48 protein-coding genes (2 of these 48 cut by a window edge) are annotated in these 56,170 nt (G+C 72.2%); 26 read left to right on the top strand and 22 right to left on the bottom strand.

Annotation, left to right across the window (positions count from 1 at the left end; all coding sequences use genetic code 11):
- The 4 genes from ACTMTI_RS35070 to ACTMTI_RS35055 form a co-directional block, all read left to right on the top strand.
- Window positions 1–789 carry the 3' portion of a sulfotransferase family protein gene (locus tag ACTMTI_RS35070; RefSeq protein WP_441124968.1) on the top strand. It extends 57 nt beyond the left edge of the window, so only the last 789 of its 846 coding nucleotides appear in the window; the start codon falls outside the window, past its left edge; the stop codon is at window positions 787–789.
- Window positions 786–1,964 carry a glycosyltransferase family 4 protein gene (locus ACTMTI_RS35065; RefSeq protein WP_441124966.1) on the top strand — a complete coding sequence of 393 codons (1,179 nt, stop codon included), beginning with the start codon at window positions 786–788 and terminating at the stop codon, window positions 1,962–1,964. The genes ACTMTI_RS35070 and ACTMTI_RS35065 overlap by 4 nt, the downstream gene beginning before the upstream one ends.
- 135 nt (window positions 1,965–2,099) lie before the next feature.
- On the top strand, window positions 2,100–2,984 hold the full coding sequence (locus ACTMTI_RS35060) for a D-alanyl-D-alanine carboxypeptidase family protein (protein WP_441124965.1): 885 nt from the start codon (window positions 2,100–2,102) through the stop codon (window positions 2,982–2,984).
- 89 nt (window positions 2,985–3,073) lie between these two features.
- Window positions 3,074–4,129: a WD40/YVTN/BNR-like repeat-containing protein gene (locus ACTMTI_RS35055; RefSeq protein WP_441124964.1), complete on the top strand. Its 1,056-nt coding sequence runs from the start codon at window positions 3,074–3,076 to the stop codon at window positions 4,127–4,129.
- 43 nt (window positions 4,130–4,172) lie between these two features.
- Here the strand turns inward: ACTMTI_RS35055 and ACTMTI_RS35050 are convergent, their stop codons facing one another.
- Window positions 4,173–4,628: a hypothetical protein gene (locus tag ACTMTI_RS35050; protein ID WP_441124963.1), complete on the bottom strand. Its 456-nt coding sequence runs from the start codon at window positions 4,626–4,628 to the stop codon at window positions 4,173–4,175.
- A 264-nt stretch (window positions 4,629–4,892) separates the two neighbouring features.
- Between ACTMTI_RS35050 and ACTMTI_RS35045 the strand changes: the two genes are divergently transcribed.
- Window positions 4,893–5,408 (top strand): hypothetical protein, encoded by a 516-nt coding sequence (locus ACTMTI_RS35045; RefSeq protein ID WP_441124962.1) that lies wholly within the window; start codon window positions 4,893–4,895, stop codon window positions 5,406–5,408.
- Here ACTMTI_RS35045 and ACTMTI_RS35040 read toward each other — a convergent pair.
- From ACTMTI_RS35040 to ACTMTI_RS35025, 4 genes are all read right to left on the bottom strand, one after another.
- Complete coding sequence (locus ACTMTI_RS35040; protein ID WP_441124961.1) at window positions 5,405–5,953, bottom strand: GNAT family N-acetyltransferase; 549 nt, start codon at window positions 5,951–5,953, stop codon at window positions 5,405–5,407. The genes ACTMTI_RS35045 and ACTMTI_RS35040 overlap by 4 nt on opposite strands.
- 46 nt (window positions 5,954–5,999) lie before the next feature.
- Window positions 6,000–6,767 carry a sirohydrochlorin chelatase gene (locus ACTMTI_RS35035; protein WP_441124960.1) on the bottom strand — a complete coding sequence of 256 codons (768 nt, stop codon included), beginning with the start codon at window positions 6,765–6,767 and terminating at the stop codon, window positions 6,000–6,002.
- 189 nt (window positions 6,768–6,956) lie between these two features.
- On the bottom strand, window positions 6,957–7,889 hold the full coding sequence (locus ACTMTI_RS35030; protein WP_441124959.1) for an SPFH domain-containing protein: 933 nt from the start codon (window positions 7,887–7,889) through the stop codon (window positions 6,957–6,959).
- Between the two features lie 79 nt (window positions 7,890–7,968).
- Entirely contained in the window at window positions 7,969–9,303 is a 1,335-nt protein-coding gene (locus ACTMTI_RS35025) for an MFS transporter (RefSeq protein WP_441124958.1), read from the bottom strand.
- Between the two features lie 93 nt (window positions 9,304–9,396).
- On the opposite strand from ACTMTI_RS35025, the gene ACTMTI_RS35020 reads away from it, so the two are divergent.
- From ACTMTI_RS35020 to ACTMTI_RS35010, 3 genes are all read left to right on the top strand, one after another.
- On the top strand, window positions 9,397–10,077 hold the full coding sequence (locus tag ACTMTI_RS35020; RefSeq protein WP_441124957.1) for a GntR family transcriptional regulator: 681 nt from the start codon (window positions 9,397–9,399) through the stop codon (window positions 10,075–10,077).
- Between the two features lie 9 nt (window positions 10,078–10,086).
- On the top strand, window positions 10,087–10,449 hold the full coding sequence (locus tag ACTMTI_RS35015) for a DUF2203 domain-containing protein (protein ID WP_441124956.1): 363 nt from the start codon (window positions 10,087–10,089) through the stop codon (window positions 10,447–10,449).
- Between the two features lie 165 nt (window positions 10,450–10,614).
- The gene (locus ACTMTI_RS35010; RefSeq protein ID WP_441124955.1) at window positions 10,615–11,145 is read left to right on the top strand and encodes a CGNR zinc finger domain-containing protein; all 531 of its coding nucleotides are present in this window, start codon (window positions 10,615–10,617) and stop codon (window positions 11,143–11,145) included.
- Here ACTMTI_RS35010 and ACTMTI_RS35005 read toward each other — a convergent pair.
- Together ACTMTI_RS35005 and ACTMTI_RS35000 are read right to left on the bottom strand one after the other, a co-directional pair.
- Complete coding sequence (locus tag ACTMTI_RS35005; protein ID WP_441124954.1) at window positions 11,051–12,265, bottom strand: MFS transporter; 1,215 nt, start codon at window positions 12,263–12,265, stop codon at window positions 11,051–11,053. The genes ACTMTI_RS35010 and ACTMTI_RS35005 overlap by 95 nt on opposite strands.
- A gap of 163 nt (window positions 12,266–12,428) precedes the next feature.
- Complete coding sequence (locus tag ACTMTI_RS35000) at window positions 12,429–13,193, bottom strand: VOC family protein (protein ID WP_441124953.1); 765 nt, start codon at window positions 13,191–13,193, stop codon at window positions 12,429–12,431.
- A gap of 170 nt (window positions 13,194–13,363) precedes the next feature.
- Here ACTMTI_RS35000 and ACTMTI_RS34995 point away from each other — a divergent pair, with 170 nt between their 5' ends.
- Window positions 13,364–13,993, top strand: a complete 630-nt coding sequence (locus tag ACTMTI_RS34995; protein WP_441124952.1) for an alpha-ketoglutarate-dependent dioxygenase AlkB — start codon at window positions 13,364–13,366, stop codon at window positions 13,991–13,993.
- Window positions 13,994–14,005: 12 nt separating this feature from the next.
- On the opposite strand, the gene ACTMTI_RS34990 is transcribed toward ACTMTI_RS34995, so the two are convergent.
- Window positions 14,006–19,915, bottom strand: coding sequence for a tetratricopeptide repeat protein (locus ACTMTI_RS34990; RefSeq protein WP_441124951.1), 5,910 nt, complete (start codon window positions 19,913–19,915; stop codon window positions 14,006–14,008).
- A 161-nt stretch (window positions 19,916–20,076) separates the two neighbouring features.
- Here ACTMTI_RS34990 and ACTMTI_RS34985 point away from each other — a divergent pair, with 161 nt between their 5' ends.
- Window positions 20,077–20,481: a nitroreductase family deazaflavin-dependent oxidoreductase gene (locus ACTMTI_RS34985; protein WP_441124950.1), complete on the top strand. Its 405-nt coding sequence runs from the start codon at window positions 20,077–20,079 to the stop codon at window positions 20,479–20,481.
- Between the two features lie 144 nt (window positions 20,482–20,625).
- On the opposite strand, the gene glgA is transcribed toward ACTMTI_RS34985, so the two are convergent.
- Window positions 20,626–21,804 carry a glycogen synthase gene (gene glgA / locus ACTMTI_RS34980; RefSeq protein WP_441124949.1) on the bottom strand — a complete coding sequence of 393 codons (1,179 nt, stop codon included), beginning with the start codon at window positions 21,802–21,804 and terminating at the stop codon, window positions 20,626–20,628.
- Window positions 21,805–22,001: 197 nt separating this feature from the next.
- On the opposite strand from glgA, the gene glgC reads away from it, so the two are divergent.
- Window positions 22,002–23,237 carry a glucose-1-phosphate adenylyltransferase gene (glgC, locus tag ACTMTI_RS34975; RefSeq protein WP_441124948.1) on the top strand — a complete coding sequence of 412 codons (1,236 nt, stop codon included), beginning with the start codon at window positions 22,002–22,004 and terminating at the stop codon, window positions 23,235–23,237.
- 136 nt (window positions 23,238–23,373) lie between these two features.
- On the opposite strand, the gene ACTMTI_RS34970 is transcribed toward glgC, so the two are convergent.
- Complete coding sequence (locus ACTMTI_RS34970) at window positions 23,374–24,027, bottom strand: hypothetical protein (RefSeq protein ID WP_441124947.1); 654 nt, start codon at window positions 24,025–24,027, stop codon at window positions 23,374–23,376.
- A gap of 196 nt (window positions 24,028–24,223) precedes the next feature.
- Between ACTMTI_RS34970 and ACTMTI_RS34965 the strand changes: the two genes are divergently transcribed.
- From ACTMTI_RS34965 to ACTMTI_RS34955, 3 genes are all read left to right on the top strand, one after another.
- On the top strand, window positions 24,224–24,727 hold the full coding sequence (locus ACTMTI_RS34965; RefSeq protein WP_441124946.1) for a nuclear transport factor 2 family protein: 504 nt from the start codon (window positions 24,224–24,226) through the stop codon (window positions 24,725–24,727).
- Between the two features lie 92 nt (window positions 24,728–24,819).
- Complete coding sequence (locus tag ACTMTI_RS34960; RefSeq protein WP_441124945.1) at window positions 24,820–26,298, top strand: Nramp family divalent metal transporter; 1,479 nt, start codon at window positions 24,820–24,822, stop codon at window positions 26,296–26,298.
- 187 nt (window positions 26,299–26,485) lie between these two features.
- Complete coding sequence (locus tag ACTMTI_RS34955; protein WP_441124944.1) at window positions 26,486–27,619, top strand: MFS transporter; 1,134 nt, start codon at window positions 26,486–26,488, stop codon at window positions 27,617–27,619.
- Between the two features lie 41 nt (window positions 27,620–27,660).
- Here the strand turns inward: ACTMTI_RS34955 and ACTMTI_RS34950 are convergent, their stop codons facing one another.
- From ACTMTI_RS34950 to ACTMTI_RS34935, 4 genes are all read right to left on the bottom strand, one after another.
- On the bottom strand, window positions 27,661–30,567 hold the full coding sequence (locus tag ACTMTI_RS34950; protein ID WP_441124943.1) for a SpoIIE family protein phosphatase: 2,907 nt from the start codon (window positions 30,565–30,567) through the stop codon (window positions 27,661–27,663).
- 190 nt (window positions 30,568–30,757) lie between these two features.
- Entirely contained in the window at window positions 30,758–31,423 is a 666-nt protein-coding gene (locus tag ACTMTI_RS34945) for a hypothetical protein (RefSeq protein ID WP_441124942.1), read from the bottom strand.
- Between the two features lie 89 nt (window positions 31,424–31,512).
- Window positions 31,513–32,463 carry a sporulation protein gene (locus ACTMTI_RS34940; RefSeq protein ID WP_441124941.1) on the bottom strand — a complete coding sequence of 317 codons (951 nt, stop codon included), beginning with the start codon at window positions 32,461–32,463 and terminating at the stop codon, window positions 31,513–31,515.
- 127 nt (window positions 32,464–32,590) lie between these two features.
- Window positions 32,591–32,869, bottom strand: coding sequence for an FCD domain-containing protein (locus ACTMTI_RS34935; RefSeq protein ID WP_441124940.1), 279 nt, complete (start codon window positions 32,867–32,869; stop codon window positions 32,591–32,593).
- Between the two features lie 8 nt (window positions 32,870–32,877).
- On the opposite strand from ACTMTI_RS34935, the gene ACTMTI_RS34930 reads away from it, so the two are divergent.
- The gene (locus ACTMTI_RS34930) at window positions 32,878–33,582 is read left to right on the top strand and encodes an enolase C-terminal domain-like protein (protein WP_441124938.1); all 705 of its coding nucleotides are present in this window, start codon (window positions 32,878–32,880) and stop codon (window positions 33,580–33,582) included.
- A 203-nt stretch (window positions 33,583–33,785) separates the two neighbouring features.
- Here ACTMTI_RS34930 and ACTMTI_RS34925 read toward each other — a convergent pair whose 3' ends face one another.
- Together ACTMTI_RS34925 and ACTMTI_RS34920 are read right to left on the bottom strand one after the other, a co-directional pair.
- Window positions 33,786–34,055 (bottom strand): GlsB/YeaQ/YmgE family stress response membrane protein, encoded by a 270-nt coding sequence (locus ACTMTI_RS34925; RefSeq protein ID WP_441124937.1) that lies wholly within the window; start codon window positions 34,053–34,055, stop codon window positions 33,786–33,788.
- 92 nt (window positions 34,056–34,147) lie between these two features.
- Window positions 34,148–35,665 carry an IclR family transcriptional regulator domain-containing protein gene (locus tag ACTMTI_RS34920; protein ID WP_441124936.1) on the bottom strand — a complete coding sequence of 506 codons (1,518 nt, stop codon included), beginning with the start codon at window positions 35,663–35,665 and terminating at the stop codon, window positions 34,148–34,150.
- A gap of 108 nt (window positions 35,666–35,773) precedes the next feature.
- Here ACTMTI_RS34920 and ACTMTI_RS34915 point away from each other — a divergent pair, with 108 nt between their 5' ends.
- The 8 genes from ACTMTI_RS34915 to ACTMTI_RS34880 all read left to right on the top strand — a co-directional run bounded on the left by ACTMTI_RS34915 (window position 35,774) and on the right by ACTMTI_RS34880 (window position 44,261).
- A complete protein-coding gene (locus tag ACTMTI_RS34915) occupies window positions 35,774–36,553 on the top strand; it encodes a CoA transferase subunit A (RefSeq protein WP_441124935.1) in 780 nt (259 codons plus the stop codon).
- A complete protein-coding gene (locus ACTMTI_RS34910) occupies window positions 36,550–37,179 on the top strand; it encodes a CoA transferase subunit B (protein ID WP_441124934.1) in 630 nt (209 codons plus the stop codon). Before ACTMTI_RS34915 ends, ACTMTI_RS34910 begins: the two co-directional genes overlap by 4 nt.
- Window positions 37,176–38,321, top strand: coding sequence for a thiolase family protein (locus tag ACTMTI_RS34905; protein ID WP_441124933.1), 1,146 nt, complete (start codon window positions 37,176–37,178; stop codon window positions 38,319–38,321). Before ACTMTI_RS34910 ends, ACTMTI_RS34905 begins: the two co-directional genes overlap by 4 nt.
- Window positions 38,322–38,326: 5 nt before the next feature.
- Entirely contained in the window at window positions 38,327–39,079 is a 753-nt protein-coding gene (gene pcaH, locus ACTMTI_RS34900; RefSeq protein WP_441124932.1) for a protocatechuate 3,4-dioxygenase subunit beta, read from the top strand.
- A complete protein-coding gene (gene pcaG / locus ACTMTI_RS34895) occupies window positions 39,076–39,612 on the top strand; it encodes a protocatechuate 3,4-dioxygenase subunit alpha (protein ID WP_441124931.1) in 537 nt (178 codons plus the stop codon). Before pcaH ends, pcaG begins: the two co-directional genes overlap by 4 nt.
- Window positions 39,599–40,819, top strand: a complete 1,221-nt coding sequence (gene pcaB, locus ACTMTI_RS34890; protein ID WP_441124930.1) for a 3-carboxy-cis,cis-muconate cycloisomerase — start codon at window positions 39,599–39,601, stop codon at window positions 40,817–40,819. Before pcaG ends, pcaB begins: the two co-directional genes overlap by 14 nt.
- Before the next feature lie 2 nt (window positions 40,820–40,821).
- Window positions 40,822–41,916: a bifunctional 3-oxoadipate enol-lactonase/4-carboxymuconolactone decarboxylase PcaDC gene (gene pcaDC, locus ACTMTI_RS34885; protein WP_441124929.1), complete on the top strand. Its 1,095-nt coding sequence runs from the start codon at window positions 40,822–40,824 to the stop codon at window positions 41,914–41,916.
- 263 nt (window positions 41,917–42,179) lie between these two features.
- Complete coding sequence (locus tag ACTMTI_RS34880) at window positions 42,180–44,261, top strand: SpoIIE family protein phosphatase (protein WP_441124928.1); 2,082 nt, start codon at window positions 42,180–42,182, stop codon at window positions 44,259–44,261.
- Between the two features lie 7 nt (window positions 44,262–44,268).
- Here ACTMTI_RS34880 and ACTMTI_RS34875 read toward each other — a convergent pair whose 3' ends face one another.
- A complete protein-coding gene (locus ACTMTI_RS34875) occupies window positions 44,269–44,673 on the bottom strand; it encodes a hypothetical protein (protein WP_441124927.1) in 405 nt (134 codons plus the stop codon).
- 172 nt (window positions 44,674–44,845) lie between these two features.
- Here ACTMTI_RS34875 and ACTMTI_RS34870 point away from each other — a divergent pair, with 172 nt between their 5' ends.
- Window positions 44,846–45,613: a hypothetical protein gene (locus tag ACTMTI_RS34870; RefSeq protein WP_441124926.1), complete on the top strand. Its 768-nt coding sequence runs from the start codon at window positions 44,846–44,848 to the stop codon at window positions 45,611–45,613.
- A 333-nt stretch (window positions 45,614–45,946) separates the two neighbouring features.
- Here ACTMTI_RS34870 and ACTMTI_RS34865 read toward each other — a convergent pair whose 3' ends face one another.
- The gene (locus tag ACTMTI_RS34865; RefSeq protein ID WP_441124925.1) at window positions 45,947–48,004 is read right to left on the bottom strand and encodes an alpha-galactosidase; all 2,058 of its coding nucleotides are present in this window, start codon (window positions 48,002–48,004) and stop codon (window positions 45,947–45,949) included.
- A gap of 72 nt (window positions 48,005–48,076) precedes the next feature.
- Between ACTMTI_RS34865 and ACTMTI_RS34860 the strand changes: the two genes are divergently transcribed.
- Window positions 48,077–49,330, top strand: a complete 1,254-nt coding sequence (locus ACTMTI_RS34860) for an ROK family protein (RefSeq protein WP_441124924.1) — start codon at window positions 48,077–48,079, stop codon at window positions 49,328–49,330.
- Window positions 49,331–49,352: 22 nt separating this feature from the next.
- Complete coding sequence (locus ACTMTI_RS34855; RefSeq protein WP_441124923.1) at window positions 49,353–51,104, top strand: glycoside hydrolase family 36 protein; 1,752 nt, start codon at window positions 49,353–49,355, stop codon at window positions 51,102–51,104.
- Here ACTMTI_RS34855 and ACTMTI_RS34850 read toward each other — a convergent pair.
- The 4 genes from ACTMTI_RS34850 to ACTMTI_RS34835 form a co-directional block, all read right to left on the bottom strand.
- On the bottom strand, window positions 51,081–52,670 hold the full coding sequence (locus ACTMTI_RS34850) for a hypothetical protein (protein ID WP_441124922.1): 1,590 nt from the start codon (window positions 52,668–52,670) through the stop codon (window positions 51,081–51,083). The genes ACTMTI_RS34855 and ACTMTI_RS34850 overlap by 24 nt on opposite strands.
- Window positions 52,667–53,890, bottom strand: a complete 1,224-nt coding sequence (locus ACTMTI_RS34845) for a hypothetical protein (RefSeq protein WP_441124921.1) — start codon at window positions 53,888–53,890, stop codon at window positions 52,667–52,669. The genes ACTMTI_RS34850 and ACTMTI_RS34845 overlap by 4 nt, the downstream gene beginning before the upstream one ends.
- On the bottom strand, window positions 53,887–54,222 hold the full coding sequence (locus ACTMTI_RS34840; protein ID WP_441124920.1) for a hypothetical protein: 336 nt from the start codon (window positions 54,220–54,222) through the stop codon (window positions 53,887–53,889). Before ACTMTI_RS34840 ends, ACTMTI_RS34845 begins: the two co-directional genes overlap by 4 nt.
- Window positions 54,223–54,674: 452 nt before the next feature.
- A protein-coding gene (locus ACTMTI_RS34835; protein ID WP_441124919.1) for a glycoside hydrolase family 97 catalytic domain-containing protein crosses the window boundary here: on the bottom strand, window positions 54,675–56,170 show its 3' portion. 259 nt of this gene lie beyond the right edge of the window; the window shows 1,496 of its 1,755 coding nt (coding positions 260–1,755); its start codon lies beyond the right edge, outside the window — the gene reads right to left on this strand; it ends in the stop codon at window positions 54,675–54,677.

The following is a 56,170-nucleotide window of genomic DNA, read 5'->3' as shown; positions in this document are numbered from 1 at the left end:
GAGCGGGCGGGGAAAGAGCCCTCTCCCCCTCCCGTCCCCGAGATCAGACCGCCCGCGGATCCGCTAACCGACCGGCTGCTCGAAGCCCCCGTGTTCCTCTTGTCTCCCGTGCGGTCCGGCTCGACTCTGCTGCGCTCGATCCTGAACGCCCACTCGGCCCTGCACGCCCCTCACGAGCTGCATGTACGCCGCCTGCGCGTACATTTCGACACCACTCTCGCCACCAAGGCGATGGAGGCGCTCGGCCACAACCAGGCCGATCTGGAGCATCTGCTGTGGGACCGCGTCCTGCACAGGGAGCTGGTACGCAGCGGCAAACGCTACATCGTGGACAAGACCCCCGCGAACGCCTTCGCCTACCAGCGCATCGCCGCCTGCTGGCCGGACGCGCGCTTCGTCTTCCTGCTGCGCCATCCCGCCTCCATCGCCACGTCCTGGCACGAGGCCAGCCCGGGCAAGCGCACTGCCGAGGAGGCCGCGCTGGACGCGCTGCGGTACATGAAGGCCGTGCAGCGGGCCCGGTCGGCGCTGCCCGGCCTGACCGTCAGGTACGAGGAGCTCAGTGCCGAGCCGGAGCGCGTCACCCGCGAGATCTGCGCGTTCCTGGACCTGGAGTGGGAGCCGGCGATGCTCTCGTACGGCAAGCAGCCCGTCCTGGAGAAGGGGCTCGGCGACTGGCGCGACAAGATCCGATCCGGCACCGTCCAGCCCGCCCGCGAGCTGCCCGCCGCGGAGCAGATCCCCGAGGCGCTGAAGCCCATCTGCCGCACCTGGGAGTACCTCTCGTGAAGATCCGCTATCTCATGCTGCACGCCTACGGCATGGGCGGCACCATCCGCACGGTCGTCAACCAGGCGAACGCCATGGCCGCGGCGGGCCATGAGGTCGAGCTGGTCAGCCTGGTGCGGCGGCGGGACACCCCGCAGTTCTCGCTGGATCCGCGGGTCGCCCTCACCACGCTGGTGGACCAGCGCGACGGCCGGCAGCCCGACTCGATCACCCGCAAGGCCTGGCGCAGGATACGCGGGAAGATCGTGCCGCACGGGGAGTTCGCCGCCGACTACTTCACCGAACGGGTGGAGTGGGCCGCCATGGAGTACGTCTCCCAGCTGCGCGACGGCGTCCTGGTCACCACGCGGCCGGCGCTCAACCTGATCTCCGCCCGCCGTACCCCCAAGAGCGTCGTCAAGGTCGCCCAGGAGCACATGAACCTGTCGGCCTACCCCGACACCATCCGCCGGGAGATCGCCCGCCACTACGGGGGGTTCGACGCGATCACCGTGCTGACCGGCACCAACCGGCTCGAATACCAGCGCCTGCTGCCCCAGACCCCCATCGTGCAGATCCCGAACGCCGTCCCCCAGAGCGACCAGGAATGTTCCCAGCAGGTGAACCCCGTCGTGATCGCGGCCGGGCGGCTCGTCCCGCAGAAGGGGTTCGACCTGCTCATCCAGGCCTTCGCCCAGGTGGTGGCCGAGCATCCGCAATGGCGGCTGCGCATCTGCGGCACCGGCCCGCGCAAGGGGCAGCTCAGCGGGCTCGCCAAGCAGCACGGGCTGAGCGCGCACGTGGAGTTGCCCGGCCGTGCCGATCAGCTGGACAGGGAACTCGCCAACGCCTCCGTGTACGCGCTGAGCTCGCGCTTCGAGGGCCTGCCCATGGTGATGATCGAGGCCATGACGCACGCGCTGCCGGTGGTCGCCTTCGACTGCCCGACCGGACCGCGCGACGTGCTGACCGACGGCGTGAACGGGGTGCTGGTGCCGCCCAGGGACGTGGACGCGCTGGCGGCCGCGCTCAACCGGGTCATCGCCGACAGGAAGCTGCGGGCGCGCATGGGGAAGGCGGCGGCGAAGAGCTCGCGCGCCTACGCGCCGGAGCTGGTGATGCCGCTGTGGGAGGACCTGTTCTCGGAGCTGCTGCAGGGGGAACGCGTCGCCGACAACTTCTGGAGCAGCCGCTGAGCATCGCGACCGGCATCTCCACCAAAAGATTTACCTGCGATTTTCTCCCGCCATATCGGCATTTCTGAGCCGTTTGTCACGGAATGACTCCTATTTCGTCAAACGCACCCCAAAGTTCGGTGCAGCCTGGTGACCATGCGTAACCGGAATGCTCGACTGGCCCTCGTGGCCGGCGCACTTGCCCTGGTCACAGGCGTGGCCGCGCCCGCGTACGCGGAGGTTCAGGCCCCGCAGGCGGTCGCTTCCGTCGCCGTCGACGCCCCCGCCGTGTACGGCCGCGCGGCCTATTTGATGGACGCCTCGTCCGGCGAAGTCCTGTTCAGCAAGGACGACACCGAGCGTATGCCGATCGCCAGCCTCACCAAGACGATGACCGCGTATGTCCTGCTGAAGACCGCCAAGCCGACGGACGTGGTCAAGATCGCCCCCGCGGACGTCCAGTACGCCGAGGACGGCGGCGGCACCACCGCTGACCTGCGCCCCGGCGACCGCCTCACGGTCGGCGAGCTCCTGTACGGCCTGATGCTGCCCTCGGGGGCCGACGCCGCCCACGCCCTGGCCCGCACGTACGGCCCCGGTGTCGACGGCTTCGTCGCCAAGATGAACGCGACCGCCCGCGAGCTGGGCATGAACGACACCCGGTACGTCAACGCCGACGGGCTGCCGATGCCGGGCGGCGACGGCTACTCCACGGCGAAGGACCAGGCCGTGCTGGCCGCCAAGGCCCTGCAGGTGCCGCTGATCAAGGAAGCGGCCGGCACCTCGAACTACTCGCTCGACGCGACCCCCGAACACCGCTCGTACGACTGGCGCAACACCAACAAGCTGCTGCGCACCACGCCGGGCGCCATCGGGCTGAAGACCGGCTTCACCGGGGCGGCGGGTTTTTGCCTGGCGTTCGCGGGCGAGCAGGACGGGCGGCGCCTGGTCGGCATAGTGCTCGGCGAGTCGGTCTCCAGCCGCCGCTTCGCCACGGCCGAGGCCCTGCTGACCTGGGGCGCCGGCCGCCAGTCCGCCTGACCGGCACAGCTCGGCCGGGCATGCCCCGCGACCGGACGTGAGCGAGGCGGCCATGGACGGTGTTGATCTCTTGGGTTAGTTTGCCCGACATGAAGCTTCGAATCGCGTTGAGCGCGCTGTCAGCGGCCCTCGTCCTGGCCGCCCCGCTCCCCGCCCACGCCGGCCCGCCCGAGCTCGGCTGGGACCTCAAGGAGACCGGGGTCACCGCGCGCCTGCGCGGCCTGTCGCCCGTCAGCCGCGACGTGGTCTGGGCCTCGGGCTCGGGCGGCACCGTGCTGAGGACCGTGGACGGCGGGCGGAGCTGGCAGAACGTCTCGCCGCCCGGCACCGCCGAGCTGCAGTTCCGCGACATCGAGGCGTTCGACGCGCACCGGGCCGTGGCCCTGTCCATCGGCGAAGGCACGGATTCGCGGGTCTACCGGACCGAGGACGGCGGGCGTACGTGGACGGAGACGTTCAGGAACGACGAGCCCCGCGCCTTCTACGACTGCCTGGCCTTCTTCGACCGGCGGCACGGGCTGGCCATGAGCGATCCGGTGGACGGCAGATTCCGGATCCTGGCCACCGAGGACGGCGGGCGGAGCTGGCGGGTCCTGCCCTCCGACGGCATGCCCGAGGCGCTGCCGGGCGAGGCCGGGTTCGCGGCCAGTGGCCAGTGCCTGGTCACCGCGGGCGGCCGGGACGTGTGGCTGGCCGGCGGCGGTGCGGAGCGGTCGCGGGTGTTCCACTCGGGTGATCGCGGGCGTACGTGGACGGTGGCCGACACCCCGATCCCGGCCGGTGACCCGGCGCGAGGCGTGTTCGGGCTGGCCTTCCGCGACCCGCACCGGGGCATCGCCGTGGGCGGGGACTACCGGCCCGAGCAGCAGTCGCCCAGTGCGGGGGCGGTGAGCAGGGACGGCGGGGCCACCTGGCAGGCCGCCGGCACGCCGCCTCCCGCGTATCGGTCCGGGGTGACCTGGCTGCCGTACCCGCCGTTCGCGGCCGTCGCGGTGGGGCCGTCCGGGAGCGATGTGACGTATTCGGGCGGGCGGACCTGGGAGACGTTCGACAGCGGGTCCTTCGACACGGTGTCGTGCGCGCGCGACGGGGCGTGCTGGGCGGCGGGCGAGCAGGGCCGGCTCGCCAGGCTGAGGCTGAAGTAGCCCCTGGTGTCCACGGGTCCCCGATGTCCGGGGACCCGGCCGCTCAGAGATACGCCTTGGTGGCGCTCACCAGCTCGGCCGCCGCATCACGCGTGTCGACGTAGAGGGCGGCGTCGGGCGTGCGCTCGCGTACGTCCTGGTCGCGGATGGCGAACACGGCCGGCGCCACGCCCACGTCCCCGTAGCGGTCGGCCACCGCCGCGCCGATGGCCCGCCGCAGGTCGCAGACCACATCCCGGGCCGTGTGGCCGGGGCCGGAGGCGGCGAGATAGCCCAGCATCCCGGCGAAGCGCAGCTCCCCCTCGGCCGCCGGGCGCTGCTCCGGGAGCACGGGCCGGTCCAGCCAGAACACCTTGCCCGCGAGGAACGCCTCATAGCCGGCGCCCTCGCGCCCCAGCATGCGCGCCGTCCCGGCGAGCAGCTCCCCGAACCCGGCCAGCTCGGCCTCGGGCGGCAGGTCCGTCGTGACGAACAAGGGCACGATCAGCGCGTCCAGCATGTGGCCATCCCTCCGTGAGGTGCCTCATCGTAGGACGTGCGACCGACAATTCCTCGACCCGCCACACCGGTCCCTCTCCCGCGCCGCCACGACGGCCCGCCCGGGCCCACCGCCGGGCATGCTCCTCCCCGCGAACGGCGTGCCGCCGGATCGACGCCGGGGTCCGCTGGCGACCGGTCCGGTCCGCGCCGGGCCGACGTCGGCCCCGTTCCCGGGCGGGCACCTGTCCGAGCTGGTCCCTGTCAGGCCGGTAAGATCGCAGGCGTGGCTGAGGCGCTTCTGATCACCGGCACCGTGGGCGCGGGCAAGACCTCCGTCGCCGACGCCGTGGGCGGCCTGCTGGCCGCGGCGGGCGTGCCGCACGCGGTCATCGACCTCGACTGGCTGTGCCGCGCCTGGCCCGCGCCGCCGGACGACCCGTTCCACGTCGCGCTGACCCTGCGCAACCTGCGTGCCGTCGCGGCCGGTTTCCTCGACACGGGCGCCAAGCGACTGGTGCTCGCCGGGGTCATCGAGGACCGCACCGAGCGCCGCCGCTACGAGGAGACGCTCGGCATGCCCCTCACGGTCTGCCGGATCCATGTCGCGCTCCCCGAGGTGCACCGGCGGCTCGCCGGGCGGCACGTGCACGACCCCGAGGAGCTCGACTGGCATCTCAGCAGGTCGGGCGAGCTGGCCGCGATCCTCGACGCGGCGCAGGTGGCGGACTACACCGTGGACGGCACCCACGGCACCATCGAGGAGGTCGCCGCTCTGGTCCTGGAGGGCCGGCGCGGCTAACGCTCGGTCCATTCGTCCTCGATCGCCGAGTGCACGATCGAGTCGCGCCAGCCGTGCGGCGTGTGCACGTGGTGCCGGATGCGGCCCTCCTCCACCATGCCCGCCGTCAGCATCGCGAGCTGGGCGGGCAGGTTGGCCGGGGCGCGGGCGCCCCAGATGCGGTGCAGCCCGAGCTGCTTGAACCCGAAGGACAGCAGCATCCGTACGAGGTCCGTGCCGACGCCGCGCCCCCAATGGTGGGGATGGATGCCGAAGCCGATCTCCGCGCTGTGCGGGTGGCCGGCCTCGACGTGCAGGCGGGCCACTCCGATCACGTCGTGGCGCTCGGCGTCGACCACGGCCAGCACGTAGAGCAGGCGCGGCTCGGCGGCGGCCGCCTCGACGGCCTGGTCGACGAGCCGGGCCACTTCCTCCAGGCTGCGCGGGGCGAACGGCATGTGCTGGGTCACGGTGGCATCGCCGTAAATGGCGTGCAAGGCGACCACGTCGGCCTCTGTGACGTCACGGAGGCAGAGTCGTTCGCCCTTGCACACCACGCGCCGCATGCGCAGAAGGTAGCGCGTGTCTCACGATCTCAACAAGACCGGCCTGTCAAGTCGCGAGCTGACTCCCGTAGGCTCGCGCGACAAGTTCGGCGACGATGCCGTGCGAGCCGAGCGGCGCCGCGTGCCCGGCGTTGATCTCGGCGGCGGCCTGCTCGACGGCGTCCGGCGCCGCCTCGTGGCCGATCATGCATGGGGCGATCGCCAGCCGTACCGCGCCCGCGGCACGCAGCCGCTGGGCCGCGACGCTGACGCCGGGGTCGCTGTCGAGCGAGGCGGCGACCACGGGCAGCGTGAGCCTGGAGGCCAGCAGCACCGCGGTGGCCTGCATCGCGCGTACCGCGCGCGCACCGCCGACCGTGCCGAGGATGACGGCGTCCACGGGGCTGGAGACGTTCAGCAGGCGTACCCGGTCGGCCCTGGCCAGGCCGCGCTCGGCCAGCCTGATGTGCAGCGCCTCGGCCAGCAGCGGGTGCGGGCCGAGCGCGTCGGTGACCACGGCGCCCGAGCCGGTGGCCACGACGGCCTTGCCGATCTCCGCCATGACGACGGGGTCTTCCCAGGTGAGCAGGGGGACGACGACGGCGTCGCGGTCGGCGGGCAGGACGTCCGCCAGGTCGTTGACGCTCGTCAGGAGCACCTCGATCTGCGGGTTGTCGACGCGTACCACGTCCGCGATCTCCTCGGCCACGCCGGCGGTGCTGCCGGGGGTGGCGAGCACGAGCACCGGGGCCTCCGGCGGGAGGGACGTGGGCACGGGGCGGCGGTGGCGGCCGCCGCCCGGCCGGGGGGAACGTTCACGTACAGGCAGGCTCACAGGCGCGCAGTTTATGCCTATTCGGTGGGCCTTGTTCCGCAAATAGATGGCGATTCCGTCACAACGCGGGCCCTGTGATAGAGATCACATAGTGATCGCATGAAACGTTGACTTGTCCGGACAAAGCGGAACGGGGAGCGGCTATGAGAAACGCGTTCTGGAGCGACAGTCCAGGACCGTCCGGTGAAATCAACGTGACGGTATGACCACCGACTGCGGGTTGCCCGGGGCGTACACGGTGATGCCCTGGGGCAGCGACTTGAGCTTCTCGATCTCGGCGCAGGCGGGACACTTGTCGTAGCCGTCCTGCCTGGCCCGGTTCGCCTCCGCCTCGGCCTTGGCCTGGGCGACCTTCGCCTGGGCCTCGGAGACGGCCGCGGAGGCGGCCAGCGAGCGGTCGACCGCCCGCTGCACCTCTGCCGGCAGCGTCACCTTGACCAGCGTGAACCGCAGCCCGGTGAAGAAGTCGCCGCCCAGCGTGGCCGGCAGGTCGCGGGCCAGCGAGGCGTTGACCGCGTCCTGCACCTTGGCGATGCTGGCGTTGCTGTCCTGCGGCTTGAGGCCGGTGCTCTCCAGCAGCGAGCAGGAGGGCACCAGCTCGGCGCAGCGCCTGGCGCCGAGCTGGCCGCGCAGCGCGTTGTCGATCACCGGCCGGACGGCCTGGCCGAAGAACGCCGACCAGCCGTCGTCGCCGTCCCAGGCATACAGCGACCGGTCGTCCTGGGAACGGAAGGTACGGGTGCCGTATTTGTCGTCGAACGTCTTCAGGGTCTCGTGATCGAGGTTGAGCGTGAAGTAGAGGGTGCCTTCGATGCCGAGGTTCACGCCGTCGCTGCTGGGCACCGTGACCACGTCCACGCCGAGCGTGGTGGCCCGCTTGGCGTCGGCGGTGATCGTGTAGAAGCGCTGCTGCGCCGGGTAGAGGTGGGTGGACGACCACATGCCGGTCCACGTCAGGCCGGATCCGGGGTCGATCACCTGGCGTACTTTGGTGTCGTCGAACGGGCCGCCGTCGCGGATGACGGCGACCTGGCCGCCGTCGGTGGTTTCCAAGCCTCCCACGCCTCCGATGAGGAGGGGGACGGCGATCAGCGCGGCGATGACGCCCAGGGCGATTCTCATCTGTGTCGCATCCTTACCCTTCCGCGCGGGCGGCGTTGGCAGCCGCCGCCCGCGGTTTTTCGCGGCGGACGAGAGGAGTTCAGGCGAACGGCCCGACCGGGCCGGGCTGCCTGGGGCTCGGAGCGGGCTCGGGCTCGGCGGCGATGTCGAGGTCTCGGGTCTCCGGCGCGATGGCCAGGCCCAGGGCGGTGACCGCCAGGGCGACGACCACGTAGATCGACACCGCCACCGTGCTCTGGTACGTCCCGAACAGCTGGAGCGCGATGATGGGCGCCAGCGCGCCGCCGACGATGCCGGCCACCTGGTAGCCCATCGAGGCGCCGCTGTAGCGCAGGCGCGTGCTGAACAGCTCGGCGATGAACGCGGCCTGCGGCCCGTACATCGCGGCGTGCGTGATCAGCGCGACGACGGCCGCCAGCGCGATCAGCGGGAAGGATTTCGTGTCGAGCAGCGGGAAGAAGGCGAACACCCACACCGCCGCGCCCACCACGCCCGCGAGGTAGACGGGGCGCCTGCCCACCCGGTCCGACAGCGCCCCGAACAGCGGGATGAGCACGAGCTGCAGCGCCGAGCCGATGAGGACCGCGTTCAGCGCGTACGAGCGCGGCAGGCCCAGCTGCCCGGTGATGTAGACGATGATGTACGCGGTGAAGGTGTAGAAGGCCACGTCCACCCCGATCCGCGCGGTGAAGGCGGACAGCAGCGCGCGCGGGTGCGTACGCAGGACTTCGAGCAGCGGCATCTTCGCCTTGGCCCCGTGCTGCTCGACCTGGGCGAACAGCGGCGACTCGGTGATCTTCAGCCGCACCCACAGGCCCACGAACACCAGGGCGCCCGACAGCAGGAACGGCACCCGCCAGCCCCACGACAGGAACGCCGCGTCCGACTGCGCGAACGACAGGAGCGTCAGCAGCCCGGTGGCCAGCACGTACCCGGCGGGCACGCCGACCTGCGGCCAGCTGGCGTTGAAGCCGCGCCGCCGGCTGTCGCCGTGCTCCAGCGACATGATCACCGCGCCGCCCCACTCGCCGCCGAGCCCCAGGCCCTGCACGAATCTGAGCAGCGCCAGCAGGATCGGCGCGGCCACGCCGACGCTCGCGTAGCCGGGCAGCACGCCGATGAGGAACGTCGAGACGCCCATCACCAGCAGCGTCACCACCAGCACGGTCTTGCGGCCGGCCCGGTCGCCGAAGTGGCCGAACACGATGCCTCCCAGCGGCCGGGCGACGAACGCCACGGCGTTGGTGGCCAGCGACGCCAGCGTCGCGTTGAACGGGTCGAGGGACGGGAAGAACAGCTTGGGGAAGACCAGGGTCGCGGCCGTGGTGTAGAGGAAGAAGTCGTACCACTCCAGCGACGTGCCGATCAGGCTGGCGAGGATCACCCGCCGGGTCTGTTGCGTGGAGCCTGACATCGGATGCTCCCTTGGTTGTCTAGGGGGACCATTTCAACATAAGAATCGTTGAACAATTAGACAAGAGGTTTGCTCCATGATTCCCTGGCGAATGTGAACAACGTCGTCGCTGACCTCTCCCAGGACCGGCCCCGCCTGGGACGCAGCAGCACGGCCGAGCGGGTGGCCGACATTCTGCGCGACCGCATCAGCGAGGGCTTCTTCCGTCCCGGCCAGCGATTGTCGGAGGAGTCGATCTCGGAGGCGCTCGGCGTGTCGCGCAACACGCTGCGCGAGGCGTTCCGGCTGCTCGGCCACGAGGGACTGCTCGAGCACAAGCTCAACAGGGGCGTGTTCGTCCGCCTGCCGTCCGTCGAGGACGCGCTCGACCTCTATCGGGTGCGCCGCGTGCTCGAAGGCGCGGCGGTGCGGCGGCGCCCGTCCGAGCAGGCCATGACGGTGATAAGGGAAGCGGTGCGGGACGCCGAGCGGGCCGCCGAACAGGACGACTGGCAGCGGGTCGGCACCGCCAACATCCGCTTCCACCAGGCGCTCGTGACGCTGAACGACAGCCCGCGGCTGGACGAGACGATGCGGCAACTGCTGGCCGAGCTGCGACTGGTCTTCCACGTGATGGACAATCCGCGGGAATTCCACGAGCCGTTCGTGGACCGCAACCGCACCCTGCTCGGCCTGATCGAGGCGGGCCGGCCCGACGAGGCGGCGGCCTATCTGGACGACTATCTGGACCACGCCGAGAAGTTGCTCGTCCAAGCGTACGAGCCGAACCGCTAGCGTTCGGGGATGGACGACCGGATCTTCACCCTCGACGAGGCCCGCGCCCTGCTGCCCGATGTCATCGAGGACGCCCGCGAGCTGATCGCCGCCCGCGCCGACCTGGCCGAGATCGCCCTGGACCGGCACGTCCGGGGCGGCTCCCCGCTCGGCGGCATCCCCGAGATGAAGGCCCTGGAAGCCCGCATCGAGGAGATCATCAGCGGGTGGACCGGGCAGGGGATCGAGGTGAAGGGCATCGCGCCGGTGCTGATCGACTTCCCGGCGGTGCTCGACGGGGTGTCGGTCCGGCTGTGCTGGCTCGAAGGCGAGCCGGAGCTCGCCTGGTATCACCGTACGGACCTGGGTTTCGCGGGCCGCCGCCCGCTCTGACGCGGCCGCCCTCTCTTGACGAATGGGCGATCACCGACCCGGAGCTGATCCCGCGCTGGTGGGGCCCGCGCATGGGAGTTCGAGGCGCGCACGGGGACGTGGCCGAGCTGCTGGCGAGCCGCGGCTGATCTGTGGCCGGCAGGTTCCGCGCAATACGCTGCTCGGGTGGAGGTTCACTCGACCAAGGCGATGGCCGTGCGGGCCGTCGACCTGTGCGTGGCGCTGCTGCACGAGCAGCCGTCGATCGAGTCGGTGTCGCGGGTGCTGCGCGCCCACGGCGAGACCGGCGACCTCGATCTCGGCGAGGAAGACGTCATGGCGATGCGGGCGGCGGCGGCGCGGCTCAGCGAGGTGCTGGGCGCGCCGACCGCCGGCGAGGCGGCCGCCCGGCTCAACGGGCTGCTCGCCGGGGCGGCGCGGGCACCCCGGCTGACCAGTCACGGGGGCACGACGAGCTGGCACCTGCACGTCGACAGCGCCGACGACGCGCCGTGGGCGGAGTGGTTCCTCGCCTCGTCGGCGCTGGCGCTGGCCGTGCTGCTGGCCGACCATCAGCGCGTTCCCGGCGGTCTTTGCGCCTCGGCGAGCTGCGGGCGGCCGTTCATGGACTTGGGCGGCGGCAGCCCGCGACGCTACTGCAGCTCCCGCTGCGCCACCCGCGAGCGCGTGGCGGCCCACCGTTCACGGGCCGTTTGACGAGCACGGCCACGGCCGCCGCCTGCAGCGCCGCGCCCGCCAGCAGGGCCGCCCCGGCCGAGTGAGCCGCCAGCGGCCCGGCCAGCGCGGCCCCGGCGGCGAACGAGGTGATCTTGACGCTGGCGCCCGTGGTGAACACCTGGCTGCGCAGACGGGCGGGCGCCTCGCGGTGCCGTACCGAGAACAGCGCGGTCAGCTGCGGGCCCTGGCCCGCCCCTGCGACGGCGGCCGCGGTCACGGCGATCCAGAACGACCAGGACACGGCGGCCAGTGCCATCCCCGCACCCAGCACCGCCGTCCCCCACACCAGCACCGCGTCCCAGCGCGGTGCCCGGCGGGCGGCCAGCAGCGCGTTCGCGGCCAGCCCGGAGGCGGCGGCGACGGCCAGGAGCAGCGCGCCGTGCCCGCTCTCGCCGGTGAGCCGGGCGCCGAGCACGGGCGCGGAGACGATCAGCATGGCCAGCCCCGCACACGAGATCATCGAACCGGCGGTCGCCCGCCGCAACGGCCCGTTGCCGGCGATGACGGCGAACCCCGCGGCGATCTCCTGCCGGACGGTACGGTCGCCGGTCTCGTCGCGTGACGGCAGGGTCAGCGCGGCGGGCAGGGCGGCGAGGAGCAGGCCCGCGCACATCAGCACCGCCGCGTCGCCGCCGATCGTGGTCGCCACCACGCCCACGAGGGCGGGACCGGCCAGCCCGGCCACGTTGTAGCTCATGGAGTCGAGCGCGTTCGCCCTGTTCAAGCGCTCGGTCCCGGCCACCAGGGGCAGTTGCGCCGTCCACCCGCCGGTCAGCGCGGGCCCCAGCAGGCCGGCCGCGACGGCCACCGCGATCAGGGCCGCCTCCGGCGCCCGGCCGAGGCCGTACCAGACCAGCAGGAGCCCGGCAGCGTACCCGGACAGGGACCAGGCCAGCAGCCGCCCCGGCCGGCGCGCCCGGTCCAGCAGCACGCCGAGCAGCGGACCGCCGACGGCCGCGGAGACGGTCAGCCCGGCCAGCAGCCAGGACGCCACCAGAGGGGAGCCCGTGACGGCCAATCCCGTGACCAGGAGTGCGGGCCCGGACATCTCGTCTCCGGTGCGGGCGGCGACGGCGCCCACCATGTAACGGGATAACACGAACAAGACGTTACAGGAGAACGCTTGTTAGGAGCGTCGGCTCAGGGGAAGTTCGTTGCCGAAGGTGCCAGAGCCGGGAATCCATCGATGTGGCGGCCCGGCTCGGCGCGGGGAGGGGGCCCGGCCTGTACGGACTGCGTGCCGCGCAGGCCGGGCCCATCGCTCACATGGAGCTGGTGATGACCGCGAAGCGGGCGCCGTACGGGTCGGACAGGAACGCCATGCGCCCGACCCCCTCCACGGTCATCGAAGGCGCCTGCATCGTGCCGCCGAGCTGCTGCGCCATGGACGCCGTGGCGTCGCAGTCAGAAACTTCGAAGTAGGGCAGCCAGTGCGGGCTGTCGCCGTGCTGGAGCTCGGCGATGCCGGCCATCGCCGAGGTCTCGTCGCCGCCCGCGGGTGAGATCACCGAGTAGGACGTGTCGCCCATCGGCATGTCCTCGACGCTCCAACCGAAGACCGCGGTGTAGAAGCCGCGGGCGGCGGCGGGGTCGGGGGCGTAGAGCTCGACCCAGCCGAGCGAGCCCGGCTCGGTGACCAGGCCGAGCCCCCTGGTCTCGCCCGGCTGCCACACAGCGAAGGCGGCCCCCGCCGGATCGGCGAACACCGCCATCCGCCCCTGCCCCTCGATGTCGCGGGGCGCGGCCAGGATCGTGCCGCCCGCCTGCTCGATCGTCTTGGCGATGGCGTCGGCGTCGGGCGTGTGGAAGTACGTCAGCCAGGCCGCCGGGCGGTCCTCGGCGGCCTGGCCGATCCCGGCGACCGTCTTGCCGCCGACCTGGCAGAAGCGGTAGTCCATGTGTTCGGGGCCGAGCGAGAAGGACTGCCAGCCGAACAGCCCGGTGTAGAAGGTGTTGGACCTTTCGGCATCCGGGCTGCTGACGTCGATCCAGGAGGGCGCGCCTGGCAGGTAGTCGGTGGTGAGCATGGCCTTGCTCCTTCGCGTGACGAATCGGGGGGTGGCCTCTTCACCTCACGGTGCGGTCCGAGGGCGACGCCATTCGTATCCGGCCCTTGCCAGCCTGGCACGGCCCAGCGGCAAAAGCGACCATCGCCGCAGTCGAATAGGCGTTTGAAAGCCGGCGTACACTCGGGACTATGAGAGCCTCGTTCCAAGCGTCTTTGCTGGGCCTCGACGAGGAGCTCGGCATCGGCCCGCTCGACGCCTCCGTCCGCAGGACGCACCTGGGCCGCGGTGCCTGGATCGACTTCAGGCCGGGCTGGCTGACGGGCGCGGACACGCTGTTCGAGCGGCTGGCCGAGGTGGTGCCGTGGCATGCCGAGCGGCGGCGGATGTACGACAAGGTCGTCGAGGTGCCCCGGCTGCTGAAGTTCTACGACGAGGACGAGCCTCTGCCCGACCCGGTGCTCGAAGACGCCAGGCGGGCGCTGAACGCTCATTACGCCGAAGAACTGGGTGAGCCGTTCCGCACGGCCGGGCTCTGCTTCTACCGCGACGGGCGCGACAGCGTGGCCTGGCACGGCGACACGATCGGCCGCGGGAGCACCGAGGACACGATGGTCGCGATCGTCTCGGTCGGCTGTCCGCGCCCGCTGCTGCTGCGCCCGCGCGGCGGCGGCCCTTCCATCCGGCACGACCTCGGCCACGGCGACCTGATCGTGATGGGCGGCAGCTGCCAGCGCACGTGGGAGCACGCCATCCCCAAGACCGCCCGCCCGGCCGGGCCACGGATCAGCATCCAGTTCCGCCCGCGCGGCGTCCGCTGAGGCGCGACCGGTTCAGTCGGCGAGGCCGACCAGGACGTACGCGGCCCACAGGTCGGGCTCGGTGGTCCCGTACAGTTCGCGCAGCTCCAGCACGGCTCCGCGCAGCGCCTGCGCCGTGTTCGCGCCGGCGCGCAGCCTGGCCTGGAAGTCGCGCATGAGCGCCTGGGTGATCTCCGGAGCGACCGGCCAGAGCGGGAGCAGCACGGATCTGGCTTCGGCGGGCAGGAGTGCCAGCCTGATGCCCCACACGAACGGTTCCCCGGCCGCGTCCGCCGGCTCAGTACGCGCGTCCGCTCGCGGGCTGAGCGCGAGCACCGGCGACCGGCCGTCTTCGGCCGGAGGGCGTCGCGACAGCCGGGCCAGGACGGCGGCGGACGGGGCGTAGGTCACGGGGCAGCGTTCGAGCAGCAGGCGGCCGCCGGGGTCGAGGGCGTGCAGGGGGACGCGGCGCAGCTCGCGATGAGGGAAGAGGTGCAGGAGGTCCACGTCGTCGCCGAGCGCGTCGAGCGCGTCGCTCAGCAGCAGGTCGGCCAGGTGGCGCCACACGCCGAGACGGTGGCGGCGGCCTGCGACGTCGAGGAGGTCCGGCCGTTCGCCGTCGATGGTCCTGGTGAAGTCGGCCAGCAGGTCGCGGCCGGCGGTGGTGGGGAAGGCGCGGGGCTCGGCCCAGCCGGTGCGGTGGGCGAGCACGGTGACGGTGTCCTCGCCGACATGGAAGCCGAGCAGCCCGGTCACCTGGCCGCCGACGACACTGCGCGCGGCGTTCTCGCTCAGCGGGCCCGTCTCCTGGTGAGCGCCGGATCCGCCGGTCGGCCGGGCTGGGGCCGCCAGGGCGTCCAGATCGGGCTTGCCAGGTGAGGTGCCCCGGCGCATGGCCACATAGTCCGGTGCGGTGGGCTCCATGCGGCGCCACAACGCCTCCACACCGGTCTGGGCCGCGTGGGCGCGGCGGATGAGCGTGGCGGCCTGGGCGGGGTCGCGCGTTCTGCGGGCCGCCGACGCCAGCGCCCGCACGTCGTCGAGCCCGCGTTGCTCGGCTTCCAGCAGTTCGGCCTGCACACCGGGCGGCGCGGGCCGGCCGTCGTGACCGAGCTGGGCGATCAGTGTGCGGGCGTTGGCCTGTTCGACGTGCGTCCAGGCCGCCGTCCCGCGCCCGAGGCGTACGGCGAGCCTGATGGCCCGGTCGAGGGCGGGCGCGTGGCCGAGTTCCCAGGCGCGTCCGGCATCGGCGAGTGCGCCGGAGAGGTCGCCGAGGTGCTCCGTGGCGGCGGCCCGGTGGTGATGGGCGATCCGCAGCTCGGGCTCGTGGCCCAGCTCCTCCAGCAGGCCGATGGCCGTGGACAGCCGCCGGTGGGCGCGGGCGTGGTCGCCGGTGGCGAGGTCGAGCGCGCCGAGGCCGCCCAGCGCGATCGCCTCCCCGGCCTCGAACCCGATCCGGCCGGCCACGGCAACCGCCTCCTCCAGGAACACCGCCGCCCGCCCTGTCTCCTCACGGCGGCCCGCCGTCTCCCTGAGATGCGCCCATGCACCCTCGTCCCGGCCCGCCGCCGTCCGCCCGGCCTCCTCCCGATACGCCGCCGCCAGGGCGGGCTCCTCCAGGCGCGCGAGCATGATCAGGGCGAGCACGATTCCGCGTTCGTCGCCGTTCGCCCGCTCGATGTCCAGCGCTCGTTCGAGCAGCGGCCTGGCCCGGTCCCGCTCGCCGCGCAGCAGGTGAACCAGCCCCAGGTCGGCATGATCGCTCCCGAGCTCATCGCGACCGCCCAGCTCCTCGTTGATCGCCAGGGCCTCCCGGAAGGCGGCGGCCGCCTCGTCCAGCTCGCCCAGCTTGAGGTGGAGACCGGCGCGGCCGGAGAGTAGCGGGGCCCGCAGCGCCCGCCAGATGGGCGAGGCGGTCAGGGCGAGGCCCTCGTCGTAGGCGCGCGCCGCCTCCCTCCAGCGGGCCTGGCCCGCCAGGGCCCGGCCGAGCTCGCTGAGCGCGTGGACGAGCTGGACGGGGAGCACGGAACCCGTGTCTCGGGACGACTCCACCGCCTTGGTGAAGTGCCCGATCGCCTCCTCGGCCCGGCCGAGTTCGCCGGCCGCGGCTCCCAGGTTGAGCAGGTGTTCGGCGATCCGGTCGTCGCGCAGTTCGCAGCCGCGGGCGGCGTAGCCGTAGGCGGCGGCGGGCTCACCGAGGCGGCGGCAGCAGGCGGAGAGCTTGGCGAGAAGAAGGGACTGCCTGCCGGCCGCGTCCGCAGGGGCCGTGGCGGGGCCGCGTCCGTTCATGGCGTGCGTGTCGGCGCTGGCGAGAGCCTGCCCTTCGTCGGCGGGGGCCTGGTCAAGCTGGGCGAGGGCCTGCTCGGCGAGGGCGCGCGCGAGGCGTGGATCGGCTGCGGCCTCCGCCTCTTCTATGCGTAGCCGGGTCTCGAGGTCCTCCACCGCATCCGCCCGCTCCTCGCCGCCGCTCCGCAGCGCCGTGACCGCCTCGGCCAGCGTGGCGCGGGCACGGGCGACGTCACCGAGGGTGAGCTGGACGGCGGCCACCCGGGCCAGCAGCGCGGCGTCCATCCCGCCCGCCGTCGCCGCCGTCGCCGCGATCACCTCGAACGGCGCCTCGCCCGGCCGGAGGCCGGTTTCGAGGCCCGCCAGGCCCTCCTCCAGCGCCGCTCTGGCCCGCCGGAATTCACCCCGTTCCTCCAGCGCGAAGCCGAGCTTGATCGAGGTGATGGCGGCCAGCCGGGCTTGCCCGCCCTCACGGAAGTGCGCCGCCGCCAGCTCCAGCGCCTCCACCTGGGTTCGCAGATCACCCGTACGGGCGGCGAGCCCGGCCAGCCGGTCCCGTACGACGCCTTCCTTGAGCGGGTCGGCGGCGGCCAGCCCGAGCGCCGTGTACAGCCGTTCCCCGGCCTCCTCGAACTCCCCCAGCCGTGCGGCGAGCACGGCCCGGTGCAGCGTCGCGGTGAAGAGCGCGTCCAGGTCGCCCTCGACGGCGGCCAGCTCCAGCGCTCTTTCCAGCTCGGCCAGGGCGTCGTCCAGCCGGTCCAGAGCGGCCAGGCAGGAGGCGCGCATGGTCAGGGCGGTCGCCTCCTTCGCGGTCGCCCGCAACCTGGCGAACGTCTCCCCCGCCGCCTGGAACTCCTCCAGCGCCCGTTCGAGGTCGTCCTCGGTGTACGCGAGAACGCCCAGGTGGTAGCGGACGGAGCCGGAGCCGTCGTGGTGGCCGATGGACTCGTACTCGCGTTCGGCCAGCTCGAAGGCGGCCCTGGCACCTGCGGGGTCGCCGCCGGCGTGGCGGCGCCGGGCGATGCGGTGCCACTCGTCGGCGGGCTCGCGCCGCTGCCCCCTGCGCCGCACGATCTCGACCAGCCGGGCCTCGCAGGCGGCGGCCTGCAGGCGGTGGCCGTGCCCGGCCAGCAGGACGGCATGCGCGTCGAGCGCCCGGCAGGCGTCCTCCCACGCCCCGGCGGCCTCCAGTTCCATGGCGCAGGCGGCGATGCGCTCCACGGCGGCGGTGAGATCGCCCTGGTCGACGGCGGCCCTGGCCGCGGGGATCAATACGTTGGCGGCCGCCGCCGTATCGCCGAGCGACAGGTACAGCTCGCGGGCCCGGGACGCGCACGCCAGCGCGGCGCCGGGGTCGCCGGCGGTCAGATAGGCATCCACCGCCCGCACCTGATGGGCGGCTTCCTCCGCGGCCAGCCCGGCATCCGCGCACAGAGAGACCGCCCGCAGGTGGTGATCGACGGCGCGGGCCGGGTCGCCGGCCCGGAGGTGGACGGCGCCCATGCTGCTGGTTTGCAGCGCCTCCGACCGGACGTCGCCGAGCGAGCGGTAGGCGTCCGCCGACCGTTCGTACGCCTCCAGCGCCCGATCCAGCTCGCCGAGCTCCTCGTGGTTGGCTGCCTGCCTGGACAGCGCGTCGGCGACCTGAGAGCGCCGGCCCGCCTCGGCGAAGGCGGCCGACGCCCTGCTCAGCACGGTGTTGGCGGTGGCCAGGCGCCCCGGCTCGGCCAGCCGCAGCGCCACGTCGAGCAGGAAGGCGCCCCGCTCGCCTGCCGCCTCGAACTGCCGCTCGGCGTAGCGGAGCAGCTTGAGCGCCGCGTTCTCGTCCGGCACCGACAGGGCAAGGTCGGTCGCGGCCTGCGCGAGCTGCTCGTCCACCGGCAGCGGCCCGGGGCCGTCGAGCACGGCGCTGAGCCGGGTCAGCAGGCCGGCGTCGCCGTCTCTGGCCAGCGTCAGCGCCTCCCCCAGGTCCCGGGCGTCGCGCCGGGCGGAGAAGCGGGCGAGCAAGGCCTCGGACAGCAGCCGCTGGGCGGGCGCCTGGTCGCGCGAGCTCTTCGCGGCCAGCTCCAGACCTTGGCGAGCGGCCAGCACGGCCTCTTCCAGGTCATCGGTTTCCAGCCCGGCCGCGGACCGCAGGTCACCGCCGGGCTCGGCGGCATCGCCTGGCTGCGTGCCGCCCGCCGGCGTGGCGTGGGGCTGTGCGACGCCCGATTGCGTGGCGCGCCGCAGCAGGATCTTCGCGAGCAGCCCGTACGCCTCCGCGCAGAGCGCCTGCCCTTCACCCCCCGCCACCGCTTCGCGCAGCGCGGCCACCGCCTCCTCGGCGTGCTCCCGGGTGAGGTCCCGTTCGAGTGCCTGGGCGAGGAGCAGCAGAGCCCTGGGACGGTCCGGGTCGTCGGCGGGGTGGGCGGACAGGGCCGTACGGGCGGCGGCAATCGGCTCCGCGGGGTCGCCTCCGCCGACGATGCAGCGCCTGAGCAGGGCGTTCGCCAGATTCCACAGCAACAGGCCGCGTTCGAAGTGCCCGGGCGGGGCCAGGCCGGCGGCCTCGCGCATGGCCTCCACGGCCGTGTCCAGGTCGGCCGGGTCGCCGGTCGCGCCGTAACGCCGCCAGCGGCGCTCGCTGAGCAGGCGGAGCCGGACGAGCGGGTCCGTGCCGAGCCGCTGCGCCGTCTCGCCGGGCGTCGCGAGGGCGTCCAGCATCTCCTGCCCGGCCTCCAGCGAGCGCTCGTCCCCCGTGACCACGTACCACTCCACCAGCCCCGCGGCGTACGGCGCCAGCACGCCCGGATGGGCCCACTGCTCGTGCCAGAAGTCCAGCGCGCACTGCCCCACCCTGATGAACGCCAGCAGGTCGTCGTCCAGGCACGACCGGGCCGCCCGCGCCTGGGTGAGGTCGACGAGCGTGAGCAGCGCCTGCGACCTGTCCTGGCCGCCCGGCGCCGACTCGGCCGCCGCCAGGTAGCCCCTGACCAGGTCCGCGTCGTCGGGCGCCGCGAGCGCGAGCGCCGCCGCCAGCTCCCCGCGCACGGCCGCCTCCCCTGGCGCGCCCAGGGCCGCCCTGAACAGCACATGTACGGCGTCGTCGATGAGCTCCCGCTGCCCGGTCGCCGAGTACAGCCGCACCAGCCCGCCGCCGAGCAGCGCGAGCGCCCCGGGCGCCCAGGACGGGTCCGCCGACCGCATGGCCTGCTGTAACAGCAGCCGCTCCAGCCGGTCGGCCGACTCCACGGTGGGGTGGGCCACGGCGCGCCGGACCAGCGCGTGGATGAGCAGCCCGACGTGCCGGTACGTGGCCGGGTCCACGTGACCGAACACCTCTTCGACCAGCCCGGCCCACGTGCCGGCCGACTCGCCCGGCGGCACCTTGGAGCCGCGCAGTTTCTCCGGCAGCCGCCCGGGGTCGACCACCGCCACGGCGGCGAAGAAGGCGCCCGCCACGGCGGCATCCGTCGTGATCCGCTGGTCGAGCCGGTAGCGGGCCAGGTGCAGGATGCCGATCAGCCGCCAGGTGGCGGCGTCGGACCGGTCCCCGGCGCATGCCCGCATCGCCTGCTCGGCCTCGGCCAGCGCCGCGGGATCCCAGATCAGTTCGGGATCCGCGGACTGCTCGAACCGCTCGATGCGGGCGGCCAGTGTCTCGGCCGGATCGGTCATGCGCCCAGGCTCTCATCGGCGCGCGGCTCCGTACAGAACCGCCCCTCATTCCCGCTCTGTCCCTGGAAGTGGTGAGTACCGCGGCTCCAGCGGTTCGACTTTCTCGTACGAACCGTGGGAAGTAGCGGTGAGATCACGCGCGGTGCGGGTAACTCGGAAGCATGCTCTTCGGTAAGGAACATGTCCGGAAATATCAGGAGACCGACGGAGCGGAAGGACACGAGTGGAACAACACCACCGTCCTCCTGCTGACCACTACAGGCCGCAACTCGGGGAACCCGTACACGACGCCGCTGATCTACCAGCAGAACGGGGACGACTACGTCGTCGTGGCCTCCAAGGGCGGGGACCCCGACCATCCCGACTGGTACAAGAACCTGCTGGCCAACCCCGACGTCCAGGTGCAGGTGCTGGCCGACAAGTTCGAGGCCCGCGCCAGGACGGCGGACGAGGCGGAGAAGCCCGGCTTGTGGGGGCTGATGACCCGGACGTGGCCTGACTACGACGAATACCAGAAGAAGACCGACCGGCAGATCCCGGTCGTCGTCCTCGAACGGGCCCGATGACGCGAGGCCCCGCCGCAGGCACGGCGGGGGCCTTCGGGACTCACTTGACGCCCTGATGACGGTCTCCGTGAAGCCGTTGCCGCCGGTGCCGGCGGCCCGGCCGCCGCCGGCCGGCCGGTGCACCAGCGTGTCCGGTCGTCCAGGTCAGGGGCAGGCGCGCAGCTCGGCGTAGAGGTCCAGCGTGCGGTGGGCGATGCGCTCCCAGGAGAAGTGCTCGACCGCCCTGACCCGGCCCGCCTCCCCCATCGCCCGTGCCCGCGCCGGGTCCCGCAGCAGCGCGTTGACGCGCTCGGCCAGGTCCGCGGCGAAGCGGTCCGGATCGTGCGGGGTGCCGTCGGCGCCCTGGGAGATCGGCACGAGCAGCCCCGTCTCCCCGTCGGCCACCACCTCGGGGATGCCTCCCGTGGCCGTCGCGACCACGGCCGTCTCGCAGGCCATCGCCTCCAGGTTCACGATGCCCATCGGCTCGTAGACCGAGGGGCACACGAAGACCGTGGCGTGCGTCAGCAGCTGGATGACCTCGGGCTTGGGCAGCATCTCCTGGATCCAGAACACGCCGTCGCGGTCCAGGCCGCGCACCAGCTCCGTCACCTCGGCCGCGATCTCCGGCGTGTCGGGCGCGCCCGCGCACAGCACGAGCTGGGCGTCCCGGTCGAAGGACCGCGCCGCGTGCAGGAGGTGGACCAGGCCCTTCTGGCGGGTGATGCGGCCCACGAAGACGACGTACGGCCTGCGCGGGTCGACGCCGTGCTTCTTCAGCACGTCCAGGCCGGGGTCGGGGGCGTATTGCGCGGTGTCGATGCCGTTGTGGATCACACTGACCTTGTCCGGCGAGATCTCCGGGTAGGCGGCCAGGACGTCGCGCCGCATGCCCTCCGACACCGCGATCACCGCGTCCGCGGCCGCCAGGGCGGTCCGCTCGGCCCACGAGGAGATCGTGTAGCCGCCGCCGAGCTGCTCGGCCTTCCACGGGCGCAGCGGTTCGAGGCTGTGCGTGGTGATCACATGCGGGATTCCGTGCAGCATTTTCGCGACATGCCCGGCGAAGTTGGCGTACCAGGTGTGCGAGTGCACGACGTCCGCGCCCTCGCAGGCCGCGGCCATCTCCAGGTCGACGCCGAGCACCTGCAGGGCGGCGTTGGCGTTGTCCAGGCCGCCGGGCACCCGGTAGGCGGCGACGCCGGGCTCGTCGCGGTCGGCCCCGAAGCAGCGCACCCGCACGTCGGCCAGCCGGCGCAGCTCCCTGGCCAGGTATTCCATGTGCACCCCGGCCCCGCCGTACACCTCGGGCGGATACTCCCGGCTGAGCAGATCAACACGCATGAGACGACCCTATGATGGGCCGCGTCCAGGGGGCTACCGCAAGTAGCGGAGTGTTGCGCTTATGATCCGCCCGAGCGTGGAGAGCCCGCGCTCCGGCGCCCTGACAGGGGGCATTGCGCGGCAAATCTGGACCCGAAGGAAGTTCCCCCTGCCGGGGTTTGTCGATAGAACGGCCATTTGAGGGTAGCGTCTCGGGCATGAGGTCCCGGAGGGTGCTTGCGGTCGTGCTGGCAGGTGGAGAGGGTAAGAGGCTCATGCCGCTGACGGCGGATCGAGCGAAACCGGCGGTGCCGTTCGGGGGGATATATCGGCTAGTCGATTTCGTCCTGTCCAACCTGGCGAACGGCGGCTTCCTGAAGATCGTCGTACTGACTCAATACAAGAACCACAGCCTCGACCGGCACGTGTCGCGCACCTGGCGGCTGTCGGCGATGCTGGGCAACTACGTCACGCCCGTGCCCGCGCAGCAGCGGCTGGGGCCGCGCTGGTTCTCCGGCTCGGCGGACGCGCTGTTCCAGAACCTGAACCTGATCTACGACGAGATGCCCGAGCACGTGATCGTGTTCGGGGCGGACCACATCTACCGCATGGATCCGCGGCAGATGGTCGAGCAGCACGAGGACTCCGGCGCCGACGTGACGGTGGCGGCCATCAGGCAGCCGCTGTCGCTGGCCGACCAGTTCGGGGTGATCGAGACCGATCCCGAAGGACGCAGGATCGTGGCGTTCCGGGAGAAGCCCAAGGACGCGGTGGGGCTGGCGGACTCGCCCGACGAGGTGTACGCCTCGATGGGCAACTACGTCTTCAAGACGCAGTCGATGATCGACGCGCTGCGCGAGGACGCGCTCGACCCGACCAGCAAGCACGACCTGGGCGGCAACATCATCCCGATGCTGGTGAAGTCGGGTGGGGCGGATGTGTACGACTTCGCCAACAACGTCGTTCCCGGGTCGAACGAGCGGGACCGGGGCTACTGGCGCGACGTGGGGACGCTGGACGCGTACTACGAGGCCCACATGGACCTCATCTCAGCGCATCCGGTGTTCAACCTCTACAACGACAAGTGGCCCATCTTCACCGGGCACGATCCGCTGCCGCCGGCCAAGTTCGTGCACAACGACGGCGACCGGGTGGGGCGGGCGATCGACTCGCTGGTGTCGCCCGGCGTGATCGTCTCCGGCGGCACGGCGATCAGATCGGTCCTGTCCCCCAAGGTCGTGCTCCACTCGCACGCGCTGGTGGAGGACTCGGTGCTGATGGAGAACGTCAAGGTCGGGCGCGGCGCGATCGTGCGCAAGGCGATCATCGACAAGAACGTGGTGATCCCGGACGGGGCCCGGATCGGGTTCGATCTCGAGTACGACCGCACCCGGTTCGCGCTGACCCGGGGCGGGGTCGTGGTCATCGGCAAGAACGAGATCGTCGACCGCTGAAGCCCGCCGGCGGGGACGCCGGTGTGCCCGGCGCGGCAGCACCAGCCGGCGCCTGCGCGGCCACGGTCGCGCAGGCCGCGGGATGACCGGGAAAGGGCAGGTCCCGGGCACGATCGTGCCCGGGACCGAACCGGGTTCAGCCGCTTTGGACCGGGTTGAGCCAGGTGCCGCGCAATCCGTAGCCGCCCATCCCCCAGCCGATGCGGTAGTCGATGGGCTGGGGCCCGCGGTAGGAGCTGACGGAGTCCTGGCCGACAAAGTCGGCAGGTGCTTGGCTCTCTTGGGCGGTCAGGCTGTCAGCGGCTTGGCCGTCCTGGCGGGTCAGGCCGTCAGCAGCCAGCCCGTTAGAGGCCGGGCCGTTAGAGGCCAGCCCGTTAGAGGCCAGCCCGTCAGAGGCCAGCCCGTCAGAGGCCAGCCCGTCAGAGGCCAGCCCGTCAGAGGCCAGCCCGTCAGAGGCCAGCCCGTCAGAGGCCAGCCCGTCAGAGGCCAGCCCGTCAGAGGCCAGCCCGTCAGAGGCCTGACTGTCAGAGGCCTGACTGTCAGTGGTCTGGCTGTCAGTGGTCTGGCTGTCAGTGGTCTGGCTGTCAAAGTTGACGCAGGCGTTGGTGTTACTGCGGCTGGCTTGTACGCCCGAGGCGTCGCTGCGGAACGAGTACGTGGTGTCGGCGAGGCTGAGGTGGCAGCCGGCCGCCTGCGTGGCCGCCGAGTCGGTGTCGCCCGAGTCGGCGAGGGCTGGGCCGGCGAGGCTGATAACCGCGATAGCGGCGGCCAAGGCGCCACCCGCGGCCACGAGGTTACCTTTCATGAACTCCCCCTGTAATTACGGAGTGACAATGATTAATAACCCTAAGTAGCGGCTCTCCTAATGTGGTGTAACGCCACGCCCCGAGCGTCTCATCGCTTGCCGGATCTACCGGGTGCGATAGCCACCGGTTATGGCAAAAGGTCTTGGACCCGGGGTCCGCCGGCCTCGCATCATCGTCATCATGAGCACGCCACCGATCCGATCCACGTCCGCCCGCCACCGCCTCACCCCCGCCGGGGACCGTCGCCGCTGGGCCTGGTGGGCGGTGTCGCTCGCCGCCGCGGTGCTGGCGGCGAGCGCCTGCGGCCCGTCCTCGTCAGGGCCGGCCGCCACCGGATCGTCGGCCGCTTCTCCGAGCGCGGCCGCGGGTGTGGTGGCCGCGGCGCGCGCGTACGTGGAGGCCGTGAACGCTCGCGACCTGAACGCCCTCGTCGCGGCCTTCGCCCCCGACGCGGAGATCGTCGACGTCACCCGCGGCATCCGCGGGCACGACGCGATCCGCGAGTGGGCGGGCAACGAGGTGATCGGCGGGACGCTGCGGGTCGTCTCCGTCGCGGAGAACCGGCCGGACGGGCAGAAGCTGCTGGTCCACTGGGCGCCGGCGGGATCGGACGGCTGGCGGGCGCACTACGACTTCACGGTGGCCGGCGGCCGCATCGTCAAGGCCGACCTGCAGTACGCCTGACCCGAGACCGGAGACGGCCCGGCGTTCCATACGGCAATTGGGTCTGGAAGCCGCCGCCGTTCGGGATCAGATTGGCGGCAGGAGGCAGTGACATGTCGCACCCACTCGGAGTCAGCCGTCCGGATCTCGAAGTCGCCGACCTGCCCACGCCGGAGGAGGTCTTCAAGGTCTCCAAGATCGGCCCCAAGGAACTGTTCAAGTACGCCGTCGGCCCCAGCCTGATCGCGCTCGGCATCTCGATCGGCAGCGGCGAGTGGCTGCTCGGCCCGCTCAACGTGGGCCAGTACGGATTCGTCGGCGTCGGCTGGGTCATCCTGGTGTCGGCGTTGCTGCAGACCTTCTACAACGTCGAATGCTCCCGGTACGTCCTTGCCACGGGCGAGACGCCGGTGGTCGGCTGGGGGCGGGTGCCGCCGGGCTGGCCGCTGTGGGTGCCGCTGTCGGTCCTCGTCGTGATCTTCGCGTTCATCGCGGGCGGCTGGGCGGCGTCGGCCGGGCAGGGCGTCTACGCGCTGGTCCACGGCGTCCCGGCGGCCGCCTCCGACATGGAGCCGCGCTGGTGGGCGGTGGGCCTGCTGGTGCTGGTGTTCCTCATCACCGCCGCCGCCCGCCGCGTCAGCCGCACGCTGGAGCTGGTGAACTGGGTGATGGTCGGTTCCATCCTGCTCGCCCTGCTGGCGGTGGACCTGCTCGTGGTGCCGTTCAGCCAGTGGTGGGACGGCATCCGCGGCTTCGTCACCCCGGCCGCTCCGCCGCCGGGGATCACCGCGACCCAGCTCGGTGCCCTGGCCGGGTTCACCGCGCTGGCGTCCGGCCTGAACTGGTACGTGATGGGCCACTACCGCGACAAGGGCTACGGCATGGGCCACCGCGTCGGCTACATCGCCGGCCTGCGCGGCGAGCGGCGCGAGATCCTGGCCAGCGGCGTGACGTTCCCCGACGACGAGCGCAACCGCGGGCTCTGGCGCAGGTGGTACCGGCTGCTGCTGACGGACATGTGGGGGGTGTTCTTCGTCGGCGCCATCCTCGGCATGCTGCTGCCCACCATCCTCATGGCGCAGGCGGTCAAGATGTCGGGCGAGCGGCCCACGCGCGGCAACGTCCCGACGTTCGTGGCCAGCGCGCTCGGCGACGAGTACGGCCGGGTGGCCTTCTACGTGGCGCTCGTCGTGGGCGTGCTGATCCTGTTCTCCACCCAGCTGGGGATCTTCGAGGCGATGGTGCGGGTGACGACGGACGCCGCCAACGCCACCAGCCCGCGACTGCGCCGCCTGATCGAGGGCGATCCGCGCCGCTTCTACTACCCGTTCATGCTCGTGCTGCTGCTCATCATCTCGATCGTCATCTTCCAGTCGCTGCCGGTCGGCCTGGTGGAGTGGTCGGGCAACATGTCGAACCTGGGGGCGCTGATCTATCCGTTCCTGCTGATGTACCTGAACAGCCGGCTGCCGCGGCCGGCCCGCCCGCGGCCCTGGCACTACGTCATCCTGGTGCTCAACTTCCTGTTCTTCGGCTTCTTCTTCGTCAACTCCGTGGCCGACTTCGTCGGTGATCCGCTGGTGACGTTCTGAGGCGGGCCGGCGTGGGAGATCGCGCCGCCGCCTGACACTTTCGGTCTCGCGTTCGTGAAGGGCGCGCCGGCGACACCGGCGCGCCCTTTTCATGCCCCGGTCCTATAGGTTGTGATGCTTACTGATGAGGTGAGGCGAGTGAACGGAATCGATGCCTGAAGCGCGGCATCGGAGGTACGGGGCGGCCATGGTGCTGGCTCATGCCGCCGGCACGCAGGCGATCACGTTCGTGCTGCGCCCCACCATGTCCTACCGGGCGATCGAGCTCGACGTGCCCGCGGCCTGGCTCGGTGTGCTCGGCGCCAGTTTCGCCATCGCGCCGCTGCTGCTGGCGCTGCCCGCGGGCCATGCCGCCGACCGGTACGGCGAGCGCCGCATGGCCGTGACCGGCGCGCTCCTGATCACCGCGTCCGCCGTCGCCTTCCTGGCGCTCGGCCACACCATCCCGGGGCTCATCGCGGCCGGGATCCTGCTCGGCACCGGCCATCTCGGCTGCGCCATCGCCCAGCAGGCGCTGGTGGCCAACACCACCCGGCGCGGCGGCCACGACACCGCCTTCGGTCATTACACCTTCGCCGTCTCGCTCGGCCAGTCGGCCGGTCCGGTGCTGATCGCCGCGTTCGGCGGTGAGCGGGCCATCCCCGACACCGGCGGCATCTTCGCCTGGTGCTGCGGCCTGTCCGTCCTGCTCATCGCGCTGTCGGCGCTGCTGCCCCGCAGTCCCCGCGCCGCCGTCCAGGACCAGGACGGCATCGGGCACCTGCGCTCGCTGCTGCGCCGCCCGGGTCTCACGCACGCTCTGGTGACGAGCACCGTGCTCCTGACCGCGCTCGACATCATGCTCGTCTACCTGCCTGCGCTGGGCACCGAGCAGGGGCTCACCTCGGGCACGATCGGCCTGCTGCTGACCATCAGGGGCGTGGCGTCGATGGCCTCGCGCTTCTTCCTCGGCCGCCTGGCGCAGGCCGCGGGCAGGCGCCGGCTGCTGGTCGTCAGCACGGTCACGGCGGGAGCGGCCATGCTGGTCATTCCCGTGCCCATGCCGCTGTGGCTGCTGGCTTGCGTGCTGGCCGTGCTGGGATTCGCGCTGGGGGTGGGACAGCCGCTGACCATGTCGTGGCTGGCGGAAGCCGCTCCCCCGGGGCTGCGCGGGCGGGCGATGTCGCTGCGGCTGGCCGGCAACCGTACCGGCCAGTTGCTCCTGCCCGGCGCCGCGGGGCTCGTGGCGGCGGGCGCCGGGGCGGCGGGGGTGCTCGTGGTCACCGCGCTGGGGCTCGGCTGGGTCGGCGTGGCCGCCCGCCGGCTCCCGATGGACACCTGACCGGCTCAGCGCCTTGATCATCGATGGGTCCCCGCGGGGAGCTAGGCGGCGGCGTGCGAGGAAGACAGGGCGTGTTCGGTCCAGATGCATTTGCCGTCGGCGGTGAAGCGGGTTCCCCAGCGCTGGGAGAGGGCGGCGACGAGTTGGAGGCCGCGGCCGCCTTCGTCGGTCTCCGCGGCGCGGCGGATCCTGGGGGTGGTCTGGCTGCTGTCGGAGACCTCGCACACGAGGGTCCGGCTGCGCAGCAGGCGAAGGCGGAGCGGGCCCCTGGCATGGCGGATGACGTTGCCGACGAGCTCGCTGGCCACCAGCTCGGTGGTCGTCACCAGGTCTTCCAGGTCCTCCAGGTGCCAGGTGGCGAGCTGGTCCCGGACGTGCTTGCGCGCCTGCCCGGCCGCGATCGGGTCCTCGGGCAGCGGCCAGCAGGCGACGTCCTCGGCCGGCAGCCGGTTGGCGCGGGCGATGAGCAGGGCGGCGTCGTCGGCGATCGGCTGCTGTGCGGGCAGCATGGCATCGGCGACGGCGTCGCACAGGCGGTCCAGTCCGTCCTCCTGAGCGGCGCCGAATTGGCGAAGGGCACCGGCCAGGAGCCGGCTGAACTGGGCTATGCCCCTGTCCATGTCCCGCGTGGCGGACTCGACCAGGCCGTCGGTGTAGAGCACGAAGAGGCCGTGTTCGGGCACATGCAATTCGAACGTGCTGAAGGGCGGCGCGGCGACCCCGAGCGGCGGGTCGGGCACCGTCCAGGGGATCTGGACCGTGCCGTCGGGGTGGACGACGACGGGCGGCGGATGTCCGGCACTGGCGAAGGCGCACTCGCCGCTGGTGGGGTCGTACACGGCGTACAGGCAGGTGACGTAGATGTCGTCGCCGAGCTCGCCGACCAGGTCGTTGAGGTGGGCGAGAAGCTCGTCGGGCGGCAGGTCGAGGTCTGCGAGGGTGCGCACGGCCGTGCGCAGGCGTCCCATGGTGGCGGCCTGGGGCAGGCCGTGACCCATGACGTCGCCGATGACGAGGGCGACCCGTTCCGCGGACAGCGGGATGATGTCGTACCAGTCTCCGCCGAGCTCTGTTCCGCCGGCCGGGAGATAGCGGGCCGCCGCGGTGATGCCGGGAAGCGACGGCAGGTCGCGGGGAAGCAGCAGGCGCTGCAGTTGCTGGGCGCGCATGTGCTCCGCGTCGTACATGCGGGCCCTCGCGAGGGCCTGGGCGATCAGGCCGCTGAGCGCTGTGAGCAGGGTGCGCTCCTCGCTGGTGAATCGGCGAGGAGAGTCGAATGAGATCACGCAGCAGCCCAGAGGATGCCCGGGAACCAGCAGCGGGAGAACCGCCCAGGCGTTCATGCCCGAGTCGGCCGTTCCGTCGGCGGTGTCTGGATATGGCCCGTGGAAGTCGGCCCGCGCGGCGATGAAGGCCGGAACACCCGTCCGGAGCACGTCGATGAGGGCGGAACCGTCGAGGGGCGCACGCTGCTCGAGCCCGCTGAGGACGTCGGCAGCGTATCCGACGGCTCCGACGACGTGCAGACGTCCGTGTTCGACGGTGAAGATGATCAGTCCTGCGGCGGCGAAGGGCGGCATGACCCGCTCGGTGATGACCTGCACCACGTCTTCGACGGTCACCGCGTCGCCGAGGGTGCGGGTCAGTTCCTGGATCCAGGCGGCCCGCTCGACGGCGGCGTGTTCGGCGGCGACGCGCTCGGCGTCGCGGATTCGCTTCTCGGTGACGTCGGTGAGGTAGAGCGTCAGCCCGTCCGGCACCGGCACCAGCCGCACGTGGTACCACCGCTGGTCGGTCGGCCACTGCACGTCGAAGCTGGCGGGCGCGCGCTCGGCGGCGGCCCGGCGGCACCAGGCCCGCAGATCGGGCAGTTGGCCGGCCGGGAGGTCCCAGAGCAGCCGGCCGTGCAGGTCGGTTGATCCCAGGAGGCGTTCGGCGGCGAGATTGACGAAGGTGATCCGCCAGTCACGGTCCACCGCGAGGAAGGCGTCGCTCATGTACCGCAGCGCGCGGCCGGCCGACTCCCGGGCGACGCGGCTCTCGGTGGTGTCCCAGATTGTTCCGATCATGCGGACCGGATCGCCGTTCTCGTCCAGGATCAGGCGGCCGCGCGCGTGCATCCAGCCGGTGGTGCCGTCGGGGCGGCAGGCGCGGTATTCGACCTCGTAGAGGCTCCTGGTGCGGACGGCCTCCTCGGTCGCCGCCATCACCCTGGGCACGTCCTGCGGGTGGACGATGCTCACCCAGGTGTCGATGTGGTGCGGGGCGGTGCCGGGGTCGATGCCCATCAGCGTCAGCGCGGGCTCGTCCCAGTAGAACTCGCCGGTTCGGATGTCCCAGTCCCAGGATCCGATCTTGACGGCCTTCAACGCCTTCTGCAGGTGGGAGTCGGCGGGTTGTTCCTGCCACCACAGGTGCGTCATCTCGGACTCCGCGGAGGAGGTCGCGAGCCGCTTGGAAAGCCACGACGTCAGGGTCTTGAGGAATGCCCGCTGGTCGCTCGTCGGTTCAGCGGGCCCATCGGTCAGTACGGACAGCACGCCGGGCGGCCCTCCGGTGCCCTCCAGCGGGACGGCGGTCAGCACCACGGTGCAGGGCGGGGCCACGCGTTCCGGGGCGGCGGTCTCGAGCTGGATCGGCGCGGCGGCGGCGAGCGTGACGGGCAAGCACGCGAGGGCCTTGTCGCGCAGCGCGCGGGCGATGACGTCGTGGACCTCCCGCTCCGGCAGCTTCGCCGGGGGCAGTCCGGAGGCGACCACCAGGCGGGGCTCATGGCTGCCGATGGGGCCGCACCAGTGCACCATCCCGCTCAGGCCGTGGAGGTCGGCGATGGCCTGGTCCAGCGCGTACTGCAGAACCTCGATGTCGCCGAGCCCGGCGCACGCGGCCGCGAGTATACGGAGGCGTTCCGCCTCTCGGACGGCAGTAGAGGATTCTTTTGTCGCCATCCGCTCGCCTCCCGTACAACGGTACGGCGGTAGTCCGACGTCACTCGCGCCGATGGCGGCAAGCGCGAGTCATCGAGCCCCTTACACATCGTATCCAACCGTTGACCATCCCAGGGAACCGTGAGGCGGAGCAGGTGGCAGAACCTGTCAGTCGCGTGCCCCGGACCCGCCCCCGCCGGGGTGCTCGTGTTCAGAGTCCGAACGCTTCCGTCACTCGCTCGGCCAGATCATCCTCGGTCGTCGTGGCGTCGACCTCGATGACGCGCAGTTCGAGACGCTGCGTTTCCCGGCGGAGGTGTTCGGTGAACATGCGATCACGCTCGAGCAGGTTGCGCAGGGCCCTGTCCGGATCACTGGTCTTCCGGGCGATCTCCCACAACGAGCCCCGGCTGTCGAACGCGGCCCGGCGGAAGTCCGGCGTCGGCAGGAGCCAGACGGCGCGACCGGGCACGGCGAGGAGAGGCCGCACGAGGTGCGGCAGCAGCCGGAAACCCTCGACGATCACACCGGGTTCCCGTGGAAGGCGGAGCAGGTCTTCGACGATCAGGCCGAAGCCCTCTCCCCGAAACCAGTGGAAGGTCTCCAGCATGGTTTCCGGAGATCGGTTCACCCACCGCTCGTCCATGTCCATGGCCGCGAACTCGCTCAGGAACGGGCTGTTCCCGGGGGTGCTCCGGCGGGCGTGATCCGCCATCACGTCGTCGGTCGCGTAGAGACGCCGGCCGTGCCGAGCCGCCAGGCGGCGCGCGATGGTCGACTTGCCGGCCCCGCTCCCGCCGCCGATCCAGTGGACGTGCCGGAGCCGGGCACGCAGCGCCGCGGCGTCGGCAGTCTCTCCGTGTCGTTGAGATCGCATCCTTCACCCGTCCGTACGACACCGTACCGTCCGCCGGCGGCCACGGCGCGGGAGCCGGGGGCCGCCGGCGGGTCAAGCGGGGCGGCGGCTCACCAGTCGCCGCCCTCCTCCTCGTCCCCCTCGAAGATCTCCTCGACGACCTCGCCCGCCACGAGCCCGCCCACGACGCCCATGGCGCCCGCCGCGGCCACCGCGCCCAGGCCGGAGCCGCCATGGTGACCGTGGTCATAGTGGTGGTGGCCGCCGTGGTGGCCGCTGTGGTGGCCGCCGTGGCCGTGCTGGGTCAGGCCGGACAGCCAGCGGCCGATCTCGCCGGGCCAGTCGGTGCGCACCGTGTCCTCGTGGCTGATCGTGAAGCGGCCGATCGCGTCGCCCGAATAGCGCCCCGCGCGCTTGTCGGCCTCCAGGACCACCTCCAGACCGGCGGGATCGGCCACGAAGGTCACCTCGACCTCCCGCACCACCCCGGCGTACTCGCCTACCGGGTAGAACTCGATCTCCTGGTAGAACGGCAGCTCCTGGCGCACCCCGTACAGGTGCCCCGCCTCCAGGTCGGCGGACTTGAACTGGAAGCCGAGCCCCAGGAAGGACTCCAGGATCCGCAGCTGCGACGGCAGGGGCTCGACGGCGATCATGTCCAGGTCGCCCTTGTCGACGGCCTTGGCGATGGCCAGCTCGGTGCGTACACCCACCGCCATGCCGGCCAGCGGCTGCCCGCCGATCTCGCTGATCGGCGTCTCCCACGGCACCGGAATCGTGAACGTGATGACGCGGTCCTCGCCCTTGCGCAGCGTGAACGGTCCCGAGACCTGGGCGCGGGCGAACTCGCCGAGCCCGGCGGACTCGCCGTCGCCGTGCTCGATCTCCACCCGGGCCACCAGGCCGAGGGTGATGTGCTCGATGTCGGCGTCGAAGTCGCCGCCTTTGAGCCGTACCTCCCCTTCGAGCGTGCCGCCCGGCTGTGTCCGCGGGGTGGACAAGACGGTGTCCACCGTGGGCGCGCCCACGCCCAAAGCGCCCAGCATGCGTTTGAAGACCACGGTTTTGCTCTCCCTTTTGAAGATCGGTTGGGTGCCGCCGACCTCAACGACCAAGGGCGATGCCGAGTTCCGGCACGCGAACAGTGGTGGCCGTCCCGGGCGACAGGGCCGCCATCGAGATCGGGCGCTAGGCCGAGTTCCTGGCCCGTTCGACGAAGCTGCGCATGTGGTCGCGCAGGAGGCCGGCGGCCTCGTCGGCGGCGCCGGACTCGGCTGCCTGGAGGATGGCGCGGTGCTCGGCGGCCTCATGTTCCCAGGTCGGCGCCCGGCCCCAGGCCGCCGCGGAGATCAGCGCGGTCTGGTCGCGCAGGGAGTCGAGGGTGCTGACCAGCAGGGGGTTTGCCGCAGCCGGCGTAGAGGGCGCGGTGGAAGTCGCGGGTTGGCGAGGCTGCGCTCGGCGCGTCACCGACGGCGATGCTCGGCGGGCCCGTACGCGACCGGGTTCCGGTCTACTGCGGCGTCTACACCGCGCCCGACCCCCCGGTCTGCCGCGACCTGACGCAGGAGCTGAACGAGCGGTACGGGTTCACGGCGTTCAAGCTGAGCCCGTACCGCCGCGACCCGTACGCGAGCCGCTGGGGCAACGTGTGCGCCGAGGCGGCCGGCTACTTCGCGGAGATCCGCTCGATCAGCCCGCCGGAGTGGGAGTTCGCCTTCGAGGCGCACGCGCGGATCTTCGAACCGCGGCAGGCGATCCAGCTCGGCAACGCGCTGGCGCCGTACGACCCGCTGTGGTTCGAGGAGCCCATCCGGCCCGAGTACATCCCCGCCTGGGGCCACCTGCGCGCTCAGCTCGACGTGCCGCTGGCCACCGGCGAGTCGCTGTTCCTGCCGCAGGACTTCCTGGCCCTGCTGACGGCCGGGGGCGCGGACCCGTACCTGCCGGTGGACGGGTACCTGGAGCTGCGCCCGGACCGCCCGGGGTGGGGTGTGGAGATCGACGAGTCGGCGCTGGGGACCGACGACTACGTGCGGTGGGAGCGCGTGCTGCCCAGACGGTTCCACCGGATACGTGTGAGGTCCCGCAGACGAAGAACGAGCTCCGCGGGGGCGTTGTGGGGCGCGATCGTGGCGGCGGCGCACTCACCTGGCCGATGCCCGACGTCGCCCCCGTGGTGAGCACCATCTTGCCCGCGAAGCGCCCCCCCGGGGGTCGGCCCGGCCGACGACGGAGCCGGCGGGTTCCGCGTGTTGGCCAGGGCGGCCGCGGCGACCAGCGCTCCGGCGGCGGTATGGACCGCGAGGGCTACGGAAGCCCGGCCGGCCACGGGCGGCACCCCGTCGCCGGCCGCCATGGGGTGAGTCCCCGGAGAAGGCCCGCGCTATTCGCGGCGTTTGACGTACATGCCCGCCGTCAGCGAGACGCCGAGCGCGGCCAGGGCGACCTGGATGGCGAGCTCGATCCAGTCGGCTCCCCCGGTGTCGGCCACGCCGACGGCGGCGGCGATCGCGGTGCCGATCAGGGCCGCGACCACGCCGATCACGATCGTGAGCCAGATGGGGATGCGCTGGCGCCCCGGTACGACGAGCCGCCCGAGCGCGCCGATCACGATGCCGATGAGGAGGGCGGAGATGATGCCGGTGATTTCCACGGTGCGACTCCAGAAAGCCGATGATCTACCGTCACCTTGCACAACGAACGAGCCGTCCGCCCGGTTTCCAGGTGGCCTGGCAGGTGTCAGCGTCAGCGGGTGAGGCGGGCGGCCTCGGGGAGGGAGCCGTTCCAGGCCGGGCCGTGGATGTACGCCAGGTCGGCCGCCATGCGGGCGGCGGTCTCCCTGAGCGCGGGCAGGATGTCGCGTACCAGGTCGGCGGGGGTGGCGCGGCTGGCGTGGGTGGCGACGTTGACGGCGGCGACCACGCGTCCCTCGCGGTCCCTGATGGGCACCGCGATCGACCGTACGCCTTCCTCCAGCTCCTGGTCGACCAGGGCGTAGCCGTCCGCGGCCGCCTGGCGGACGGCGGCCTTGAGCTCGGCGGGCGAGGTGATGGTGTGGCGGGAGAGCGGCCTGGGGGTGATGCCGTCGAGCCGTTCGGCCGGCTGTCCTGCCAAGAGGACCCGGCCCATCGAGGTCGCGTACGCGGGGAAGCGGGTGCCGACGGTGATGTCGACGCTCATGATCCGCTCGGTCGGCACCCGGGCCAGGTAAACGATGTCGTCGCCGGACAGCACGGCGAACGAGGCCGACTCGTGGACGCGGGCCACCAGGTCCGCCAGGTGCGGCTGCACGACCTCGCGGAAGGCGCGGCCGGACAGGTGGGCGTAGCCGAGCTCCAGGACCTTGGGCAGCAGGACGAAGCGGGCGCCGTCGGCGGCCACGTAGCCGAGCCGCTCCAGGGTCTGGATCGCGCGCCGTACGGTCGCCCGCGGCTGGCCGGTGGCCCTGGCGGCGTCGGCCAGGGTGGAGCCGCCGGGCGCCGCGCCGAGCGACACCAGCACGGCCAGGCCGCGCGCCAGCGACTGCAGGTAGCCCGCGCCCAGTTCCTTCTTGGTCGCGCGCGAGGCGTCCACGGCCGCCATTTCCCGCTTCGGCCCGGGCGCGGGTCCCGCCAGCGCGGCCTCCATCTCCGCGGCGGCCTCGAGCAGCCGGGGCAGGGCGTGTTCGCGCAGGCCGGCGGCGGTGTGGCGGCTGGTGTGGCTGACCACGCTGACCGCGCAGAGCGGCGTGCCGTCCGGGCCTCGTACGGGCACCGCGACCGCCACCAGCCCCGGCTCCACGAGCTGGTCGTCCACGGCCCACGGCGCGGCCGGATCGAGCAGCGCCAGCCCCGCCGCGCACCGGCTGGCGGGCAGCAGGTCGCCGACCCGGAAGGCGACCGACATGGTGCGCCGACGGGTGAACTGGGCGATGAAGCGGACGCCGGCACCGTCCCGCACCGCCAGCGACACCGACTCGTCCAGCGCCTCCGCCAGCCGCTCCGCGGGCGGCGACAGCACGTCGCGCAGGCCGCCGCAGGCCAGGTACGCCTCGCCCAGCTCCATGAGGCGGGGCGCGGGCACCACGTCGCGGCCCTCGGCCCGGACGTAGCCGAGATGGATGAACGTCGCGAGCACGCGGTCCACCGTGGACCTGGCCAGGCCGGTCGCGCGGACCAGGTCGGTCGCGCCCATGCGCCGGCGCGGCTCTCCGGCCAGCACGCGCAGCACGGTGAGGCCGCGTTCCAAGGTCCCGGCGGTTTCCGGGGTTCCGGTGGGTTCCATCGACTCCCTCGATCCGCGGACGTCCTTTGACAGGAGGGCTGCTCATTACGGATACTCTCGGCAACACGATAGTGGACAAAAGTTCACTATGCGAACACCTGGAGCGTCGTGCGGAGAGACAAGGTCGTCGCCACCGCCGAAGAAGCCCTCGCAGACGTGCGTGACGGCGCGTCGTTCGCGGTCGGCGGCTTCGGTCTGAGCGGCATCCCCAACGTCCTGATACAGGCCCTATACCGGACCGGGGTGACCGGCATCGCGGTCGTGTCGAACAACTGCGGCGTCGACGGCGGCGGTCTCGGCGTGCTGCTGGCGGCCGGGCGCATCGCCCACGTCACCGCCTCGTACATCGGCGAGAACAAGGAGTTCGCCCGGCAGTACCTCGGCGGCGAGCTGGAGGTGGAGCTCACCCCGCAGGGCAGCCTCGCCGAGCGGCTGCGCGCGGGCGGCAGCGGCATCCCCGCCTTCTACACCCCGGCCGGGGTCGGCACCCCGATCGCCGACGGCGGGCTGCCGCTGCGCCACAACCCGGACGGCTCCGTCGCGCTCGCCTCGCCGCCGAAGGAGGTGCGCGAGTTCGACGGCAGGCAGTACGTGCTCGAGTACGGCATCAGGACGGACTTCGCGCTGGTGCGGGCGGCGAAGGGCGACCGGCACGGCAACCTCGTCTTCAACAAGGCCGCCAGGAACTTCAACCCCCTGGCGGCGATGGCCGGGCGGATCACGATCGCCGAGGTGGAGGAGCTCACCGAGCTGGACCCCGACGAGGTGCACCTGCCGGGCGTGTTCGTCCAGCGCGTCGTCGCGCTGACTCCGGAGCAGGCCGCCGACAAGGCGATCGAGAAGCGTACGATTTCCGCGCCTTCGACACGAGGGACCACACGCCCATGAGCTGGACACGGGACGAGATGGTGGCCCGCGCGGCGGCCGAGCTGCGCGACGGCGACTACGTCAACCTCGGCATCGGGCTGCCCACGCGCATCCCGTCGTTCCTGCCGCCCGACGTGGACGTCATCCTGCATTCGGAGAACGGCATCCTGGGCGTGGGCCCGTACCCGGCCGCGGCCGAGGTCGACCCCGACCTGATCAACGCGGGCAAGGAGACGGTGACCGTGCGGCCCGGGGCGGCGTTCTTCGACTCCTCGCTGTCGTTCGGGATGATCCGCGGCGGGCACATCGACGTGGCGGTGCTGGGCGCGATGCAGGTCTCGGCGCGCGGCGACCTGGCCAACTGGGTGGTGCCGGGGAAGCTGATCAAGGGCATGGGCGGGGCGATGGACCTGGTCCACGGCGCCCGCCAGGTCATCGTGATCATGGATCACACCGCGAAGGACGGCACACCGAAGATCGTCAAGGAGTGTTCGCTGCCGCTCACCGGGCAGGCTTGCGTGCACCGGATCATCACCGACCTGGGCGTCCTCGACGTCACCGGGCAAGGGCTGCGGCTGGTCGAGACCGCGCCCGGGGTGAGCCTGGAAGAGCTGCGCGACCGTACGGAAGCCGAGGTGCTGTCATGAGAGCCGTGTACGTAGTGGACGCCGTCCGCACGCCGTTCGGCCGGTACGGCGGGGCGCTGGCCGGCATCCGCCCCGACGATCTGGCCGCGCACGTCATCGCGTCGATCGCCGAGCGCAACGACCAGCACACCGCCGACGAGGTGATCTTCGGCAACGCGAACGGCGCCGGCGAGGAGAACCGCAACGTCGCCCGCATGGCCGCGCTGCTGGCCGGCCTGCCGGTCACCACGCCGGGCGCGACCGTGAACCGGCTGTGCGGGTCCGGCATGGAGGCCGTCGTGCAGGCGTACCGGATGATCGCGCTCGGCGACGCCTCCACCGTGATCGCGGGCGGGGTGGAGTCGATGACCCGCGCGCCGTGGGTGCTGCCCAAGCCGGAGAAGGCCTTCCCAGCAGGCGGGCAGGAGCTGGTCTCCACCACGCTCGGCTGGCGACTGGTCAACCCGAAGATGCCGGCCGAGCACACCGTGCCGCTCGGCGAGGGCGCGGAGCTGATCGCCGACAAGCACGGCGTCTCGCGAGCGGAGCAGGACGCGTACGCGCTGGCCAGCCACCAGAAGGCGGCCAAGGCGTCCTTCGCCCGCGAGATCGTCCCCATCGGCGGCCTGACCAGGGACGAGGGCATCCGCGAGGACACCTCGATGGAGGCGCTGGCCCGGCTCAAGCCGGTCTTCCGCAAGAACGGCACAGTCACCGCCGGCAACTCCTCGCCGCTCAACGACGGCGCGGCGGCGCTGCTGCTCACCGACGAGGCCGGGCTGCGCGGCCGCGAGCCCCTGGCGCGGATCACCGCGTGCGCGGCCAGCGCCCTCGAACCCCGCTACTTCGGCCTCGGCCCGGTCGAGGCCGCGGGCCGGGCCCTGGCCAAGGCCGGCAAGGCGTTCGGCGACCTGGCGACGTTCGAGCTCAACGAGGCCTTCGCCGCGCAGGTGCTCGGCTGCCTGGCCGAGCTGCCGGACCTCGACCCCGCCATCGTCAACCCGGATGGCGGCGCGATCGCGCTCGGCCACCCTCTCGGCGCCTCCGGCGCCCGTCTCACCGGCACCGTGGCGCATCGGCTGGCCGCGGCCGGCTCCGGCGCCGGCCTGGCTTGTCTCTGCATCGGCGTCGGCCAGGGCCTGGCCGTCGTCCTGGAAAGGTAGGCGCAATGACGACACCCCTCACCCAAGCCGACATCGATCGCGAGATCGCCGAGCTGCACAAGGCCCATGACGGCGAGGAGGCGAACCAGCCGCTGCGCGACTTCGCTCCCTACCGCAGCAGCGTGCTGCGGCACCCCAAGCAGCCGCTGGTGGCGCTGGAGGACCCGGAGGCGGCCGAGCTGTCCGGGCCGGTCTTCGGCGTCACGGACGTGACCGCGCTGGACGCGGACCTGACCAAGCAGCATCTGGGCGAGCCGCTCGGCGAGCGGATCACCGTGGAGGGGCTGGTCCTGGACCGCGCCGGTCGTCCGGTACGCGGCCAGCTCGTGGAGGTCTGGCAGGCCAACGCCTCGGGCCGCTACCTGCACCAGCGGGACGACCATCCCGCGCCGCTCGACCCCAACTTCACCGGCGTGGGCCGCTGCCTGACCGACGACGAGGGCCGCTACCGCTTCACCACGATCAAGCCCGGCGCGTACCCGTGGCGCAACCACGTCAACGCCTGGCGGCCCGCGCACATCCACTTCTCGGTGTTCGGCACGGCCTTCACGCAGCGGCTGGTCACGCAGATGTACTTCCCGAACGACCCGCTGTTCCCGTACGACCCGGTGCTGCACTCGGTGACGGACGAGCGGGCCAGGCAGCGGCTGGTGGCCGCGTACGATCATGATCTGTCCGCGCCGGAGTGGTCGCTCGGCTACCGGTGGGACATCGTGCTGGACGGACCCGCCGCGACCTGGATGGAGGAGGGCCGATGAACCCCACCCCTTCGCAGACCGTGGGCCCGTTCTACGGCTACGCGCTGCCGTTCCCCGGCGGGGGCGACATCGCCCCGCTGAACGATGGGGGCGGGATCGTCGTGCACGGCTACGTCTACGACGGCGCGGGCCAGCCGGTGCCGGACGCGCTGCTGGAGTTCTGGCAGGCCGACCCGGCGGGCGACCTGTCGGGGGCGCCGGGGACGCTGCGGCGTGACCCGGTGACCGGCGCGGTCATCGGCCGGCACGGGGTCGACTTCACCGGCTTCGGCCGGGTGCCCACCGACGCCGACGGCCGCTGGACGCTGCGCACGCTGCGGCCCGGCAACGGGTACATCAGCGTCTGCGTGTTCGCCCGCGGCCTGCTCCACCACCTCTACACCCGCATCTACTTCGGCCGGGACGCCTTCCTCGACTCGCTGCCGGCGCACCGCCGGGAGACGCTGGTGGCCGTGGCGGAGCGCGAGGGCGTCTACCGGTTCGACATCCGTTTGCAGGGCGAGAAGGAGACGGTCTTCCTTGACTTCGGGTGACGCACCCGGAACCGACAGTGGCGTGGCCGGGACGCCCGGCGGGCCGGCTTCGGCAGTGGGTGGCGCGGATCTGGGGCTGCTGTCCCCCATGCGAGGCGGGGCCGAGCAGACGGGTGACGCCGCCGTCCTGCGGGCGATGCTGGACGCCGAGGTCGCGCTGACCCGGGCGCAGGCCGCGCTCGGCCTGGCGCCGGCGGAGGCGGGCGAGGCGGTGGCCGCCGCCGCGCGGGCCTCGGCGTTCGACCTGCCGGGCCTGGTCGTCCGCGCCCGTTCCGGGGGCAACCCGGTGATCCCGCTGGTGGAGGATCTCCGTAAGGCCGCCGGCCCGTACGGCGGGCACGTCCATCGGGGCGCGACCAGCCAGGACATCGTCGACACCGCGCTCATGCTGGTCGCCCACCGCGCCCTGGGCCCGGTGCTGGCCGATGTCGATCGGGTCGTGGCCGCGCTCACCAGGCTGGCGGCCGAGCACCGCGACACGCCGATGGCCGCGCGGACGCTCACCCAGCAGGCCGTGCCCACCACGTTCGGCCTCAAGGCGGCGGGCTGGCGCAAGCTGGCCGTCGATGCCCGCGCCCGGCTGCTCGCCGCCCGGCAGGCGCTCCCGGCCCAGCTCGGCGGCGCGGCCGGCACCCTGGCTGCCTTCCAGCCCGCGGACGGGCCCGGCTCCGGGGAGCCGGGGGGCGACCTCGGGCTGCGGCTCGTGGCGCGGTTCGCGGCCGAGGCCGGGCTGGCCGAGCCCGTGCTGCCGTGGCACGTGCTGCGCACGCCCGTCGCCGATCTGGCGGGCGCCCTGGCGTTCACCGCCGGGGCGCTGGCCAAGCCGGCGGCCGATGTGCTCGTGCTGTCGCGTACCGAGATCGGCGAGCTGTCCGAAGGAGTCGGGGGCGGCTCGTCGTCCATGCCGCACAAGCACAACCCGGTCAGGGCCACGATGATCGCCGCCGCGGCCCGCCAGGTGCCCGCGCTGGCCGCGATCCTGTACGGCTCGCTCTGCGCCGAGGACGAGCGGCCCTCCGGCGCCTGGCACGCCGAATGGCAGCCGCTGCGCGAGGCGCTCCGCCTGGTGTCCGGCGCCGCCCGCGACGCCGCGGAACTGCTGGCGGACCTGCGCGTCCATCCCGAACGCATGCGCGCCAACCGCACCGTGTCCGGCTCCGCGGGGTCGGCAGGCGCACTCGTCGACAGGGCACTCGAGGAGGAGTGACAATGTTGCAGCACCGGCTGGACGGACCCGCGAACGGGGAGCCGCTCATCCTCGGGCCGTCCATCGGCACCTCCATGCGGCTGTGGGACCCGCAGTTCCCAGCGCTGGCGCGGACCTTCCGGGTGCTCAGGTTCGACCTGCCCGGCCACGGCGGCTCGCCGCGCGTCCTCCTGCGCACCGTCGACGACCTGGCCCGCATGGTGCTGGAGGTGGCCGACGCGGAGGGCTTCGGCGCCTTCCACTACGCCGGTGTCTCCATCGGCGGCGCGATCGGGGCGACCCTGGCGGTCCGGCACCCGGAGCGGCTGCGGTCCCTGGCGATGATCTGCTCCTCCGCCCGTTTCGGCGAGCCGCAGGGATGGCGGGAGCGGGCGCGGCTCGTTCGCGACCAGGGCACCGGGCCGCTGCGGGCGGCCACGGCGGGGCGCTGGTTCGCGGGTCCCCCTGACGAGGCGCTGCTGGACGATCTGACCGCCACCGACCCCGAGGGGTACGCCGCGTGCTGCGACGCGCTGGCCGCCTACGACCTGCGGGATTCGCTGGCCGCGATCAAGGCGCCCACCCTGGTCGTGGCCGGCCGGGAGGATCCGGCAACGCCTCCCGCCCACGCCAGGGAACTGGCCGACGGCATCGCCGGCGCCACGCTGATGGAGATCGCGGGCGCCGCCCATCAGGCCGGGGTCGACCAGCCCGAGCGCGTGACGGCCGCGCTCCTGGCGCACCTGCCCGCCGTACCCGGCATGCGCGTGCGGCGGGAGGTGCTCGGGGACGCGCACGTCGACCGGGCGATCGCCCGCACGACCCCGTTCACCAGGGACTTCCAGGACTTCATCACCCGCTACGCCTGGGGCGAGATCTGGACCCGCCCGGGCCTGGACCGGCGCACCCGCAGCTGTGTCACGCTCACCGCGCTCGTCGCCCATGGCCATCTCGACGAGCTGGCCATGCACGTACGCGCCGCGCTCCGCAACGGGCTCACCCCGGACGAGATCGGCGAGGTGCTGCTGCAGACCGCCGTCTACTGCGGCGTGCCCGCGGCCAACGCCGCTTTCGCGGTCGCCCAGCGGGTCCTGGCCGAGACGCCGCCGGAGGAGTGACTCCGGCGAACGACGCGGCGAATGGGCCCTCTCGCCGCACGTACGCGATCCGCGGCCCTCTATAAGGAAATGCAGCGCAAAACGAGGGACCAAATGCCGTTCACGCTCGCATAAGGTAAGCAATTTGTGACATATCTGCCTGTATTCTGCCCACATGGGGGGTTTTGGGCGATTGTCGTGCTCACTTTTCGTGAACAAGGCAGGCTGACACGGTGCGGGACGAGACAACCCCGGACCGAGGCGCGGCGAGTGGCTCGTCTCGCTTGGACAAGCTGCTGGTCGAGGCGGTCGCCGGCACGGGGGCGCACATCGGCACCGTCTACATCCTGGGGGACGGCGGCGACGTCCTGATGATGGAGGCGGAGCTGGGGCTGCCCGCGCCCGTGGCCAGGGCCTGGGCCAGGGTCAGGACCAACGATCCGGTGCCGATCGCCCTGGCGGTGCGCGAGCGGCGGATGGTGTGGCTCCCCGACCGGGAGAGGATGGCCCGCAGGTTCCCGTCGGCGGCTGTGTCGCTGCCGTACCCTTTCGCGCTCCTCTGCGCCCCCATCCTGTGCGGCGCGGAGCTCTGGGGCGGGTTCGTGCTGTGCTGGCCGTCCGGCCGCATGTCCCGGCTCAGCGCGCACCAGGTCGACGTCATCGAAACCACCTGCGCGCAGCTCGGCGAGGTGCTCCGGCAGGAGGCCGACCTGGGCCACCCGATCGTCTCCGGGCCGGTGCCGCGCGTCCTGGAACCGCATCCGCCGCGTGCCGCGAACTCGCCCCTGGACCTGGCCGAGCTCGACTGCCTCAACCGGCTGCCGGAGGGATACTGCTCCCTCGACATGGAGGGGTGCGCCACCCTCATCACCACATCGGCCGCCGACCTGCTCGTCAGCAGCCCGTCCGAACTGCTGGGCAGCCGCCTGTGGGAGCGGCTGCCGTGGCTGGAGGAGGCCGCGTACGAAGACCGTTTCCGGGCCGCGGTCTTCAGCAGGCAGACCACCTCCTTCACCGTCCGCAACCCCTCGGGCCGGCGGCTGATCTTCCAGTTCCATCCCGGCCTGACCGGCGTCACCGTACGCATCATCCCCAGCATGGCGGCCCGCGGCCCCGGCCGCGTCGCCCCGGACACCGGCGCCGGGCGGTCCACGCGGATGATCGCGCTGCACGACATGCTGCATCTGGCGAGCACCCTCGCCAGGGCGGTGACCGCGCAGGAGGTGACCGACCTCGTCGCCGACCACGTCATGCCGGTCTACAACATCCAGGCCCTGGCCATCCTCACCTCGAACGGCGGCCGGATGCAGGTGGTCGCCTCGCACGGCTACAGCCGGCAGGCGGTCGAGGAGTTCGACGGCCGCCCGGTGATCCTGCCGGCCCCCGTAGGGCGCGCGTTCGACGGCGGCAAGCCGGCGTTCTTCGCCACCTGGGACGAGCTCCGCCAGGCCTACCCGGACGCCGTCCGCTCCGACGACATGTCCGCGTGGGCCTTCCTCCCGCTGATCACGTCCGGTCGGCCCATCGGGACGTGCATCCTCGCCTACGACCGTCCCCACAGCTTCACCGCCGACGAGCGTGCCAACCTCACGGCGCTCGCCGGGCTGATCGCGCAGGCGTTCGAGCGCGCCCGGCTCTACGACGTCAAGCACCAGCTCGCCCAGTGCCTGCAGGCGAGCCTGCTGCCGCACACGCTGCCCGAGATCCCCGGACTGGACCTGGCCGCGCGCTACCTGCCCGCCACCCCGGGAATGGACATCGGCGGCGACTTCTACGACCTCATCCGGCTGAGCGACACCCAGGCCGCCGCGGTCATCGGCGACGTGCAGGGCCACGATGTCACGGCCGCCGCTCTCATGGGGCAGGTGCGTACCGCCATCCACGCCCACGTGAGCGCGGGCGCCCATCCCGGCGAGGTGCTCGCGCACACCAACCGGCTGCTCACCGAGCTGGCCCCGGACCGGTTCACGAGCTGCCTGTACGTCAGCCTCGACCTGGAGCGGCACACCGCCTGCCTGGCCAGCGCGGGCCACCTGCCGCCGCTGCTGAGCCTCCCGGGGGCGGCCACCCAGGTCATCGACACGTCGCCGGGGCTGCTGCTGGGCATCGACCCGGAGGCCCAGTACGTCACCTCCGACCTGGCCCTGCCGCCCGGCTCGGTGCTGACCCTCTACACCGACGGCCTCATCGAGCACCCTGGCCTGGACCTGGGGGAGGCCATCAACGGCCTGGCCAAACGCTTCAGCCTGTGCCACGGCCGGTCCCTGCACGAGCTGGCGGAGATCCTCATCGAGCCGGTCGCCGGCGAGCAGCGTACGGACGACGTCGCGGTGCTGCTCCTGCGCGACGCGACCGATCGCGCCTGATGGGCCGTCAGCGCTTGGGGGTCAGGCGGAGCACTGCCTTGCTCGACGACAGCGAGACGATCCGGACCCTGATGCCGTTGATCGACCCCGACGAGCCCTTGCTGAAATAGGCTCCCGCGCTCACGCTCGGGCCCGTGCCCCTCAGGGTCACGCCGTCCCCGGTGAAACCGATGGACAGCTTGGTGATGCCGAAACGGGAGCTGACCCGGAACGACACACGCTTGGTCAGGGTGATCTTGCAGTTGCCGTCGTAGCAGGCACGCAGGTTCGGACGGGCGGCTGCGGACATGGGGGCGGACATGGGGGCGGACATGGGGGCGGCGGCGGACGCGGACGGGTGAACGGCGGCCGGCGCGAGTCCGCCGGCGACGGACGCGGCGATGACCAGGGCAGTGGTGACGACGCGGGGCATGATCCTCCTCAGTGCGGTGGGGAACGGCACGGGCTGAGTGTGCACTGGGGCTGCGGGGACCGGTCCCGGGCGACTTGATCGGATGAAACGGTGTGTATTCGATCTGTCGATCGATAGGTTCGAATGGCCATCCGCAGAAAGGGAGCCGGGAGATCGTAGGAGCAACCTCACCATGAACTTCCACTACAGCCTCGCCCGCGGCATCGACCCCGCCCCGCCGGGCACGCTCCACGCGCGTACGGTCACGGGCGCCGTCGAGGCCCCGCCGAGCCCCGGTGCGGCCATCCGGTTCGGCCGCGGCGAGCCGCCCGCGGTCGATCTCAGCCTCGGGCGGGACGACCTGCGGGTGAGCCGCCGGCACGGCGAGGTGAGTTATGACGGGCGCCGGTGGTGGCTGCGGAACACCGGGCAGCAGCTCCTGCGCCTGCCCCGTGGCCGGCTGATGCACATCACGACCGAGCCGGTCCCCCTGGACGCGGGCTACACGCCGGTGTTCGTGCGCGGCTCTGGTCACCGGGAGCACCTGGTGGAGCTGTACGTGGCGGGCCACGACGACGCGCGGACGCCGCGTCGCGCGGACGTCACGCTGCCGCCCAAGATCTGGCCGCTCAACGACGACGAGCGCCTGCTCCTGGTCGTCCTGGGCCAGCGCTACCTGCTGTATGAGGAGAGCCCGAGCCCGCTGTCGTACCGGCAGGCCGCCGAGCAGCTCGCCTACCTGCGTCCCCATGGCCGCTGGCGGGAGCGCAGGATCGAGAACAAGATCGAGGCTGTCCGCCGCCGCCTGCACGCCGGCGGCTTCCCGTACCCGGTGCTCCATGACAAGGCGGCCGGCGGCCCCTCCGACAATCTGCTGCACAACCTGCTCAGAGGGCTGGTGGAGTCGACCACGCTGGTGCCTCCCCACCTGGAGCTGATGGAGGAAGATTCCGGCTCTTGACCACTCTGGTCGCCGCCCCGGCCGGCGACCCCATGGTCGAGGTGCCGCGTCGCGGCACCTCGACCCGGGGAGCGGGGGCGTCGAACCTTCCCCGCACAGGAGGGAAGCGGGGACGGCGAGCCTTCCGCCTAGGAGGGAGGCGGGGACGGAGAACCGTCGCCACCCCGGAAGACCATCAGGTAGCGCTCGATCTTGAGGGACCTCCTCCCTTGAGATCAAATGTGCTCCAAGCGGCCATACAATCGCCACACAACAGCCATAGTCGGGAGCGGAGCCCGTTGGCTGACGCCTCTTTCGCCAGGGCCGGTGACTTCGAAGGCCAGGGGTGACGCTTCAGCACGCGCGTAGCCGGACCAGGGCGCTGGCGTAGTCGCCGCCGCCGCCCAGGTCGAGCGGGAGCCCCGCCGACATGAGCACGGCCCCATGGTGCAGGGCGCCGGTGTCCTCGTCGCGGTAGCGGGCGTGCGGGTCGAGCCCCGCCGGCCGCAGCGGGACCAGCGGCGTCCCGTAGGGCCCGAGCTCCGCCGGTCCGCGCCAGGCGAGCACGACCACCCGGTCGTCGTGGACGTACTGGACTCCGTACGGGAGCCGCCACAGCGTCCCGAACTGGACCACCGGCCGGATGTCCTTGTAGACGGCGACCAGCTCGGCCGCCTCGGCGAGCTCTTGCGGGCTCCATCGCGCCAGGTCGCCGCCGAGTCCGAGGGCTCCGGCCATCGCGACGTGGAAGCGGAAGCGGAGCGGGACGGCGCGGCCGGTGAGCGGGTTGGGGCTGTCGGTCACCCAGGCGGCCATGACGCGCGCGGGATAGACCTGGCTGAAGCCGCGCTGGATGGCGATGCGGTCGTGGGCGTCGGTGTTGTCGGAGGTCCACACCTGGTCGGTGCGGGCCAGGATGCCCAGGTCGGTGCGGCCGCCGCCGCCCGCACACGCCTCGATGCGCAGGTGCGGATGGTCGGCCCGGAGCCGGTCCATGATCGAGTAGACCGCCCTGACGTGGTCGATCCACAGCCGGTCCTGGCCCACCTCCGTGAAGGCCCGGTTGCAGTCCCACTTCAGCACGTCGATGCCGTGCTCGCCGACCAGCTCGTGCAGCCACTTGTGCGCCCAGTCGGCGACCTCGGGCCGGCCGAAGTTCAGCACGAGCTGGTTGCGCAGCAGCGTGTGCGGGCGGCCCGGCGTGTGCAGCACCCAGTCGGGATGGGCGCGGTAGAGGTCGCTGTCGGGGTTGACCATCTCGGGCTCCACCCACAGGCCGAACCGCATCCCGAGCCGGTGCACCTCGTCGACGAGGGGGCCGAGCCCGTCGGGGAAGCGGTCGCGGTTCGGCCGCCAGTCGCCGAGGCCCGCGCCGTCGCTCGTACGCCCGCCGAACCAGGCGTCGTCCATGACGAACACCTCCGCGCCCGCCCGCGCGGCCAGCCGGGCCAGCTCCCTCTGGTTGGCCTCGTTGACGTCGAAGCCCACGGCCTCCCAGGCGTTGTAGACGACCGGGCGCGGCTCGGCGGGCGCGGGCAGCACGTGGCGGGCGACGTGGTCGTGCCAGCGGCGACTCGCCTCGCCGAATCCGCCCGGAGCGTAGAGCCCGGCGAAGACCGGGGTGACCCATTCCTCGCCCGGCTCCAGCCGCCAGGAGAGGCCTTCGTGGCCGAACCCGCCGGTCCAGCCCGCCCGCCCGTCAGGGGTGCGGACCAGCGTGATGCGCCAGCTTCCGCTCCAGGCCAGCGCCCCGCTCCACACCTCACCGTGCTGCTCGGTCGCGTCCCCCGCGTCGATCATGAGCCACGGGCCGGCGTGGTGGCCGCTCACGCCGCGCCTGCTGGTGAGGGTGGTCTCCCCCGCCGCGAGTTCGGTACGCCGGAGCGCGTGCTCGGCGCTCCAGCCGCCGCTGACGTGGCTGAGCCGGTAGCCGCCGAGCTGCGGAACGCTCCAAGCCGCCGAATCGCACCGCAGCACGGTCACCGGTGCCTCGGGACGCAGAACTGTCCACCGCTCGATCACGTCGCTGCCGGCGTGCACCCGGTAATGCAGCTCGATGCGAAAGGGGTGGCGCCGGTCGGCGAAGCGGAGCGTCAGGTGACCGCCGTCGACGGCGTGCCCCTCGTACCGCCAGTCGATCCCCCGGTCGCCGCCGGGGAAGGCGAGCTGCAGGGACGGCGTCTCGAAGCGGGCGCCCGCCTCGGTGCGGAGCTCCTCGCCCCAGGCCGCCACGCTGTCGAAGCTGCTGCCCGCCGCCGCGGCGGGCGCGGACAGCGCTTCGGCCTGCTCTGCGGTCAGCGCAGGGCCCCAGTGCAGGCAGCAGGGCGCGTCGTCGCCGGCCAGGGCGATGACGTAGCTGGTGGACAGGGTACGCAACACCCATCTGCGGTCCGCGGAGGTCACCAATCGCATGACCGCGACACTAGGCTTGCCCTCGGTCGAATTCAATTCTTGACGAAGTTAATTACTGCTACTATTGCCGCCATGCCCCCACGGCTCACCACCACGACCCGCGCCGAGGCCACCGTCTTCACCATGGTGCTCACCCAGGGCCCGGTCTCCCGCGTGGAGATCGCCAGGCGCAGCGGCCTGTCGTCCGCCGCCGTGACCAAGGCCGCCCGCCCGTTCATCGAGGCAGGCTACCTGCAGGAGCTGGCGGCCACCGAGCGTACGGGACCCGGCGCGGGGCGCCCGGCCAGCCCGCTGACGATCAGACCGGACCGGGAGTTCTTCACCGGCGTGAAGATCACCGACGACGAGCTCATCGGCGTGGTCACCGACCTGCGCGCCGAGCCGGTGGCCTCGGCGCACCGCAGGCTGACCACGACCTCGGTGGAAGGCGTGGTCCAGGAGCTGGCCGAGCTGGTCGCCGAGCTGCTCGCCGCCGACCCGGCCTACGGCGAGCGCTGCCATTCGCTGGGCCTGGCCGTGTCGGGCGACGTGGACAAGGCGCACGGGCTGGTGCGCTACTCCCCTTTTCTGGGCTGGCGGCAGGTGCCGCTGGCGCGGCTCGCGGCCGAGGCGACCGAACTGACCGTCACCGTCGAAAACGACGTCAAGTCGCTCACCGTGGCCGAGCAGTGGTTCGGCGACGGGGTGGGCGCGTCGTCGTTCGCGCTGGTCACCGTGGGGATCGGAATAGGGTGCGGGCTGGTGGTGAACGACCGGGTGGTGGCCGGCGCGCACGGCGTGGCCGGGGAGATCGGCCACATCCCGGTCGGCGGTGACGAGCCCGAGTGCCACTGCGGCGGTCGCGGCTGCGTCGAGGCCATCGCCGGGACCGCGCCCCTCGTGGCGGCGGTGCGCGCGGCCACCGGCGACGCCTCCATGGACATCGACGCCGCCATCGACGTCGCGCACGCCGGGGATCGGGCGGCGCGGGAGGTGTTCGCCCGGGCGGGGCACGCCATCGGCCTGGCCATGGCCGCGATGGCGAACCTCTTCGGCCCCGAGCGGATCATCGTGACCGGCGACGTGCGCGGGCTGGCCTCCTACGACCTGTTCGAAGAGCACCTCAACCGGGCGTTCGCGGCCCAGGCGTTCGGCGCGGCGGCCGACTGCCGCCTGCTGCTGCGGCCGCGCACGTTCGAGCAGTGGGCCCGCGGCGCCGCCGCGGTCGCCATCCAGACCCTCTTCAGCCGCGAGGGAGTGCCGTCGCCTGGAGGCGCGGCGGGAGCGGAGCGACCAGAGCGGGGGAAGGCGACGGCATATGGCGACCGAGCCCGCCTCGCGGAGTGAGGCCAATGGGAAGGGAGCGACGGTGACTGCGGCCCCCGGTATCTGGCAGCCACATGATCAGGCGGGACGGCCGGAGGAGGTGCGGATCGCGGCGGCCGGGCTGGAGCTCACGTGCACGTCCGCGGCCGGGCTGTCCTGGACGGCCCAGGAAGAGACGCCAGGCGTCCTGGAGTTACGGGTCACCCCGGACCGGCCGGCCGACGTGCGGGTGGCCTGGCGGGTGCCGTGCGTGGACGCGACCGCCTTCTGGGCGGCCGACGGCGGCGAGCATCGCGGGCTGCCGCCTTTCTGGCGCCGGCCGCGCACGGCCGCGCTGGAGAAGAACGCGCCGGTCGGGTGCTTGGTCGGCACCGGAGACGTGGCCCTGTGCACGTTCGCGGCCGGCGAGGTCGTCAAGCCCGTGCGCACGCGGACCGGGGTGGTGGAGGAGACCGGCGAGTTCGGGTTCTGGGTGGAGCACGAGGCCGCGCCCGGCACCGGCCTGCTGCTGCGGATCGACCTGTCCCGCCGGCATTTCGCGACGACGCTGGCCGGCGTGGCGGACTGGTGGGGCACGCTGCACGGCCTGGGCCGCGACGTCCCCGACGTGGCGCGGATGCCCGCCTACTCCACCTGGTACGCCATGCAGCAGCACGTCGACGCGGCGAGCGTGGAGCGGCAGGCGGGCCCGGCGGCCGGGCTGGGCTGCCAGGCGATCATCGTGGACGACGGCTGGCACAGCGACGACCGGGGCCGCGGCTACGGGTACGTCGGCGAGTGGGAGCCCTCCCCCACCTCCTTCCCCGACATCGCCGGGCATGTGGCGAAGGTTCGCGGTGAAGGGCTCGCCTACCTGCTCTGGTACGCCCTGCCGTTCGTCGGCCGCCACACCACGCTCTGGGACCGCGTGCGGCCGTACACGCTGGCGTACAAGGAGCACATGAACGCCGCCATCGTGGACCCGCGCTACCCGCTCGTCCGGGACCTGCTGGCGGGCCACCTGGCGCGGGCGGTCACGGAATGGGGCATGGACGGCCTCAAGATCGACTTTATCGACCAGTTCGCCGTGGAGGACCCGCCGGAGCCGGGCCCCGAGGCCGACTGCGCCACGGTGAACGAGGGCGTGCGCAGACTCCTGGCCCAGTTGCCCAAGGACTGCCTGGTCGAGCTGCGGCAGCCGTACGTGAGCCCGGGCCTGTGGCCGTACGCCACCATGATCCGCGCCTCCGACTGCCCGCTCAGCCCGGCGCACAACCGCCAGCGCACCGTGGACCTGCGGCTGATCGCCGGGCCGCTGGCCGTGCACGCGGACATGCTGATGTGGCACCCGGACGAGAGCCCGCAGCGGGTCGCGACGCAGCTCATCAACGTGCTGTTCGCGGTGCCGCAGATCTCGGTCGACCTGACCGCGCAGACCCCCGCGCAGGCGGAGGCGCTGCGGTTCTGGCTGGCGTTCTTCCGGGAGCAGGCCGGCGTGCTGCAGCGCGGCGACTTCACGCCGGCCCGGCCGGACCTGGCCTACCCGCAGGTGACGGCCCGCTCCGGGGACACGGTGATCACCGCCAGGTACGCGCCGATGCCCGTGGCGGCCCCGGCCGCCGGCACGCTGTGGCTGGCCAACGGCGACGCCTCCACCGACGTGCTCCTGCAGGTCTCCCGCCCCGCCACGGCCCGCGCCACGGTCTTCGACTGCCGGGGCCGCACCGAGGGCGACGAGCTCGTGCGGCTGGCCCCCGGGCCGGTGGAGGTCACCGTGCCCGAGGGCGGGCTGCTACGACTGGAGACCACCGCGTAGCCGGTCCAGGAACTGGGCCTGGTAGAGCGAGGACGGGGCGAGTCCCGGCTGGTTGGCGCCCTCGATGTAGCCGGCCGGCTGCTGGAAGGGGCCGTCGCCGGTGACCGTGCCGTGGCAGCCGATCGCGTAGTTCTGCGCGGTCGGCGGCTTCTGCACGATCAGCCGGCTGGTGGACACGTCGCAGTTCCAGGCCACCGAGTGGGCGGCCGACCAGCCGTGCGAGGTGCCGTAGCGGCCCCGGTTGTACAGGCCGAGCGTGTAGTCGTAGTGCGGGTCCACGTCCTTGTGCCCGTCGAACAGCAGGCCCTGCGACCAGCGGCGGTGGCCCTCGCTGGAGTTGAGGGCGTATTCGGACGTGCCGTGCAGGAAGACGACGCCGGACACCGTGCTGTGGCCGTTGGAGACGAAGGCGTGCCTGGCCTTGTAGGCGTAGCAGTCGCGGAAGAGCACCTGCTGGGAGTAGACGTAGGTGTTGAAGTTGTAGCGCCTGCTGCCGGTCACGATGCTGACGGGGTCGATCGCCCGGCAGTTCTCGACGGTGGCGCGGGTGGTCTCCTGGGTGGCGACGCCGGCCTGGGTGAAGTGCAGCATGGTGCAGTCCCGCACCCACGAGTCCTCGGTGCGCAGCAGCACGATCGCGTTGTAGGCGTGGTCCTCGTCCTGCTCGGGGTCGCCGTGATACTCGATGTCCACGCGCAGCCGTTCCACACCGACCTGGGTGACGAGCCCGGCCCTGTCCCATGTGTAGAGGAAGGACGTGGCGTGTGCGCGGTTGAGGTGGTTGAAGACCGGCACATCGATCTTCACGACATTGCCTGAAATATCGCGTATGTAGCGGTTGTAGATGATGGGGTGCTCGCCGACCTTCCACGGCGGCCCCACGTCGTGACCGCCGTAGTCGATGGCCTTCAGCCACTCCTCGGTGCAGGGGTGGGTGATGACGATGTTGTTGCCGGGGCGCAGCGCCCCCGGGTTCGCCACCTCGAACTCACGCGCGCCCACCTGCACGAACCCGGTGGTGATCTCGGTACGGGTGCCCGCCACCTCGCCCGTCCAGCCGCCGCCCGCGACGCCGCCGGCCACGATCACGTCGCGGTTCTTCGGGTCGTTGCCGGTCGCCTTGATGATCGTGTTGGCCGCCGGGTCGTCGCCGTCGCCCACACCGCGCAACACCGTGCCGCTCGCCCGCACGTACAGGGTGCCCGCCACCGGATACACGCCGGGCAGCAGGAGCAGGGCGCCGCGCCGCTCGCGGGGCAGCGCGCCGATCGCGTCGAGCGCCGCCTGGATGTGGGCGGTGTTGTCGCCCGCCACCGGGCGGATGGTCCTGACCACCGGGACGTGCGGGATGGGCCGCTCGCCGTTGCGGTAGCCGGCGTGGCTGAAGTCGGGGACGCGGTTGCCCTCGGCGTCCTGCTCGTAGGCCAGCCGTCCGTGCCGGTCGTAACGCACGAGGCGGGACTGCCAGGTCGGCGTGGCGTTCGCGGGCCGCGCGCCGGCCGCCGCGGCCAGCGCCAGCGCGCCGCCCCCGGCCAGCAGGGCGCGCCTGCTGAAGTCGTTTCTCATGCGCCGATGACCACCTTGTCGAGCTCGGGCGAGCGAGCGGTGTGGCTGTAGAAGCGGATGGTGTTGACCCCGGCGACCAGGTTCACCGGCACGGTCGCGGTGGTCACCTCGTCCGCGGTGCCGGTCATCGGCACCTGGATCGCGTCGCCGCCGTTGACGCTGACCGAGAACGTCTGCGAGCCGTCCACGAGCGCGTGCACGGTCATCTGCCTGGTCCCGGTGGTCTCCGACAGCACGCCTCTGATCACGGCGTAGTCGTAGACGTTGCCGCCGATGAGGATCACCTTGCGCCCGCCGGAGCAGACGGCGCAGTAGGCGGGCTCGGCCGCGCCCTCCCAGATGTTGCCGGCCCGCTCGGCCTCATACGCTCCTGGGCCGCGGTCCGGCGGCGGGAGCTTCACCGGCGGCGTGGCCGGCCCGAGCTGCTCCGCCTTGAGGTCCTTGACCAGCAGGTACGTCTCCTGCAGCCCGGCGCTCCGGATGCTGCGGTAGATGCCCCACTTGGGCCGGTTGTACTGCTCCTTCGTCCACCACAGGTCGATGCCCTCGGCCTTCTGGTCGACGATCGTCCGCGACCCGTCCCGCAGCACCCAGCGCATGTAGCCGTCGTCGCCGGACTTGAACTCGATGGTGGTGCTGACCCATTTGTTCTGGATCGGCGCCAGGTCGGCCGTGGCGAAGTCGTGGGACTTGTTGTCCTCCAGCGTCCAGTAGCGGGCCGCGATCTTCGGCACGCCGTTCACCACCGGCAGCGAGACCTGCGCGACCGGGGTGCCGATGTCGGAGTTCTTGAGCTGCCAGATGTGCGTGAAGCTGGTGGTCGCGTCGAGGGTGTCGGGGATGTACATCTGGTACGTGATCCGCCAGGTCTCGTCCTTGCGGATCTCCAGCGGGCGGCCGTCGGCGGCCTTCATGCCGCGGACCTCGTTGCGCATGCGGTCGGAGCCGTCGCGGTCCTCCAGGTGCGCGTCGAACCGCCAGGCGTTGCCCTGGACGTAGACGTGCGGCTGGCCCTCGGGGTGCGAGCCGCGCCGATCGTCCTCCAGCGCCTCGAACGCGCCGACGCCGTCGCGCCACGGGCTCGGGTTCCACCGCGGCTCCCAGCGGGCCGCCCCGGCGGTGGGCTCGGCGGGCTCGGCCGCCTGGGCCGCCGGTGCGGTCTGCAGGATCAGCGCCATCGCCGCCAGGGCGCCCGCCAGCCGCGGGCCGTGCTTTCTCACTGAGTCGTCACCTTGTCGAGATCGGGCGCGCTGGCGCTGTCGTTGAAGGAGCGGGCGCTGCCGGCGCCCTGCTCGGCCTCTTGGGAGGAGGGGGCCTCGGCGCTGCCGGTGAGCTGGTGGGCCTGGAGATTCCTGATCAGGAGGTAGGTGTTCTGCAGGCCGGAGCTGTTGATGCTGCGGTAGATCCCCCACTTGGGGCGCAGGTACTCGTCGTCGCCCCGCCACAGGTCGGTGCCGTCCAGGCGCTTGTCCACCAGCGTGGTGGAGCCGTCCTTGAGCGTCCAGCGCAGGTAGCCGTTGTCGGCGGCCTTGAACTCGAAGGTGGTGTTCACCCACTTGCCCTGGATCGGGTTGAGGTTGGTGTTGCCGACCTCATGGGTCTGCTCGGCCTCGTCCCAGTAGCGGACGGAGAGAAAGCCTGCATAGTGTCGCTGGGTAATGCTACGGTTACGGCTGAGTGATGGGCGGGGTCGAAGGCACCGAGCGACCGGGAAACGGCTCCTGGCCCGATATCGACCGTCACTCCATCGCGGGCGGCATGCCGCCTGGGGCGCTGTCAACCGCCCGAACGCTACGGTCGTCCGGCATCCAGTCGGAAGTCTCGAGAGCAAGCCCCCTCTCCCCAGGCAGGGTGCAGTTGCCCTGAGCGATGTGCGTAAAGCTGCTGGTGGCTCCAGCGACAGGCTGGGGCTCCAGCGCAGGGTCCAGAATGCGGCCAAGGCTGGCACGTGCAGCAGCCATGAGGGTGAAAATGAGGCTGCTAGGACGCCGGGGTGGTTCTTCGTCATGAGATCTCTCTCCTGAAGTGGAGGGTGAACCCGCCGTTGGGGGCGACGGCGAGGTCGAGCTTGTCCCCCGCGGAGACGGTGACCGTCTCGGTGAGGATCCGGTCGCCCGGGGCGTCCCGGTAGATCTCGGCCGTCCACTCCCCGCGCGTTCCGTCGCCGAGGAAGCCGAGCGGCACGGTGAGCGTGCGGGCCTCGCCCGACACGCCGGCGCCGACGTACCATTCGCCGCCGCTCCTGCGAGCGAGCACGATGTGGTCGGCGGGGTCGCCGGACAGCAGCCGCGTCTCGTCCCACGCGGCGGGGACGGCCGACAGCAGCCGCAGCGCTTCAGGCCCGGCCTCGTAGGCCTCGATGGAGTCGGCGAAGTGCTGGATGCCGGATTCGAAGAGCACCGACAGGGCGAGCTCGAACCCGGCCGAGATGGCCCGCACCCCGGTGAACGTGCACGGCGTGAAGTCCATCGGCCCCTGCACGTTGCGGGTGAACGCGAGCGACAGGTAGTGGGTGGCCGGGTAGAGCGGCTCCTTGCCGGGTTTCGGCTTGATCCACTCGGCGCCCTTGACGGCCTCGGCGGTCATGAACTGCGGCCAGGTGCGCTCGGTGCCGCGCGGGATCGTGCCGCCGTGGAAGACGACCATGAGCTGGAGCCGGGCGGTGGCCGCGAGGATCGCGTCGAACCAGCGCATCCGGTCCTGGCCGTCGGACTCGGTGAAGTCGATCTTCACGCCGGCCGCGCCCCATTCCTTCCAGAGCGCGAGCTTCTCGCGGTGCTCCAGTTCGGTGTCGACGTGCTGCCAGTGCGACCAGAGCCAGACGCCGACGCCCCGGTCGCGGGCGTAGGCGATCAGCTCGGGCATCCACTCCTTGTTCCAGCCGGCGTCCGCCAGCAGGTACGGCCAGCCGTGGGCGGCGGCGAAGTCGACCCAGCGCTTCTGGGCGTCCAGGTCGCGGGTGGAGGGGCCGTCGGACCACCACGACCAGGCGGCGGCCCCCGGCTTGATCCACGAGGTGTCCTCCACGCGGGAGGGCGCGGCGAGGCTGGTGACCAGATCGCTCTCCACGATCGTGGCCAGGTCGCCGATGATCGTCGTGCGCCAGGGGGTGGTCAGCGGGCTGGCCGCGGTCACGTACGGGTCGGGCAGGTCGAGGCGGAAGGAGCGGCCGTCGAAGCGCAGGCGGGAGCCGGCGTAGCCGCTGTCCAGGTTCGACTCGGTGATCAGCAGCCAGGTGTCGCCGGTCTGGAAGAGCGACGGGTAGCCGTACAGGATGGGCTCGGCGGTCGCGACCGTGGCGTGCCGGTGGATCTCCTCGTAGTCGCAGCGGCCGTTCTCGTACGGGAGCAGGACCGCGCGGGCATCGGCCGGCACGACATATTCCGAAATTTCGTCTATCACGGTGACAGGCCCCGTCCACGGCACCACGTACCGGTACGCCACACCGTGCCCGCCGATGCGAACCTGCAGGTCGAGCCGGTGCCCGCCCTTGGTGAACG

Source organism: Nonomuraea sp. H19, assembly GCF_052068215.1.
Taxonomy (GTDB): domain Bacteria; phylum Actinomycetota; class Actinomycetes; order Streptosporangiales; family Streptosporangiaceae; genus Nonomuraea.
This window is presented reverse-complemented; position numbering and strand designations above follow the sequence as displayed.

What these genes read in the sequence shown, in the direction of transcription:
- ACTMTI_RS35060 (WP_441124965.1), top strand. Translation starts at nt 2,100, where the DNA reads ATGCGTAACCGGAATGCTCGACTGGCCCTCGTGGCCGGCGCACTTGCC.
- ACTMTI_RS35055 (WP_441124964.1), top strand. Translation starts at nt 3,074, where the DNA reads ATGAAGCTTCGAATCGCGTTGAGCGCGCTGTCAGCGGCCCTCGTCCTG.
- ACTMTI_RS35050 (WP_441124963.1), bottom strand. Translation starts at nt 4,628, where the DNA reads ATGCTGGACGCGCTGATCGTGCCCTTGTTCGTCACGACGGACCTGCCG.
- ACTMTI_RS35040 (WP_441124961.1), bottom strand. Translation starts at nt 5,953, where the DNA reads ATGCGGCGCGTGGTGTGCAAGGGCGAACGACTCTGCCTCCGTGACGTC.
- ACTMTI_RS35030 (WP_441124959.1), bottom strand. Translation starts at nt 7,889, where the DNA reads ATGAGAATCGCCCTGGGCGTCATCGCCGCGCTGATCGCCGTCCCCCTC.
- ACTMTI_RS35025 (WP_441124958.1), bottom strand. Translation starts at nt 9,303, where the DNA reads ATGTCAGGCTCCACGCAACAGACCCGGCGGGTGATCCTCGCCAGCCTG.
- ACTMTI_RS35015 (WP_441124956.1), top strand. Translation starts at nt 10,087, where the DNA reads ATGGACGACCGGATCTTCACCCTCGACGAGGCCCGCGCCCTGCTGCCC.
- ACTMTI_RS35000 (WP_441124953.1), bottom strand. Translation starts at nt 13,193, where the DNA reads ATGCTCACCACCGACTACCTGCCAGGCGCGCCCTCCTGGATCGACGTC.
- ACTMTI_RS34995 (WP_441124952.1), top strand. Translation starts at nt 13,364, where the DNA reads ATGAGAGCCTCGTTCCAAGCGTCTTTGCTGGGCCTCGACGAGGAGCTC.
- ACTMTI_RS34990 (WP_441124951.1), bottom strand. Translation starts at nt 19,915, where the DNA reads ATGACCGATCCGGCCGAGACACTGGCCGCCCGCATCGAGCGGTTCGAG.
- ACTMTI_RS34985 (WP_441124950.1), top strand. Translation starts at nt 20,077, where the DNA reads ATGCTCTTCGGTAAGGAACATGTCCGGAAATATCAGGAGACCGACGGA.
- glgA (WP_441124949.1), bottom strand. Translation starts at nt 21,804, where the DNA reads ATGCGTGTTGATCTGCTCAGCCGGGAGTATCCGCCCGAGGTGTACGGC.
- glgC (WP_441124948.1), top strand. Translation starts at nt 22,002, where the DNA reads ATGAGGTCCCGGAGGGTGCTTGCGGTCGTGCTGGCAGGTGGAGAGGGT.
- ACTMTI_RS34965 (WP_441124946.1), top strand. Translation starts at nt 24,224, where the DNA reads ATGAGCACGCCACCGATCCGATCCACGTCCGCCCGCCACCGCCTCACC.
- ACTMTI_RS34960 (WP_441124945.1), top strand. Translation starts at nt 24,820, where the DNA reads ATGTCGCACCCACTCGGAGTCAGCCGTCCGGATCTCGAAGTCGCCGAC.
- ACTMTI_RS34955 (WP_441124944.1), top strand. Translation starts at nt 26,486, where the DNA reads ATGGTGCTGGCTCATGCCGCCGGCACGCAGGCGATCACGTTCGTGCTG.
- ACTMTI_RS34950 (WP_441124943.1), bottom strand. Translation starts at nt 30,567, where the DNA reads ATGGCGACAAAAGAATCCTCTACTGCCGTCCGAGAGGCGGAACGCCTC.
- ACTMTI_RS34945 (WP_441124942.1), bottom strand. Translation starts at nt 31,423, where the DNA reads ATGCGATCTCAACGACACGGAGAGACTGCCGACGCCGCGGCGCTGCGT.
- ACTMTI_RS34930 (WP_441124938.1), top strand. Translation starts at nt 32,878, where the DNA reads ATGCTCGGCGGGCCCGTACGCGACCGGGTTCCGGTCTACTGCGGCGTC.
- ACTMTI_RS34920 (WP_441124936.1), bottom strand. Translation starts at nt 35,665, where the DNA reads ATGGAACCCACCGGAACCCCGGAAACCGCCGGGACCTTGGAACGCGGC.
- ACTMTI_RS34910 (WP_441124934.1), top strand. Translation starts at nt 36,550, where the DNA reads ATGAGCTGGACACGGGACGAGATGGTGGCCCGCGCGGCGGCCGAGCTG.
- ACTMTI_RS34905 (WP_441124933.1), top strand. Translation starts at nt 37,176, where the DNA reads ATGAGAGCCGTGTACGTAGTGGACGCCGTCCGCACGCCGTTCGGCCGG.
- pcaH (WP_441124932.1), top strand. Translation starts at nt 38,327, where the DNA reads ATGACGACACCCCTCACCCAAGCCGACATCGATCGCGAGATCGCCGAG.
- pcaG (WP_441124931.1), top strand. Translation starts at nt 39,076, where the DNA reads ATGAACCCCACCCCTTCGCAGACCGTGGGCCCGTTCTACGGCTACGCG.
- pcaDC (WP_441124929.1), top strand. Translation starts at nt 40,822, where the DNA reads ATGTTGCAGCACCGGCTGGACGGACCCGCGAACGGGGAGCCGCTCATC.
- ACTMTI_RS34875 (WP_441124927.1), bottom strand. Translation starts at nt 44,673, where the DNA reads ATGCCCCGCGTCGTCACCACTGCCCTGGTCATCGCCGCGTCCGTCGCC.
- ACTMTI_RS34870 (WP_441124926.1), top strand. Translation starts at nt 44,846, where the DNA reads ATGAACTTCCACTACAGCCTCGCCCGCGGCATCGACCCCGCCCCGCCG.
- ACTMTI_RS34865 (WP_441124925.1), bottom strand. Translation starts at nt 48,004, where the DNA reads ATGCGATTGGTGACCTCCGCGGACCGCAGATGGGTGTTGCGTACCCTG.
- ACTMTI_RS34860 (WP_441124924.1), top strand. Translation starts at nt 48,077, where the DNA reads ATGCCCCCACGGCTCACCACCACGACCCGCGCCGAGGCCACCGTCTTC.
- ACTMTI_RS34850 (WP_441124922.1), bottom strand. Translation starts at nt 52,670, where the DNA reads ATGAGAAACGACTTCAGCAGGCGCGCCCTGCTGGCCGGGGGCGGCGCG.